General features: G+C 70.2%; 54 protein-coding genes and 1 pseudogene (1 of these 55 running past the window's edge). 15 read left to right on the top strand and 40 right to left on the bottom strand.

Annotation, left to right across the window (positions count from 1 at the left end; genetic code table 11):
- The 5 genes from KV106_RS31645 to KV106_RS31625 form a co-directional block, all read right to left on the bottom strand.
- Positions 1-35: the beginning of a hypothetical protein gene (locus KV106_RS31645; protein ID WP_261215183.1), read on the bottom strand. 298 nt of this gene lie to the left of the window's left edge; the window shows 35 of its 333 coding nt (coding positions 1-35); the start codon lies at positions 33-35; the stop codon falls past the left edge of the window.
- 124 nt (positions 36-159) lie between these two features.
- A complete protein-coding gene (locus KV106_RS31640; protein ID WP_057593550.1) occupies positions 160-1,545 on the bottom strand; it encodes a sensor histidine kinase in 1,386 nt (461 codons plus the stop codon).
- Positions 1,542-2,198: a response regulator gene (locus KV106_RS31635; protein WP_057593551.1), complete on the bottom strand. Its 657-nt coding sequence runs from the start codon at positions 2,196-2,198 to the stop codon at positions 1,542-1,544. Before KV106_RS31635 ends, KV106_RS31640 begins: the two co-directional genes overlap by 4 nt.
- A 194-nt stretch (positions 2,199-2,392) precedes the next feature.
- Complete coding sequence (locus KV106_RS31630; RefSeq protein ID WP_261215182.1) at positions 2,393-3,523, bottom strand: winged helix DNA-binding domain-containing protein; 1,131 nt, start codon at positions 3,521-3,523, stop codon at positions 2,393-2,395.
- Positions 3,490-4,290 carry a pseudouridine synthase gene (locus KV106_RS31625; RefSeq protein ID WP_057593553.1) on the bottom strand — a complete coding sequence of 267 codons (801 nt, stop codon included), beginning with the start codon at positions 4,288-4,290 and terminating at the stop codon, positions 3,490-3,492. The genes KV106_RS31630 and KV106_RS31625 overlap by 34 nt, the downstream gene beginning before the upstream one ends.
- Before the next feature lie 206 nt (positions 4,291-4,496).
- On the opposite strand from KV106_RS31625, the gene KV106_RS31620 reads away from it, so the two are divergent.
- From KV106_RS31620 to KV106_RS31595, 6 genes are all read left to right on the top strand, one after another.
- Positions 4,497-5,570 (top strand): bifunctional nicotinamide-nucleotide adenylyltransferase/Nudix hydroxylase, encoded by a 1,074-nt coding sequence (locus tag KV106_RS31620; RefSeq protein ID WP_261215180.1) that lies wholly within the window; start codon positions 4,497-4,499, stop codon positions 5,568-5,570.
- Between the two features lie 72 nt (positions 5,571-5,642).
- Complete coding sequence (locus KV106_RS31615; RefSeq protein ID WP_261215179.1) at positions 5,643-7,088, top strand: nicotinate phosphoribosyltransferase; 1,446 nt, start codon at positions 5,643-5,645, stop codon at positions 7,086-7,088.
- A gap of 329 nt (positions 7,089-7,417) precedes the next feature.
- Complete coding sequence (locus KV106_RS31610) at positions 7,418-8,566, top strand: MGDG synthase family glycosyltransferase (RefSeq protein WP_093355200.1); 1,149 nt, start codon at positions 7,418-7,420, stop codon at positions 8,564-8,566.
- Complete coding sequence (locus KV106_RS31605; RefSeq protein WP_057593557.1) at positions 8,563-9,054, top strand: hypothetical protein; 492 nt, start codon at positions 8,563-8,565, stop codon at positions 9,052-9,054. Before KV106_RS31610 ends, KV106_RS31605 begins: the two co-directional genes overlap by 4 nt.
- Positions 9,051-9,653 carry a dual specificity protein phosphatase family protein gene (locus KV106_RS31600; RefSeq protein WP_261215176.1) on the top strand — a complete coding sequence of 201 codons (603 nt, stop codon included), beginning with the start codon at positions 9,051-9,053 and terminating at the stop codon, positions 9,651-9,653. Before KV106_RS31605 ends, KV106_RS31600 begins: the two co-directional genes overlap by 4 nt.
- A 112-nt stretch (positions 9,654-9,765) precedes the next feature.
- The gene (locus tag KV106_RS31595; RefSeq protein WP_057593558.1) at positions 9,766-10,896 is read left to right on the top strand and encodes a zinc-binding dehydrogenase; all 1,131 of its coding nucleotides are present in this window, start codon (positions 9,766-9,768) and stop codon (positions 10,894-10,896) included.
- Positions 10,897-10,943: 47 nt separating this feature from the next.
- On the opposite strand, the gene fusA is transcribed toward KV106_RS31595, so the two are convergent.
- The 3 genes from fusA to KV106_RS31580 form a co-directional block, all read right to left on the bottom strand.
- Positions 10,944-12,962, bottom strand: a complete 2,019-nt coding sequence (gene fusA, locus KV106_RS31590; protein WP_261215175.1) for an elongation factor G — start codon at positions 12,960-12,962, stop codon at positions 10,944-10,946.
- Between the two features lie 659 nt (positions 12,963-13,621).
- The gene (gene kdpE / locus KV106_RS31585) at positions 13,622-14,314 is read right to left on the bottom strand and encodes a two-component system response regulator KdpE (protein ID WP_093355193.1); all 693 of its coding nucleotides are present in this window, start codon (positions 14,312-14,314) and stop codon (positions 13,622-13,624) included.
- 5 nt (positions 14,315-14,319) lie between these two features.
- Positions 14,320-17,058 (bottom strand): DUF4118 domain-containing protein, encoded by a 2,739-nt coding sequence (locus KV106_RS31580; protein WP_261215173.1) that lies wholly within the window; start codon positions 17,056-17,058, stop codon positions 14,320-14,322.
- 113 nt (positions 17,059-17,171) lie between these two features.
- Between KV106_RS31580 and KV106_RS31575 the strand changes: the two genes are divergently transcribed.
- Positions 17,172-18,536 carry an MFS transporter gene (locus KV106_RS31575; RefSeq protein WP_261215171.1) on the top strand — a complete coding sequence of 455 codons (1,365 nt, stop codon included), beginning with the start codon at positions 17,172-17,174 and terminating at the stop codon, positions 18,534-18,536.
- A gap of 35 nt (positions 18,537-18,571) precedes the next feature.
- Here the strand turns inward: KV106_RS31575 and KV106_RS31570 are convergent, their stop codons facing one another.
- The 8 genes from KV106_RS31570 to rrtA all read right to left on the bottom strand — a co-directional run bounded on the left by KV106_RS31570 (position 18,572) and on the right by rrtA (position 24,639).
- Positions 18,572-18,709, bottom strand: a complete 138-nt coding sequence (locus tag KV106_RS31570; RefSeq protein WP_172705584.1) for a hypothetical protein — start codon at positions 18,707-18,709, stop codon at positions 18,572-18,574.
- A complete protein-coding gene (locus tag KV106_RS31565; RefSeq protein ID WP_057593563.1) occupies positions 18,699-19,082 on the bottom strand; it encodes a hypothetical protein in 384 nt (127 codons plus the stop codon). Before KV106_RS31565 ends, KV106_RS31570 begins: the two co-directional genes overlap by 11 nt.
- 28 nt (positions 19,083-19,110) lie before the next feature.
- On the bottom strand, positions 19,111-19,692 hold the full coding sequence (gene kdpC / locus KV106_RS31560) for a potassium-transporting ATPase subunit KdpC (RefSeq protein WP_057593564.1): 582 nt from the start codon (positions 19,690-19,692) through the stop codon (positions 19,111-19,113).
- A gap of 12 nt (positions 19,693-19,704) precedes the next feature.
- Positions 19,705-21,882, bottom strand: a complete 2,178-nt coding sequence (gene kdpB, locus KV106_RS31555; protein WP_261215165.1) for a potassium-transporting ATPase subunit KdpB — start codon at positions 21,880-21,882, stop codon at positions 19,705-19,707.
- 13 nt (positions 21,883-21,895) lie between these two features.
- Positions 21,896-23,701 (bottom strand): potassium-transporting ATPase subunit KdpA, encoded by a 1,806-nt coding sequence (kdpA, locus tag KV106_RS31550; protein ID WP_261215159.1) that lies wholly within the window; start codon positions 23,699-23,701, stop codon positions 21,896-21,898.
- 1 nt (position 23,702) lies between these two features.
- The gene (gene kdpF / locus KV106_RS31545; RefSeq protein WP_057593567.1) at positions 23,703-23,801 is read right to left on the bottom strand and encodes a K(+)-transporting ATPase subunit F; all 99 of its coding nucleotides are present in this window, start codon (positions 23,799-23,801) and stop codon (positions 23,703-23,705) included.
- Positions 23,798-23,920: a hypothetical protein gene (locus tag KV106_RS31540; RefSeq protein WP_261215157.1), complete on the bottom strand. Its 123-nt coding sequence runs from the start codon at positions 23,918-23,920 to the stop codon at positions 23,798-23,800. The genes kdpF and KV106_RS31540 overlap by 4 nt, the downstream gene beginning before the upstream one ends.
- A 122-nt stretch (positions 23,921-24,042) precedes the next feature.
- On the bottom strand, positions 24,043-24,639 hold the full coding sequence (gene rrtA, locus KV106_RS31535; RefSeq protein WP_261215155.1) for a rhombosortase: 597 nt from the start codon (positions 24,637-24,639) through the stop codon (positions 24,043-24,045).
- A 134-nt stretch (positions 24,640-24,773) separates the two neighbouring features.
- On the opposite strand from rrtA, the gene KV106_RS31530 reads away from it, so the two are divergent.
- Complete coding sequence (locus KV106_RS31530; RefSeq protein WP_057598248.1) at positions 24,774-26,915, top strand: M14 family zinc carboxypeptidase; 2,142 nt, start codon at positions 24,774-24,776, stop codon at positions 26,913-26,915.
- Between the two features lie 18 nt (positions 26,916-26,933).
- On the opposite strand, the gene KV106_RS31525 is transcribed toward KV106_RS31530, so the two are convergent.
- The 14 genes from KV106_RS31525 to KV106_RS31460 all read right to left on the bottom strand — a co-directional run bounded on the left by KV106_RS31525 (position 26,934) and on the right by KV106_RS31460 (position 38,840).
- The gene (locus KV106_RS31525) at positions 26,934-27,335 is read right to left on the bottom strand and encodes a PaaI family thioesterase (RefSeq protein ID WP_261215153.1); all 402 of its coding nucleotides are present in this window, start codon (positions 27,333-27,335) and stop codon (positions 26,934-26,936) included.
- A gap of 62 nt (positions 27,336-27,397) precedes the next feature.
- Positions 27,398-28,105, bottom strand: coding sequence for a phytanoyl-CoA dioxygenase family protein (locus KV106_RS31520; RefSeq protein WP_261215151.1), 708 nt, complete (start codon positions 28,103-28,105; stop codon positions 27,398-27,400).
- A gap of 50 nt (positions 28,106-28,155) precedes the next feature.
- The gene (locus tag KV106_RS31515; protein ID WP_261215149.1) at positions 28,156-29,196 is read right to left on the bottom strand and encodes a MerR family transcriptional regulator; all 1,041 of its coding nucleotides are present in this window, start codon (positions 29,194-29,196) and stop codon (positions 28,156-28,158) included.
- Between the two features lie 83 nt (positions 29,197-29,279).
- On the bottom strand, positions 29,280-30,389 hold the full coding sequence (locus KV106_RS31510) for a YeeE/YedE family protein (protein WP_093355170.1): 1,110 nt from the start codon (positions 30,387-30,389) through the stop codon (positions 29,280-29,282).
- A 50-nt stretch (positions 30,390-30,439) separates the two neighbouring features.
- Positions 30,440-32,167, bottom strand: a complete 1,728-nt coding sequence (soxB, locus tag KV106_RS31505; protein ID WP_261215146.1) for a thiosulfohydrolase SoxB — start codon at positions 32,165-32,167, stop codon at positions 30,440-30,442.
- Positions 32,168-32,189: 22 nt separating this feature from the next.
- On the bottom strand, positions 32,190-32,855 hold the full coding sequence (gene soxX / locus KV106_RS31500) for a sulfur oxidation c-type cytochrome SoxX (protein ID WP_057593575.1): 666 nt from the start codon (positions 32,853-32,855) through the stop codon (positions 32,190-32,192).
- Between the two features lie 11 nt (positions 32,856-32,866).
- Positions 32,867-33,670 carry a sulfur oxidation c-type cytochrome SoxA gene (gene soxA / locus KV106_RS31495; protein WP_057593576.1) on the bottom strand — a complete coding sequence of 268 codons (804 nt, stop codon included), beginning with the start codon at positions 33,668-33,670 and terminating at the stop codon, positions 32,867-32,869.
- Positions 33,671-33,679: 9 nt separating this feature from the next.
- Positions 33,680-33,991 carry a thiosulfate oxidation carrier complex protein SoxZ gene (gene soxZ / locus KV106_RS31490; RefSeq protein ID WP_172705585.1) on the bottom strand — a complete coding sequence of 104 codons (312 nt, stop codon included), beginning with the start codon at positions 33,989-33,991 and terminating at the stop codon, positions 33,680-33,682.
- A 48-nt stretch (positions 33,992-34,039) separates the two neighbouring features.
- Complete coding sequence (soxY, locus tag KV106_RS31485) at positions 34,040-34,495, bottom strand: thiosulfate oxidation carrier protein SoxY (RefSeq protein WP_057593578.1); 456 nt, start codon at positions 34,493-34,495, stop codon at positions 34,040-34,042.
- 49 nt (positions 34,496-34,544) lie between these two features.
- Complete coding sequence (locus tag KV106_RS31480; protein WP_261215135.1) at positions 34,545-35,603, bottom strand: c-type cytochrome; 1,059 nt, start codon at positions 35,601-35,603, stop codon at positions 34,545-34,547.
- Entirely contained in the window at positions 35,587-36,930 is a 1,344-nt protein-coding gene (soxC, locus tag KV106_RS31475; RefSeq protein ID WP_261215133.1) for a sulfite dehydrogenase, read from the bottom strand. The genes KV106_RS31480 and soxC overlap by 17 nt, the downstream gene beginning before the upstream one ends.
- A gap of 22 nt (positions 36,931-36,952) precedes the next feature.
- Positions 36,953-37,255 (bottom strand): c-type cytochrome, encoded by a 303-nt coding sequence (locus KV106_RS31470; RefSeq protein ID WP_409976580.1) that lies wholly within the window; start codon positions 37,253-37,255, stop codon positions 36,953-36,955.
- Between the two features lie 164 nt (positions 37,256-37,419).
- Positions 37,420-37,890 carry a thioredoxin domain-containing protein gene (locus KV106_RS31465; RefSeq protein WP_261215123.1) on the bottom strand — a complete coding sequence of 157 codons (471 nt, stop codon included), beginning with the start codon at positions 37,888-37,890 and terminating at the stop codon, positions 37,420-37,422.
- Positions 37,887-38,840 (bottom strand): MBL fold metallo-hydrolase, encoded by a 954-nt coding sequence (locus tag KV106_RS31460; protein WP_261215121.1) that lies wholly within the window; start codon positions 38,838-38,840, stop codon positions 37,887-37,889. Before KV106_RS31460 ends, KV106_RS31465 begins: the two co-directional genes overlap by 4 nt.
- A gap of 123 nt (positions 38,841-38,963) precedes the next feature.
- On the opposite strand from KV106_RS31460, the gene KV106_RS31455 reads away from it, so the two are divergent.
- On the top strand, positions 38,964-39,380 hold the full coding sequence (locus tag KV106_RS31455) for a DsrE family protein (protein WP_261215120.1): 417 nt from the start codon (positions 38,964-38,966) through the stop codon (positions 39,378-39,380).
- A 22-nt stretch (positions 39,381-39,402) separates the two neighbouring features.
- Here KV106_RS31455 and KV106_RS31450 read toward each other — a convergent pair whose 3' ends face one another.
- Positions 39,403-39,729 carry an ArsR/SmtB family transcription factor gene (locus KV106_RS31450; protein ID WP_093355146.1) on the bottom strand — a complete coding sequence of 109 codons (327 nt, stop codon included), beginning with the start codon at positions 39,727-39,729 and terminating at the stop codon, positions 39,403-39,405.
- 275 nt (positions 39,730-40,004) lie between these two features.
- On the opposite strand from KV106_RS31450, the gene KV106_RS31445 reads away from it, so the two are divergent.
- Genes KV106_RS31445 through KV106_RS31425 form a run of 5 tightly spaced genes read left to right on the top strand, consistent with a single transcriptional unit; the run spans position 40,005 to position 47,085 of the window.
- A complete protein-coding gene (locus KV106_RS31445; RefSeq protein WP_261215116.1) occupies positions 40,005-41,114 on the top strand; it encodes an efflux RND transporter periplasmic adaptor subunit in 1,110 nt (369 codons plus the stop codon).
- Positions 41,111-44,221 (top strand): MexW/MexI family multidrug efflux RND transporter permease subunit, encoded by a 3,111-nt coding sequence (locus KV106_RS31440; protein ID WP_057593586.1) that lies wholly within the window; start codon positions 41,111-41,113, stop codon positions 44,219-44,221. Before KV106_RS31445 ends, KV106_RS31440 begins: the two co-directional genes overlap by 4 nt.
- Complete coding sequence (locus tag KV106_RS31435) at positions 44,218-45,717, top strand: efflux transporter outer membrane subunit (protein WP_409976578.1); 1,500 nt, start codon at positions 44,218-44,220, stop codon at positions 45,715-45,717. The genes KV106_RS31440 and KV106_RS31435 overlap by 4 nt, the downstream gene beginning before the upstream one ends.
- A gap of 50 nt (positions 45,718-45,767) precedes the next feature.
- The gene (locus KV106_RS31430; RefSeq protein ID WP_057593587.1) at positions 45,768-46,454 is read left to right on the top strand and encodes a helix-turn-helix transcriptional regulator; all 687 of its coding nucleotides are present in this window, start codon (positions 45,768-45,770) and stop codon (positions 46,452-46,454) included.
- Between the two features lie 49 nt (positions 46,455-46,503).
- On the top strand, positions 46,504-47,085 hold the full coding sequence (locus KV106_RS31425; RefSeq protein WP_261215104.1) for a superoxide dismutase: 582 nt from the start codon (positions 46,504-46,506) through the stop codon (positions 47,083-47,085).
- A gap of 4 nt (positions 47,086-47,089) precedes the next feature.
- Here the strand turns inward: KV106_RS31425 and KV106_RS31420 are convergent, their stop codons facing one another.
- Positions 47,090-47,467, bottom strand: a complete 378-nt coding sequence (locus KV106_RS31420) for a VOC family protein (RefSeq protein WP_261215102.1) — start codon at positions 47,465-47,467, stop codon at positions 47,090-47,092.
- Positions 47,468-47,758: 291 nt separating this feature from the next.
- Here KV106_RS31420 and KV106_RS31415 point away from each other — a divergent pair, with 291 nt between their 5' ends.
- Positions 47,759-48,742, top strand: a complete 984-nt coding sequence (locus KV106_RS31415; RefSeq protein WP_261215100.1) for a Bug family tripartite tricarboxylate transporter substrate binding protein — start codon at positions 47,759-47,761, stop codon at positions 48,740-48,742.
- Between the two features lie 15 nt (positions 48,743-48,757).
- Here KV106_RS31415 and KV106_RS31410 read toward each other — a convergent pair whose 3' ends face one another.
- The 8 genes and pseudogenes from KV106_RS31410 to KV106_RS31375 form a co-directional block, all read right to left on the bottom strand.
- On the bottom strand, positions 48,758-49,156 hold the full coding sequence (locus KV106_RS31410; RefSeq protein ID WP_261215099.1) for a hypothetical protein: 399 nt from the start codon (positions 49,154-49,156) through the stop codon (positions 48,758-48,760).
- Positions 49,157-49,329: 173 nt separating this feature from the next.
- Complete coding sequence (locus KV106_RS31405; RefSeq protein WP_057597808.1) at positions 49,330-49,587, bottom strand: hypothetical protein; 258 nt, start codon at positions 49,585-49,587, stop codon at positions 49,330-49,332.
- Between the two features lie 11 nt (positions 49,588-49,598).
- On the bottom strand, positions 49,599-50,363 hold the full coding sequence (locus tag KV106_RS31400; protein ID WP_057597807.1) for an SDR family NAD(P)-dependent oxidoreductase: 765 nt from the start codon (positions 50,361-50,363) through the stop codon (positions 49,599-49,601).
- Positions 50,364-50,423: 60 nt separating this feature from the next.
- A complete protein-coding gene (locus KV106_RS31395; RefSeq protein WP_261215097.1) occupies positions 50,424-51,896 on the bottom strand; it encodes a GDSL-type esterase/lipase family protein in 1,473 nt (490 codons plus the stop codon).
- 90 nt (positions 51,897-51,986) lie between these two features.
- Positions 51,987-52,988, bottom strand: coding sequence for a branched-chain amino acid ABC transporter permease (locus KV106_RS31390; protein WP_261215096.1), 1,002 nt, complete (start codon positions 52,986-52,988; stop codon positions 51,987-51,989).
- A 10-nt stretch (positions 52,989-52,998) separates the two neighbouring features.
- The gene (locus KV106_RS31385) at positions 52,999-53,874 is read right to left on the bottom strand and encodes a branched-chain amino acid ABC transporter permease (protein WP_057597932.1); all 876 of its coding nucleotides are present in this window, start codon (positions 53,872-53,874) and stop codon (positions 52,999-53,001) included.
- A 45-nt stretch (positions 53,875-53,919) separates the two neighbouring features.
- On the bottom strand, positions 53,920-55,119 hold the full coding sequence (locus tag KV106_RS31380) for an ABC transporter substrate-binding protein (protein ID WP_261215095.1): 1,200 nt from the start codon (positions 55,117-55,119) through the stop codon (positions 53,920-53,922).
- A gap of 33 nt (positions 55,120-55,152) precedes the next feature.
- A pseudogene (locus tag KV106_RS31375) lies at positions 55,153-55,271 on the bottom strand (ABC transporter ATP-binding protein); the annotation flags it as partial.

Here is a 55,271-nt window from a genome sequence, read left to right as displayed (position 1 = left end):
GCGAACCGGCGCGAAGAGAGGAATGCGATCTGCATGGCGAACTCCTTGAATGCGGGCTCGCGACGGCCGCGACATGCGGCCCCTCGGCCCTGGAGATCACTCTAGGCCTGGAGTCTCAGCGGGCACTGAGCAAAAACTTCGCGCCGCGTGAGGGCCTCGCTACGCCTTCGCCGCCGCCTCGGGCTCGGCCGGCAGGTGCACGCGCGCGCGCAGGCCGCGCCCGTGCTCGCGGTTGCTGAGCTCGATGCGCAGCCCGTTGCGCTCGGCCGCGGTGCGCGCGATCGCGAGCCCCAGCCCGCTGCCGCCGGCGGCCGCGCCCGGCACGCGGAAGAAGCGGTCGAACACGCGCGCCATCGCATCGGCCGGAATGCCGGGCCCGTTGTCGAGCACGTCCACCACGCCATGGCCATCGACCGCGTGCAGCTTCACGTCGACCACGCCGCCTTCGGGCGCATAGCGCAGCGCGTTGTCGATCAGGTTGTCGAACACGCTGCGCAGCTCGGCCGCGGGCGCGAACACCACGGGCGCGATGCTGCCCTCGAAGCCCACGTCGACCTGGCGCGCATCGGCCAGCACCATGAGCTGGCTCACGCTCTCGCGCAGCAGCACCTCGATGTCGACCGCCTCGCGCGCCATCGCACGGCGCGGCGCGTCCTGGCGCGAGAGGCTCAGCAGCTGCTCGATCAGGTGCTGCGCGCGCGTCACGCCGGCCTCGAGCTGCACGAAGCGCTCGGTGGCCTCGCCGGCCGGGATGTGGGCGCGCAGGTTCTCGATCTGCAGGCCGATCGCGGCCATCGGCGTGCGCAGCTCGTGCGCTGCGTCCTGCACGAAGCGGCGTTGCGTGGCGAAGGCGCTGCGCACGCGGCCCAGCAGATGGTTGAAGGAGGCCACCAGCGGCGCGATCTCGTCGGGCACGCGCGCCAGCGGCAGGTCGGTGGGACTGCGCTCGTCCTGCGAGGCCACGTCGCGCGCCACCGCGCGCAGCGAGCGCGAGGCGGCCGAGACGATCAGCCACAGCGCGAGCAGCGCCACCGGCAGCAGCAGCGTGATCGGCAGGCCCTCGAGCAGCGCGCGGCGCAGGGCACGCCGGCGCCGGTAGTCCTCGTTCTGCAGCACCTGCACGCGCCGCTGGTCGGCATGCGTGCCGGGCTCGGCGGTGAAGGCGCGCCAGTGGGCCCAGGCCTGCGGCCCGGTGCGCAGGTCGCCGAAGCCAGGGCGCGGCTGCAGCGGCATCGGCAGGTCGGGCCAGGAGCTGCTGAGCAGCCGGCTGCCGTCGGGGCTCCAGATCTGCACCACGAAGGCGCCGCGCTCGAGCACGGCGTCGCTGTTCACGAGGCGCGGCGTGCGCGACTGGTCGCCGCCCGCGTACGACTCGGCCACCAGCCGCATCTGGTCGTCGAGCGCGTTGTGCACTAGGTTGCCGTAGGCCAGGAACGAGAACCAGGCCGTGAGCACCGCCGCCGCGAGGTGCAGCGTGATGAGCCACAGCAGCAGCTGGGTGCGCAGCGAGCGCGGCCGGCGCCAGCCACCCTTGCCGGCGCTCACGCGGCGACGCGCCAGCCGAGCCCGCGCACGTTGCGGATCGACTCGGCGCCGAGCTTGCGGCGCATGCCGTGGATCAGCACGTCGATCGCGTTGCTCGTGACCTCCTCGCCCCAGCCGTAGATGCGGTTCTCGAGCTGCTCGCGCGAGAGGATCGCGCCCGGGCGTTCGAGCAGCGCATGCAGCAGCGCGAACTCGCGCGCGGTCAGCGCCTCGCGGTTGCCGTTGACCACCACCTCGCGCGTCGTGAGGTCGAGCTGCAGCGCGCCGCTGCCCACCAGCGAATGCGCGGCGCCGTCGCGGCGGCGCACGATGGCGCGCATGCGCGCGAGCAATTCGCGAAATTCGAAGGGCTTGAGCAGGTAGTCGTCGGCGCCAAGATCGAGGCTGTGGATGCGGTCGTCGAGGCCGTCGCGCGCCGTGAGCACCAGCACCGGCGTGGCATCGCCGCGCTCGCGCGCGCGGCGCAGGACCTCGGTGCCATCCTGGCGCGGCAAGCCCAGGTCGAGCAGCACGCAGGTGTAGCCGCCGTCGCCGAGCGCGCTCTGCGCGAGCTCGCCGTCGCGCACCCAGTCGGCCGACCAGCCCGCGCCCTCGAGCGCCTGTTTCAGGCTGCGCCCGATCATTTCATCGTCTTCCACCAGCAGAACGCGCATCGCAGCGACTCCTCAATTCACGCAGAAAGCGCCGCACCGCCTTGCGGCGCGGCCGTGCGCCAGGGGGCGTCGGGTCCGGGCCGCAAGGTAGCACGCGAACGGGATGATCGGTAGTGCCTGCGCCGTGGCGCAGACTAGGGGCGAATACTTAGACGGTGCTTAGGCGCCAGGCGCGCCGTGGGGTCAGGCGCCGCTCAGGCAGCGGGCCGCGCGACGCGCACCGCATGGCGTTCGCCGGGCGCGTCGGCGGCGAAGGCCAGAAGGCGCAGCGCCTCCTGCCCGGCGCCCTCGCGCCCGGCCTCGGGCCAGCGCGCGAAGGGTTCGAGCACGGCGGTGGCGGCGCCCTTCGCGCGCTCGATCTTCCAGGTGCCGGCGACGAAGCCGTCGATCAGCACCGTGCCGCGCACGATGCCGTTGATGGTGAACACGCGCGGGCGATGCGCCTCGTCGAGCACGCGGCCGCGGTCCTCGTGCGCGAGCAGCAGGCTGTCCCACTCGGCGAGCAGGCGCGGCGGCGCGGGCGTGGCTTCGTCGGGACGCGGCGCGCGCGGCAGGTCGAACAGCGTTTCGCCCTGCGGGCCCTCGAAGCGGCGCAACCGCGTACCAAGCCGCTCGGCCACGGCCTTCCAGCCCGTGAGGCCCGACCACGCGCCCGCATCGGCCAGGGTCGCGGGGCCGAAGGCGGCGAGGTAGCGCAGCAGCAGGTCGTCCCGCGTGGCAGCGCCCTCTTCTTCCTCCTTGCCGAGCCAGGCGCCGAGCCGCTGCAGCAGCGCGTTCTGGTGCGAATTCCAGCTGCCCGCGGGCGGCAGGTGCACCAGCGGCAGGTTGTTGCGGATCAGCCCGGCGAGCGAGGCCGGCTCGCTGCGGGGCCAGCGTTCGAGCAAGGCCTGGCCGAGCTCGGTGCTGGTGCGTGCGCGCTCGTCGAGCAGTGCGCGGCCCAGGGCCAGCGCCTCGGCGCGGTCGACGCCTTCGAGCGCGCGCTTGTGGTTGCCCAGCAGGCCGCGCTGGTGCGCCGCATCGAGCAACGGCCGCCAGGCCAGCGCATCGCGCGCGCTCACCAGGTGCAGGGTCGCGCGCATCATCGACAGCCGCACCACGCGGCGCCGGCGCAGCGCCTCGGTCAGGGCTTCGCGCGGAAAATCCTCCAGCCGGCTCCAGAGGCCGACGTAGGGCGGATTGGGTGCCTGCGCCTGCAGTCCCGCAAGGCGCTCGATGGCCCGCGCGACCGGCAGGCGCTGGCGCGCCAGCAGCATCTGCCGCGCCAGCGTGGCGCGGTTCAGCGCGCGCAGGCTCAGAACTTCTCGTGCGGTGCCAGGTAGCGCCATTGACCCAGCGGCAGGTTGCCGAGCATGACCTTGCCGATGCGCACGCGCTTGAGCCCCACCACCTTGAGGCCGACCAGCTCGCACATGCGGCGGATCTGGCGCTTCTTGCCTTCGGTCAGCACGAAGCGCAGCTGCTCGGGGTTCTGCCATTCGACGCGCGCGGGCTTGAGCGCCTGGCCGTCGAGGCTCAGGCCGTGGCGCAGCTTGGCGAGCATGGCGGGCGGGAACACGGCCTGCACGTTGGTCGTGACCGGGTCGTCGTCGTCCATGCGCACCAGCTGGCCCGTGGGCGCGGGCTGGCCCAGGCCGTGGTAGGCCACGCGCACCAGGTACTCCTTCTCCATCGTCGAGTCCTCGCCGATCAGCTGGCGCGCGACGCGGCCGTCCTGCGTCATCACCAGCAGGCCGATGGAATCGATGTCGAGTCGGCCGCAGGGCGCGAGGCCGCGCAGCTGCTGCGGGTTGAAGAAGAAGCGCGCGTTGTCCTCGGCCCAGCGGTTGGCGGGCGTGAACAGCGTGACCGCGGGCTCGTGGCCGTCCTCGGCCTGGCTGCTGACGTAGCCGATGGGCTTGTTGATCAGGATGGTGACCTGGTTGGCCTGCTGGCCCTTGGCCGCCTTGTCGATCTCGATGCGGTCGGCGGGCGTGACCTTGACGCCCATCTCGGCCGGCTTGCCGTTGACCTTGACCCAGCCGTTGGCGATCCATTCGTCGGCCTCGCGGCGCGAGCAGATCTTGAGTTCGGCCATGCGCTTGTTGAGCCGCATGGGGCCGTCGGCCGGGGCCTGCGCGGACTGCGGCGCGGGTGCGCGGCGAAAGGAGGACGGACCGTTGGAAGGAGGAGGCGCGGGCATGGCCGATTATCGCCAGCGCGCAGGGCGTAAGCCTTTTGTCCGGCTTGCGCCGCATGCGAGGCCGGTGCTATCGTGGCGGCAAGCGCGAGTTGATCGCGCCCTTTTTGGGGGATTCCCAAATGAGCACCGCACGCAAGTACCACTACGCCATCGTCATCGGGCGCTTCCAGCCCGTCCACTTCGGTCACCAGAGACTCATCGAGGAAGCCGCCCGCGCGGCCGATCGCGTGATCGTGGTGGTCGGCTCCGACCGCACGCCGCGCAGCGTCAAGAACCCCTTCACCTTCGACGAACGCGAACGCATGGTGCGCGCCTGTCTGCGCGGCGGCGACCAGATGCGCGTGAGCGTGGTCGGCGTCGGCGATTCGCCCTACAACGACCAGCTGTGGATCGCGTCGATCCAGTCGGCGGTCGAGCGGCTGATCCTGCAGGACGGCCTCGCGCCCGCGCAGGCCAGGGTCGCGCTGGTGGGGCACCTCAAGGACGCCTCCAGCTACTACCTCAAGCTGTTCCCGCACTGGGAGTTCGTGGGCCAGCACAACGTCGAGAGCCTCAACGCCACCGACGTGCGAAACCTCTACTTCGATCCCGAGAACCGCGGCCAGCTCGCGCGCGCCGATCTGCCCGAGGGCAGCGCGGCCTTTCTCGAACGCTTTACCTCGACGGCCGACTATGCCGAGCTCTGCGAGGAGCGCGCCTTCCTCGCCGACTACCGCGACAAGTACCGCTACGCGGGCAGCGACTTCCCGCCGATCTACACCACGGTCGACGCGGTGGTGGTCGAGGCCGGCCACATCCTGATGGTGCAGCGCAAGTTCCATCCGGGGCGCGGCACCTGGGCGCTGCCCGGCGGCTTCGTGGGCCAGCAGGAGCGGCTGCTCGATGCCGCGGTGCGCGAACTCAAGGAGGAAACCCGCCTCAAGGTGCCGGTGCCCGTGCTCCACGGCAGCATGAAGGGCAGCCACGTGTTCGACGCGCCCGAGCGCTCGCAGCGCGGCCGCACCATCACGCACGGCTTCTTCTTCGAGCTCGCGCACAACCAGTGGGCGGGCCTGTCGGACGTGCGCGCCGACGACGACGCGGCCGCGGTGCGCTGGGTGCCGATCGCCGAATTCCTCGGCATGCAGGAGCGGGTCTACGAAGACCACTTCTTCATCGCCAATCATTTCCTGGGTGGCCTGGGCAAGTCCTGAGAGAACCTGGCCCAAGCCTTGTCGGCAAGAACGGCCCCGGTTGACGGGTGCCACCGTGAAAGGAGCTTTCACATGAACCGCACGCTCTCTCCCTCCCTCGGCAGCAACCTGCTGCTGCGCACCGACTCCTACAAGGTGTCGCACTGGATGCAATACCCGCCGGGCACGCAGACGGTGTTCAGCTACATCGAGTCGCGCGGCGGGCTCTTCAGCCATTCGCTGTTCTTCGGACTGCAGGCCTATCTGCGCGAATATCTGCAGACACCGGTGACGCGCGACGACGTGGACGAGGCCGCCGCGCTGATGGCGGTGCACGGCGAGCCCTTCAACCGCGAAGGCTGGCTGCGGCTGATCGAGAAGCACGGCGGGCTGATGCCGGTGCGCATCCGCGCGGTGCCCGAGGGCAGCGTGCTGCCGGTGCACAACGTGCTCGCGACGATCGAGAACACGGACCCCGAGTTCTTCTGGGTCACGAGCTTCCTCGAGACCGAGTTGCTGCGCGCGATCTGGTATCCGACCACCGTGGCCACGGTCTCGGCCGCGGCCAAGACCACCCTGCTGCGCTACCTCGAGGCCACCTGCGACGATCCGCAGGGCCAGATCGCGTTCAAGCTGCACGACTTCGGCGCGCGCGGGGTCTCGAGCCTCGAGTCGGCCGCGCTCGGCGGCATGGCGCACCTCGTCAACTTCATGGGCACCGACACGCTGAGCGCGCTGATGGCCGCGCGCCGCTACTACGACTGCGACGTGGCGGGCTTCTCGATCCCCGCGGCCGAGCACAGCACCATCACGGGCTGGGGCCGCGAGCACGAGGCCGATGCCTACCGCAACATGGTGGCGCAGTTCGGCAAGCCGGGCTCGATCTTCGCGGTGGTGAGCGACAGCTACGACATCTTCAATGCCTGTGCTCGCCTGTGGGGCGATGCGCTGCGGGAGCAGGTGATCCGCTCGGGCGCGACGCTGGTGGTGCGCCCCGACTCGGGCGACCCGGCCGAGACGACGTTGAAGGTGGCGCAGATCCTGGCCGAGCGCTTCGGCACGACCACCAACGCCAAGGGCTTCCGGGTGCTGAACAACGTGCGCATCATCCAGGGCGACGGGGTGACGCTCGATTCATTGCGGCTGTGCCTGTCCAATTTCTTCCACAACGGCTTCTCGGCCGAGAACATCGCCTTCGGCATGGGCGGCGGGCTGCTGCAGCAGGTGAACCGCGACACCATGCAATGGGCGATGAAGTGCTCGGCGATGCAGGTCGACGGCGAATGGCGCGACGTCTACAAGGCACCCGTGGGCGACACGAGTAAGACCTCGAAGAAGGGGCGGCTGGTGCTGGCGGCTTCCGCCGATGGCGAAGTGCGTACGCAACGTGCCGAGCAAGTTCTGGAGCCTGGGCAGGTGGATCTGCTCGAGACCGTGTATGAAAACGGGCGGATCGTTCGGGAGTCTGGCTTCGAGGCTATACGGGGGCTGGCTGCTTCTGGGGTGGGGAGGTTGGTTACTTCTCGGGCGCCGCTCTGACTCTTTGTTGCGGCCGGGGGCGCGTGCACAGGGCATCGGGTACTTCCCTCCGCGAATGTCCCCCGCCTTCGGCTCCTCCTTTATTTCGCTGCGGGAAGCACCCACTGCCCTGTGCACGAGACGCGTTCTGGTTGTGCGGCCGGTTCTACCGCCGTGTCCAGGCTCACGTCGATGGTGTGCTCCCCGCAGCGAAATCAAGGAGGAGCCCGAAGGGCGGGGGACATTCGCGGAGGGGAGCACACCGTCGGCGTGAGCCCAGCCCGGCGCCCCGGCCCCCGATTCCGCACTGCCACAAGCCCTCGCCATAATCCGCGCAGACCGCCGAACACATGACCAAACTCCTGATCCTCAGCGTGAGCGCGGGCAACGGCCACGTGCGGGCCGCCCAGGCCCTCGCCGCCACCGCCCAATCCCTCAGCCCGCCCTGCCCGGCGGTCCACATCGACGCCATGGCCCACGTGCCCGCGGGCTTTCGCAAGGTCTACACCGACTGGTACATCCAGCTCGTGAACCGCGCGCCCGAGCTCTGGTCGTACCTGCACCAGCGCACCGACGTCACGCCGCACCACGCGCCCTCGCAGCGCATGCGCCGCGGCATCGAGCGGCTGAGCACCGTCGCGCTGGTGCGCGAGATTCGGCGCGAGAAGCCCGATGCGGTGATCTGCACCCACTTCCTGCCGGCCGAGCTGCTGATGCGCGAGCGCAACCGCGGGCGCATCGAGTATCCGGTGTGGCTGCAGGTTACCGACTACGACCTGCACAACATGTGGCTGGTGCCGGGCATGACCGGCTACCTCGCGGCCACCGAGGAGGTCGCGTTCCGGCTGCGCGCGCGCGGCATCCCTCCCGAGCGCATCCACGTCACCGGCATTCCCGTCATGCCCGCCTTCTCCGAACCCGATGCGCTGGAACGCGACGCCTGCGCCGCCGCGCTCGGCCTCGATCCCGCGCGGCCCGTGCTGCTGATGGTCTCGGGCGGCGCCGGCGTGGGCGATCTCTCGAGCATGGTCGAGCGCGTGCTCGCGCTCGGCGCCGGCGACGAACCCGGCGGCCGCTTCCAGGTGATCGCCGTGGCCGGCCGCAATGCCGAGATGCACGGCCGGCTGCAGGCCCTCGCGGCGCGCCATCCGGGCCGCGTGGTGGCCGTCGGTTTCACCAACGAGATGCACAAGCTCATGGCCGCGTCCGACCTCGTCGTCACCAAGCCCGGCGGCCTCACGGTCTCCGAATGCCTCGCGCTCGGCAAGCCCATGCTGCTGATCTCGCCGATCCCCGGCCAGGAGGAGCACAACGCCGGCTTCCTGATGGAGGAAGGCGCGGGCTGGCTCGCCTACGACGCCATCGGCCTCGAGTACAAGGTCGCGCGGCTGATGGCCGATCCGGCCAAGCTCGCCCATATGGCCCAGCGCAGCAAGGCGCTGGGCAAGCCACGGGCCGCGCGCGCGGTGCTCGATCGCGTGCTGGGGCCCTCGGCATGAGCTGGAGAAACGAAGACAAGCCCACCGTGGGCCGCACGCTGGTGTACCTGCTCTGGGTCGTCACCATGGCCTTCTTCTTCGCCAATGCCGAGATCCAGATCGAGGGCGGCGCCGGCTGGGCCACCTCGCTGCCGACCTGGCGCATCGAGAACAGCATCTGGCTCGACATCTTCTGGGGCGGCCGCGCGATGACCGGCTACCACGCCTGGGTCTTCACCTTCATGGCGCTGGTGTTCTTCTCGCCGCTGGCCTTCTCGGGCCGCTGGAAGCTGCGCGACTGGGGCCTCGCGCTCGCGGGCCTGATCGTGTTCTGGGTCTGCGAGGACTTCCTCTGGTTCCTCATCAACCCGGCCTTCGGCTGGGACAACTTCAACCCCACCAAGGCCTTCTGGCACAAGCACTGGATGTGGGGCGCGCCGGTCGATTACTGGGGTGGCCTCGCGGTCGCCGCGCTGATCCTGGTGCGCCGGCACTGGCCGCGCCGATGAGCCGCGCGAACATCGTGCGCCGCATGCGCGAGGCCCGCCGGGCGCAGCGCGAGGCGCAGGCCGCGCCCGTGGAGCGGCCCGGCCACTGGGCCGATCCGCTCGACGCGCTGGGCGTGGAGAACCTGCACCGCCTCACGCCCACGCTCTACCGCAGCGCCCAGCCGCGCGCGAAGGACGTGGCGGCGCTGCGCTCGCTCGGCATCCGCACCGTGGTCAGCCTGCGTTCCTTCAACGACGACCGGGAGGTGTTCGCGGGCAGCGGCATCCGGCTGGTGCGCGTGCCGATCAACACCTGGGACATCGACGACGCGAAGGTGCAGCGCGCGCTGCGCGCGATCCTCGCGGCCGAGCACGACGGGCCGGTGCTGATCCACTGCATGCACGGCGCCGACCGCACCGGCGTCGTCTCCGCCGTCTACCGCATGGCGCTGCAGGGCTGGAACAAGGAGGCCGCGCGCCAGGAGATGCTGCGCGGCGGCTACGGCTACCACACGCTGTGGCGCAACATCCCGCGCTACATCGAGCGCGTGAACCCCGAGAAGATGCGCCACGCGCTGGCCCAGGCACCGGCCGTGCCAGTGGTTCCAGGGCTGTCCTGAACGCGCCAGCAGGCTTCGCGGCCCGCTCCTATACTGGCCCGCGCCGGCCCCCGGCGGCCGGTCGCACCCACCTTCCGCACACGCTTCATCCGCTTCACAAGGGGCATCCGCCATGGCACTCCAACTGCGCTCGCTCGTCCGTTCGAACGGCGAGCTCGAACTCTCGCTGCACGACGAACCCATCCCCGAACCGCAGGCCCACGAGGTCGTGATCCGCGTCGAGGCTTCGCCGATGAACCCCTCGGACCTCGGCCTGCTGTTCGGTGCCGCCGACATGGCGACCGCCAAGGCCTCGGGCAGCGCCGAGCGCCCGGTCGTCACCGCCACCGTGCCCGAGCGCGCGCGCCCCGCGATGGCGGGCCGGCTCGACCAGTCGATGCCCGTGGGCAACGAGGGCGCGGGCACGGTCGTGAAGGCCGGTTCGTCGCCCGAGGCCCAGGCCCTGCTCGGCAAGACCGTGGCCGCGATCGGCGGCGCCATGTACTCGCAGTACCGCGCGGTGGCCGTCGCGCAATGCCTCGAGCTGCCCGAAGGCACCGCGCCGGCCGATGGCGCGTCGTGCTTCGTCAATCCGCTGACCTCGCTCGGCATGGTCGAGACCATGAAGCGCGAAGGCCACACCGCGCTGGTCCACACGGCAGCCGCCTCCAACCTCGGCCAGATGCTCAACAAGATCTGCCAGAAGGACGGCATCGCGCTCGTCAACATCGTGCGCAAGCCCGAGCAGGAAGCGCTGCTGCGCGGCCTCGGCGCCAAGTACGTCTGCAACGCCGCCTCGCCCACTTTCCTCGACGATCTCACGCAGGCCCTGGTCGAGACCGGCGCCACCCTGGCCTTCGACGCCACCGGCGGCGGCAAGCTCGCGGGCCAGATCCTCGGCTGCATGGAAGCGGCGCTCAACCGCACCGCCAAGGAATACAGCCGCTACGGCTCGACCACGCACAAGCAGGTCTACATCTACGGCGGCCTCGACCGCGGCCCGACCGAGTTCGTGCGCAACTTCGGCATGGCCTGGGGCATGGGCGGCTGGCTGCTGTTCCCGTTCCTGCAGAAGCTCGGCGCCGAAGGCACGCAGCGGCTGCGCGCACGCGTGGTGGCCGAGCTCAAGACCACCTTCGCGAGCCGCTACACGCGCGAGGTCTCGCTGACCGAGGCGCTGCAGCTCGATGCGATCGGCGTCTACGGCAAGCAGGCGACGGGCGAGAAGTTCCTGCTCAATCCCAACAAGGGCATCGCGGCCTGAGATAGACGAAAAAAAGGGCGACCCTCGCGGGTCGCCCTCTGGGGCCGTCAACGCTTCATGAGGCCGGCCATCTCGCCCGCGGGCACCACGGCGTAGTGGTCGAACTGCATCGCGTACTGCGCGCGGCCCGAGGACAGCGCGCGCAGGTTGCCGATGTAGCCGAACATCCGCGCCAGCGGCACATGGGCCTCGACCACGATCGCGTTGCCGCGCATCGCCTGGCCGCGCACCATGCCGCGCCGCCTGTGCAGGTCGCCGATGCAGTCGCCCACGTGCTCGGCGGGCGTGGTCACTTCCACGGCCATCACCGGCTCGAGCAACTGCCCCCCGGCCTGCGCCGCCGCTTCGCGGAAGGCCGCGGCGGCCGCGAACTCGAAGGCCATCGCCGACGAGTCGCGTTCATGGTGGCTGCCATCGAGCAGCGTGACCACGAAGTCCACGCAGGGATAGCCGGCCAGCACGCCCGACTGCGCGGCACGGCGGATGCCGGCCTCGATCGCGGGGATGAACTCGCGAGGGATCGCGCCGCCCACCACCCGGTTCTCGAACGCGATGCCTTCGCCGCGCCCGCGCGGGGCGATGCGCAGCTTCAGCTCCGCGAACTGGCCCTGGCCGCCGTTCTGTTTCCTGTGCACATGGTGCACCTCCGTTTCCTTCGATACCGTTTCACGGCAGGCGACCTGGGGCCGTCCCACCGACACTTCGACGCCGAAGCGCTCGCGCAGCTTCTCGATCGAGACCTCGAGCTGCAGCTCGCCCATGCCCGACACGATGGTCTGGCCCGACTCGGCGTCCTGCCGCAGCCGCAGGCTCGGGTCCTCGCGCAGCAGCACCTGCAACGCCTTCGCCAGCGCCTGCTGGTCGGCCTGCGCCTTCGGCTCGATCGCGACGTGGAGCACGGGCTCGGGCACGCCGATCTGTTCGAGCTGCACCGGATGCTGCCGGTCGCACAGCGTGTGGCCGGTCAACGTGTCCTTCAGCCCGACGATGCCGGCGATGTCGCCGGCCACCAGTTCGTCGCGTTCGATGCGGTCGCCCGCCTGCACCTCGTACAGCCGTGCCGCGCGCTCGATGCGGCCGGTGGTGGCGTCGAGCAGGCTGTCGCCGCGCCGCAAGCGGCCGCTGTAGACACGCACGAACACCATCGCGCCGTGGTCGTCGCTGGCCACCTTGAACGCCAGCGCCGCGAACGGCGCCCGCGGATCGCAGGGCAGCGCCACCTCGCCGGGCTTCGGCAGCCAGTCGACGATGGCGTCGAGCAGCGGTTCCACGCCGCGGTTGCGGAAGGCCGAGCCCGCGAGCACGGGCACGAAGGCACCGGCCAGCACGCCCTTGCGGATGCAGCCGCGCAGCACCTCGGCCGGCAGCTCCTCGCCGTTCAGGTAGGCCCCCATCGCGGCCTCGTCCTGCTCGACGGCGAGCTCCACCAGCCGCGCGCGTTGTTGCAACACGGTGGCCATCAGCTCGGCGGGCACCTCGGTCACGCGGTACGGCCGGCTCGCATCGTCGAGGTCCCAGACCAGCGCGCGCAGGCCCAGCAGGTCGACCACGCCGCGGAAGTCGCCTTCCGCGCCGATCGGCCACTGCACCGGCGCGGCCTTCACGCCCAGGCGTTCTTCCATCATCGCGACCACGCGCGGGAAGTCCGCGCCCAGGCGGTCGAGCTTGTTGACGAAGGCGATGCGCGGCACGCGATAGCGGTCCGCGAGGCGCCAGTTGGTCTCGGTCTGCGGCTCCACGCCGGCCACGCCGTCGAACACGACCACGGCCCCGTCGAGCACGCGCAGCGAGCGGTTCACCTCGATGTTGAAATCGATGTGGCCGGGCGTGTCGATCAGGTTGATCTGGGTCGCGTTCCACTGCAACGTGATGGCGGCGCTGCTGATGGTGATGCCACGCTTGCGCTCCTGCGCATCGAAGTCCATGCGCGCGGTGCCGCGGCTCACGTCGCCGATGCGATGGCTCTCGCCCGCGTAGAACAGGATGCGTTCGGTGGTGGTGGTCTTGCCGGCGTCGACGTGGGCAATGATGCCGATGTTGCGCAGGTTCCTGGGTGTGTGGGTCATGGCGAATCTTTCTTTCTCTGGCTCGAAGCACGGCTTCGAGAGCCTGGTGGGCATGTGCCAACCCCAGGCGGAAAGGATTCGCCTGAGGGCTAGCGACGAACGGTGTCGTGCAATCTGCTGATGCGGCGGCCGGAGCCCGGGCGCACGGAAGCCACGCTCCGGCGGAGGCGAATCGTGGCGATCAGCTTGTCGTAGGTACGCATGGCGATGAAGAAGTGAGAGGCGGAAAAGACAAAACCCCGGAGGACGGGCCTGCCGGGGTTTTCAGTACCGGAAGGCGCAACGCCTTCCGAACGCGATCGAAGGCGATGTCAGGTGGCGGTGAGGCCGGCTTCGATGGCTTGGGTGAATTTCATGGTGGGGCGGATTGTGGGCTTGCCTGCGGTCGATGGCAAGCCGCGCTTCGTTGGCGTTGGGTGGATGCCACGCGCATGAATGCGGGCAGCCGGACGCAGAGGACGCGAAGGTTTCGCGAAGGGCGCGAAAGAACAGCCATGAAAAATGGAAGCGCCGGTGCGGGCGTTGCTCCCCTTCTTAGCGATCGGCAAGACCCAAGGCCTTCGAAAGACGGCTCGCCACATCTTTCTGTCTTCCTTTCGCGCCCTTCGCGAAACCTTCGCGTCCTCTGCGTCCGGTTCCCGATCCCGATTTCAGAAATCTCAGACGACCAGCCGATACCCCACCGCGGTCTCCGTCAGCAGATGCCGCGGCTGCGCCGGATCGTCCTCGAGCTTCTGCCGCAGATGCCCCATGTAGATCCGCAGGTAGTGGCTCTGGTCCGTGTGCGACGGCCCCCAGACCTCGCGCAGCAGCTGGCGCTGCGTCAGCACGCGCCCCGCGTTCGCGGCCAGCACCGACAGCAGCCGGTACTCGGTCGGCGTGAGGTGCACCTCGGCACCCGCGCGGCGCACGATGCGCGCGGCGCGGTCGAGCTCGATCTCGCCGAAGCGGAACAGCGCCTCGGGCACCTCCTCGCTGCTGGCCGCGCGCGGGCGCCGCAGGTTGGCGCGCACGCGCGCGAGCAGCTCGCCGGTGCCGAAGGGCTTGGTCAGGTAGTCGTCGGCGCCGGCGTCGAGCGCGGCGATCTTGTCGGCCTCGTCGCTGCGCGCCGACAGCACGATGATCGGCACCGCCGACCAGCCGCGCACGTCGCGGATCAGCGAGACGCCGTCGCCGTCGGGCAGGCCCAGGTCGAGCACCAGCAGGTCGGGCTGGCGCGTGCCGGCCGCGGCGAGGCCGTCGCGCAGCGTGCCGGCCTCGTGCACCAGCCAGCCTTCGGCCTCGAGCGCGCCGCGCACGAAGCGGCGGATCTGCGGCTCGTCCTCGATCACGATGGCGGTGGGGGCAGGCATGGGGGTCAGAGCGGCGCTTCGGCCGGTTCGGGCGGCTCCCGGCGCGGGAGCGTGACCGTGAATTCTGCACCGCCGCCGCGCGCATTGGCGGCCACGATCTCGCCGCCATGGGCGCTCACCACCGCCTTGCAGATCGCCAGGCCCAGCCCCACGCCCGGCGTGGCCGACTCGACCTCGCCGCGCGTGAACTTGTCGAACAGCTTCTGCTCGTGGCCCAGCAGCGCCGCGGGCAGGCCCGGGCCGTGGTCGCGCACGCTCAGCACCAGCGTGCCGGGCTCGGCGCGCGCGCCCACCACGATCGGCGGCGCGCCGTACTTGGTGGCGTTCTCGAGCAGGTTCACCAGCACGCGCTCGATCAGCACCGCGTCGAACTCGACCAGCGGCAGCCCGGCATCGAGCGCGGTCTGGACCACGGTGGCGCCGAGCGCGGTGCGCGCCGCGCGGATGGCCGAGCCCACCACCTCCTCGACCGACTGCCAGTCGCGCCGCAGGTTGACCGCGCCGCCCGCGATGCCGCTCTCGAGCCGCGCCATGTCGAGCAGGTTGTTGACCAGCGCATGCAGCTCGTGCGCCTGCGCGACGATCGCGCGCGCCGCCTCTGCGTGTTCTTCCGCCGGCAGGGTCTGCAGCGATTCGGCCAGCGCGATCAGCGCGGTCAGCGGCGTGCGCACGTCGTGCGAGATCGCGCCCAGCAGCGCGTTGCGCAGCCGCTCCGATTCGATCTCGACCACCGCCTGCTGCGCCACCTCCACGTAGTGCACGCGCTCGAGCGCGATCGCGATCTGCCGCGCCAGCGTGTCGAGCTGCTGCGCCTGCTCGGGGATCAGCAGCCAGCGCGGCTGCGCCGGCTCGAGCGCGAGCACGCCGCGCACGCGCATCGGCGCCTGCAGCGGCACGTAGTGCCAGGGTTGCGCGGCCAGGGTGGCGGTGGCGAGGCCCGCGCTCTGGCCATGGCGGAAGGCCCAGTCGGCCACCTGCGCGTCGAAGCCCGGCGGCGGATCGGCCGGCGCCACCAGCTGGTCGGCGGCATCGGTCACCAGCACCAGCGCATGGCCGCCGAAGTGGCCCTGCACCGCGGCCGCGCCGAGCGCGACCACCTGCGTGCTCTCGAGCGCGGCCGAGAGCTCGCGCGTGAGCTCGAACAGCGAGCGCGCGCGGCGCTCGCGGCTGGTCGACACGCCGGCCGCGAAGCGCAGCCCGGCCGTGAGCTGGCCCACCAGCAGGCCCACGCCCAGCATGATCGCGAAGGTCAGCACGTACTGCACGTCGCTGACCGCGAACGACAGCCGCGGCGGCACGAAGAAATAGTCGAAGGCCGCGACGTTGAGCAGCGCCGCCAGCGCCGAGGGCCCGCGCCCGAAGCGCATCGCCACGCCCACCACGCCGAGCAGGAACAGCATCACGATGTTCGACAGCTCGAGCACGCCGGTCAGCGGCGTGCACAGCAGCGTGAGCGCCACGCTGGTGGCCGCGGCCCAGGCATAGCCGGGCCAGTGGATCGGCGCCTGCTCGTGGTCGTCGCTGTCGATGCGCGCCCCCGCCACGCCCAGCGGCGAGCGCGACAGCCGGCGCGCGCTGTCGGCGCGGCCCACCTCGAGGATGTCGAGCGCGGGTGCCAGTTGCGCGAGCGCGCGCGCCAGCGGCACCCGCGCCGCCATCCACGGGCGACGCCAGCCGGTCGCGGGCTCGGCGCGCCCGAGCACCAGCGTCGCGCAGTTGAGCCGTCGCGCCTGCTCGGCGAGCTGCGCGGCCACGTCGTCGCCGGTCAGCACCGCGGTGGCCGCACCCAGTTCCTCGGCCAGCTTCAGCACCGCGAGGATGCGGTCGCGCTCGGCCGCGGCCAGCCGCTGCAGCCGCGGCGTCTCGACATACACGGCATGCCAGCGCACGTTGAGCTGGCCCGCGAGCCGCGCCGCGGTGCGCACCGTCTGCGCCGCGCCCTCGTGCGGGCCGACGCACGCGAGGATCGCGCCCGAGGTGTGCCAGGCCTGCAGGCCGGTGCCCGGGCCCGACTGCTCGACGCGCCAGCCGCGCACGTCGTCCTCCACGTGCTCGGCGGTGCGGCGCAACGCGATCTCGCGCAGCGCGATCAGGTTGCCCTTGCGGAAGAAGTTCTGCGCCGCGCGCTCGGCCTGCTGCGGCAGGTAGACCTTGCCGGCCGCGAGCCGCGCCGTGAGCTCGTCGGGCGTGACGTCGACCAGCACCACCTCGTCGGCCTCGTCGAGCACCGAGTCGGGCACCGTCTCGTGCACCCGCACGCCGGTGATGGCGCCGACCGTGCCGTTGAGGCTCTCGAGGTGCTGCACGTTGAGCGCCGACCAGACCTCGATGCCCGCGGCCAGCAGCTCCTGCACGTCCTGCCAGCGCTTGGCATGGCGCGAGCCGGGCGCGTTGGTGTGGGCCAGCTCGTCGACCAGCAGCACCGCGGGCCGGCGCGCCAGCGCGGCATCGAGGTCGAACTCGGCCAGCGTGCGGCCGCGGTAGGCGATCTCGCGCAGCGGCAGGGCATCGAGCCCCGCCAGCAGGGCCGCGGTCTCGCCGCGGCCATGGGTCTCGACCACGCCGATCAGCACGTCGCGCCCGGCCTTGCGCTCGCGCTGCGCGGCGCTCAGCATGGCCCAGGTCTTGCCCACGCCGGCGCTGGCGCCGAAGTAGATGCGCAGCTTGCCGCGCCGCGCGCGCGCCTCGTCGCTGCGCAGCTGGGCGATCAGCGCGTCGGGGTCGGGGCGGGACAGCTCGCTCATCGGGAGCGCAGGTTAGCGCATCGCCCCGCGCACCGACGCTTCGGTGCGCGCCGAAGCATGGCGACGCCGGCTTCGCACAATGGGCCGTCTGGTTCCAAGAAGGCTGTTCCCCCATGAACGACAGACATCCCGACCGCCCGGCCGCGCCGCGCCGCGGCCTCGCCCTGCTCACGCTGTGCCTCGCGGTCCTGGTGGCGCAGGTCGACATGGCCGTGGTCAACCTCGGCACCCGGCCGATCGGCGAGCACTTCCGCGCCGGCGTGACCGCCCTGCAATGGGTGGTCGACGGCTACAACCTCGCCTACGCGGTGCTGCTGCTCACCGGCGGCCTGCTGGCCGACCTGTACGGACGGCGCCGGATCTTCATGCTCGGCGCGGCCGTCTTCACGGGTGCCACCGTGCTGTGCGCCGCGGCCACTTCGGTCTGGATGCTGGTCGCGGGCCGCGCGCTGGCCGGCCTGGGCGCCGCGCTGCTGATGCCGGCCTCGCTCGCGATCGTGCGCGTGGTGTGGCAGGACGCGCGCGAGCGCGGCCGCGTGCTCGGCATCTGGGCCGCCTGCAACGGCCTGGCGATGGCCATCGGCGCGCCGCTGGGCGGCGTGCTGATCCACCGCTTCGGCTGGCGCGGCATCTTCCTCGCGGTGCTGCCGTTCAGCCTCGCCGCGCTGCTGCTGGCACGGCCCTCGATCCCCGAGTCGTCCGATCCGCGCGGGCGCAGCCTCGACGCGGGGGCGCAGGTCGGCGGTGGCCTCGCGCTCGGCGCGCTCGCCTTCGCGGCGATCGAGTCGCACGAGGCGCCGCGGGTCGCGATCGCGGCGCTGGCGGTCGCGCTGGCGGCGTTCGTGCTGTTCGTGCGCATCGAAGGCCGGCGCGGCGCGACCGCGCTGGTGCCGCTCGACCTGTTCGGCCTGCCCGCCTTCCGCGCCGCGATGATCGCCACCGCCGGCATGACCTTCGGCATGTACGGCCTGCTGTTCCTGCTGCCGCTGCACTGGCAGCAGGCGGGCCTGCTCGACGCCACGCGGGCCGGCCTCGCGCTGATCCCGATGGCGTTGCTGTTCGTCGCGCTGTCGCCGTTCAGCGGCCGCATCGTGGCGCGGCTCGGTGCGCGCGCGGTCAGCTGCGCGGGCGTGGCGGTCATCGCCGGCGGGCTGCTGCTGGTGGGGCTGGGCGCGGGCCACGCGTCCATCGCCTGGGCCGAGGCCGGACTGGCGCTCGCGGGCCTCGGCATGGGACTGGCCACCGGGCCGCTGATGGCCGAGGCCGTGGGCGCGGTCGATGCCGCGCGCTCGGGCACCGCGGGCTCGCTGATCAATGTCGCGCGCATCGCGGGCGCGACGATCGGCGTCGCCGCGCTGGGTGCGTTCTATGCCATGGCGGGCGGCGGCGCCGCGGGCCTGCGCTGCGCGATGCTCGCGGGCGCGGCGGTGCAGGCCGGCTGCGCCGCCAGCGCGTGGCGCACCGCGCGGCCGCGCTGAACCGGCAGCGGACATCGGTCGCGCAAGCGGCCGCATCAACGGGAAGCTCCGTTCTTGCGCCGGGCACGATGCTCGTGGCGCCGCGCCGTGCGCGACAGCACCAGCCAGGCGAAGCCCAGCGGCACGAACAGCGCCGCCAGCGCGAGCAGCGCATGGAGCCAGTCAGTGGCCATGGCGCAGTCCGCAGCGCGCGAGATGTTCGCGCCAGCTCACCAGCCGGCCGATCTCGCCCGAGGGCACGCATTCGATCAACCGGTGCAGCACCTCGGCGTAGCTGCGCATCGGCAGGCGGATCATCAGCCGCACGCAGGGCGCGTCGCTCTCCTGCGAGCTGCAGCCGTGCAGCAGCGGCTCGCAGCGCACCACGCCGGCATCGGCGCAGCCCGCGAGGCTGCGGCGCACGCGCAGCGCGTCGGCGCAACTCACGGTGACGTCGAGCACATGGAAGCTGTCGGCGGCCGTCCTGCGGGCGGCCGCGATCGCGGCACCGGCCGCGGCGGGACTTCGGAAATACACGGGATGTTCGCGATAAGCGGCGTAGGCCATACAGGTCTCCTTTGCCTGGGTCCGGGGTTCAGCGCTTGTCGAGCGCGAGGTTCAGCGCCAGCACGTTCACGCGCGGCTCGCCGAGCAGCCCCCACAGCGGCTGCTGGGTCTGGCGATCGATCAGCGCGTTGACTTCCCCCAGCGGCAGGCCGCGCTCGCGCGCGACGCGCGGTGCCTGGTAGCGCGCCGCAGCCGGGCTGATGTCGGGGTCGAGGCCGCTGCCCGAGGCCGTCACCAGGTCGACCGGCACCGGCGCGGTGTTGCCCGGGTCGGCCGCGCGCAGCGCTTCCACGCGCGCCTTCACGGCGTCGGTCAGGGCCGGGTTCAGCGGGCCCTGGTTCGCGCCCCCCGAGGCGCTGGCGTTGTAGGGCTGCGGCGCGGTGGCCGAGGGGCGGCCCCAGAAGTGCCTGGGGTCGCTGAAGTTCTGGCCGATCAGCTTCGAGCCGACGGTGGTGCCGTCGAGCACGATCAGGCTGCCGGCCGCCTGCGCGGGGAAGGCTGCCTTGGCGGCGCCGGTGACGGCCATCGGATAGATCAGGCCGGTGAGCGCGCTCAGCAGCGCGAAGACGACGATGGCGGGGCGGACGATGCCGCCGGTGGTGTTGCTCATGATGGGGACTCCTCAGACCAGGTGGACTGCCACCAGCAGCCAGTCGATCAGCTTGATGCCGATGAAGGGAACGAGCAGGCCGCCCAGGCCGTAGATGGCGAGGTTGCGGCGCAGCAGCGCGGCGGCGCCCACCGGCCGGTAACGCACGCCCTTGAGCGCCAACGGGATCAGGAACACGATCACCAGCGCGTTGAAGATCACCGCCGACAGGATGGCCGACGACGGGCTCGCGAGGCGCATCACGTTGAGCGCCGCGAGCTGCGGATAGGTCGAGACGAAGATCGCGGGAATGATCGCGAAGTACTTCGCCACGTCGTTGGCGATCGAGAAGGTGGTCAGCGAGCCGCGCGTCATCAGGAGCGCCTTGCCGGTCTCCACCACCTCGAGCAGCTTGGTCGGGTTCGAGTCCAGGTCGACCATGTTGCCGGCCTCCTTCGCGGCCTGGGTGCCGCTGCCCATGGCCACCGCCACGTCGGCCTGCGCGAGCGCGGGCGCGTCGTTGGTGCCGTCGCCGGTCATCGCGACCAGCCGGCCCTCGGCCTGGTACTTGCGGATCAGCGCCAGCTTGTCCTCGGGCGTGGCCTCGGCCAGGAAGTCGTCCACGCCGGCCTCGGCCGCGATCGCGGCGGCGGTGAGCTTGTTGTCCCCGGTGATCATCACCGTCTTGATGCCCATGCGGCGCAGCTCGGCGAAGCGCTCCTTGATGCCGGTCTTCACGATGTCCTTGAGCTCGACGATGCCGAGCACGCGGTCGCGCTCGGCCACCGCCAGCGGCGTGCTGCCGCGGCGCGAGGCCTCCTCGGCGGCGCGCAGCAGCTCGGGCGCCATCGTGCCGCCGAGCGCCTCGACGTGCCGGCGCACCGCCTCGACCGCGCCCTTGCGCAGCACGATGGGATCGGTGTCCAGGCTGTTCGGCGCGGCCGGCAGGTCGACGCCGCTCATGCGGGTCTGCGCGGTGAAGGCCACGAAACGAGCCCCCACGCTCGCCACTGCGTGTGCTTCGCTGCCCCCCGAGGGGGCGGCTTCGCCTCGGGACGGCCCGTCGGCGAAGCGCGCACCCTCGACCGGCACGGGTTCCAGCCCGTCGCGGCGCGCGAGCTCCACGATGCTGCGGCCCTCGGGCGTCTCGTCGGCCAGCGAGGCCAGCATGGCGGCGCGCGCGAGGCGTGCCTTGGTGACGCCGGGCGCCGGCAGGAAGGCGCTGGCCTGGCGGTTGCCGTGCGTGATGGTGCCGGTCTTGTCGAGCAGCAGCACGTCGACGTCGCCGGCGGCTTCCACCGCGCGGCCCGAGGTCGCGATCACGTTGGCCTGCATCATGCGGCTCATGCCCGCCACGCCCACGGCCGAGAGCAGGCCGCCGATGGTGGTGGGGATCAGGCACACCAGCAGCGCGACCAGCGCGGTCAGCGAGACCACCGTGCCGGCGCCCGCGGCTTCCACGCTGAACACCGAGAACGGCAGCAGCGTGACCGTGACCATCAGGAACACCAGCGTGAGCGCCACCAGCAGGATGGTCAGCGCGATCTCGTTGGGCGTCTTCTGGCGGCGCGCGGCCTCGACCATGCCGATCATGCGGTCGAGGAAGGACTCGCCCGGGTTCACCGCGATGCGCACCACCAGCCAGTCGGACAGCACGCGCGTGCCGCCGGTCACGGCCGAGAAGTCGCCGCCCGATTCGCGCACCACCGGTGCCGATTCGCCGGTGATGGCGCTCTCGTCGACCGAGGCCACGCCCTCGATCACCTCGCCGTCGAGCGGGACCACGTCGCCGGCCTCGACCAGCACCACGTCGCCCTTGCGCAGGTTGGGCGCCTGCTCCGGGAGCCACTTCGCATCGCGCTGCGGCTCGGCCAGCTTCTTGGCCCAGGTGTCCTTGCGCAGGCCGCGCAGCGAGGCGGCCTGGGCCTTGCTGCGGCCCTCGGCCAGCGCCTCGGCGAAGTTGGCGAACAGCACCGTGAACCAGAGCCACACGGTGACCGCGAGCACGAAGGTCGGCGACATGCCGGTGTCGCCCGGGAAGCTCAGCGTGTGGATCCACAGCAGCGTGGTGAGGATGCTCCCGATGTAGACGATGAACATCACCGGGTTGCGCCACTGGGTGCGCGGGTTCAGCTTGGCGAAGGCGCCGCGCAGCGCGGGGCGCACCAGTGCCGCGTCGAACAGCGACAGGGAAGTCTTGGTTGGGGTCATGGCGTGCTCCTCCTTACTTCCAGAGCACCAGGTGCTCGACGATCGGCCCGAGGGCCAGCGCCGGCACGTAATTGAGCAGGCCGACCAGCAGCACGGTGCCGATCAGCAGGGAAACGAACAGCGGCCCGTGCGTGGGCAGCGTGCCGGCCGTGACCGGCAGGCGCTTCTTGGCGGCCAGCGAACCCGCGATGGCGAGCACCGGCACGATCATCGCGAAGCGGCCGAACCACATCGCCAGGCCCAGCAGCGCGTTGTAGAAGGGCGTGTTGGCCGACAGGCCCGCGAAGGCGCTGCCGTTGTTGTTGGCGGCCGAGGTCAGCGCATAGAGGATCTCGGAGAAGCCGTGCGCGCCGGGGTTGGCGATGCCGGCCTTGCCCGCGCCCGAGGCCACCGCGATGGCGGTGCCCACGAGCACCAGGATCGGCGTCACCAGGATCGCGATCGACAGCAGCTTCATCTCGCGCACCTCGATCTTCTTGCCGAGGTACTCGGGCGTGCGGCCGATCATCAGCCCGGCGATGAACACCGCGAGCATCGCGAAGATCAGCATGCCGTACAGGCCCGAGCCGACGCCGCCGAACACCACCTCGCCGAGCTGCATCAGCACCAGCGGCACCAGGCCGCCGATCGGCGTCAGCGAGTCGTGCATGAGGTTGACCGCGCCGCACGAGGCGGCCGTGGTCACGGCGGCGAACAGCGCCGAGGCATCGATGCCGAAGCGCACCTCCTTGCCTTCCATGTAGCCGCCCGACTGCAGCGCGCCCGCGGCCTGGTCGACGCCCAGCGGCGCGAGCAGCGGGTTGCCGCCCTGCTCGGCCGACGTGAGCACCGCCACCGCGACCACGAACATGACCGCCATCGCCGCGAACACCGCCCAGCCCTGGCGCATGTCGCCCACCACGCGGCCGAAGGTGAAGCACAGCGCGGCCGGGATCAGGAAGATCGCCAGCATCTGCAGCAGGTTCGACAGCGCGGTCGGGTTCTCGTAGGGATGCGCCGAGTTGGCGTTGAAGAAGCCGCCGCCATTGGTGCCGATCATCTTGATCGCCTCCTGCGAGGCGACCGGGCCCATGGCCAGCGTCTGCGTCGCGGTGGTGGCGTCCTCCATCACCGGCGCGCCCTTGTCGTCCTTCAGCGGCTGGCCGTCGGGGCCGGCCTTGGGCTGCTGGAACGCGGTCGTCTCGAGCGTGTCGACGGCCTTGTACGCGTCGAAGTTCTGGATCACGCCCTGGCCCACCAGCGCCACCGCCAGCACGAAGGAGATCGGCACCAGCACCCACAGCGTGACGCGCACGATGTCGGCCCAGAAGTTGCCGACCAGGCCGCGGCCCTGTCCTTCGCCGCGGCGCGCGAAGCCGCGCACCAGCGCGAACGCCACCGCGATGCCGGTCGCGGCCGACACGAAGTTCTGCACCGTGAGGCCGAGCATCTGCGTGAGGTAGCTCATCGTCGACTCGCCCGCGTAGCCCTGCCAGTTGGTGTTGGCGACGAAGCTCACGGCGGTGTTGAAGGCCGAGTCGGGCGACACCGCGCCCATGCCGGCCGGATTGAGCGGCAGCAGGCCCTGCAGCCGCTGCAGGCCGTAGACCACGATCGCGCCGACCGTGTTGAAGGCCAGCAGCGCCAGCGCATAGACGCGCCAGCTCATCGACTGCGCCGGCGCCACGCCGGCCAGCTTGTAGAAGGGGGACTCCACGCGCGCCATCCAGCGCGGCACGCGTTCGTTGCACAGCGCCGCGAGGAAGCGGCCGACCGGCCAGGCCAGCAGCAGCAGCAGCGCGAAGAAGAGGGCCAGCAGGCCCCAGGCGGAACCCGTCATTTCAGAATTCCTCGGCGCAGATCAGCGCGAAGACCAGGTAGGCGAACAGCACCACGGCGATCAGCGCGCCGAAGCCGTAGAGGACGTCGAGGCCGATCACGATGCCTCTCCCTCTTTCGCCGCCGGCGGGTTCAGTCCCTCGAGCCGGTTCAGCCCGACGACCATGGCCGCCACCACGACCCACAGCGCCAGCAAGGCGCCCATCCAGACGATGTCCATGCATCACTCCTGCTATCAAAAAGATGAATGGCAGTCTCGGCAGATGCGCGTCAAAACGGGGGAAAGAGTCGGTGGGGGGCCGTAAAGAAAGCGTAAAAACGCCCGCGCGGGGCGGCTTCGGATCAGGCGCTGGAGCGGCCGCGCAGCGCCTGCGCGAGAACCAGCAGCACGGCGCAGGCCGCGCCATAGAGATGCGCCTGCACCAGCACCTCGCCGCCGATCAATGCACGCTGGGCCTCGGTGGGCTCGCTCCACAGCTGCCAGCCGATGCGGACCACGACCACCGCCAGCGCGACGCGGGCCACCAGGTCGCCGCGCCAGGCCTGCGGCGCGAGCACCCAGACGAACAGGCCATAGAGCACGCCCGACAGCCCCGCGTAGTCCGCGACCCGGGGCGATGCCACCAGTAGCAGGGCGCTCACGCCGAGCGCCAGCGCGACGAAGGCGCCGGCCCAGGCGCGCGCGCCGGCGCGGTCCTTCGCGAACGCCGCGCACACGGCCAGCCCGCCGAGGTTCAGCAGGCAATGCATCCAGCCGAGGTGCACCAGGTGCGCCGTGAGCAAACGCCAGAGCTGCCCGCCGAGCACGGCCGGACGCTCGTAGCGCAGCGCCTCGTACACCGGTTCGCCGCCCGCCTGCAGCGCGAGCATCAGGCACGCAAGCACCAGGGGGCCGCGCCAATGCGCGGGCACCGGCGAGGAGGACGGCGGGTCTTGCATGCGCGGCAGTGTATCGGCGCGACTTGCACAGCCTGCCCGCGCGCGAAATCCGGGTAATCACTATCGAACCCCGGCGGAGGGGCCTTCAAGCTGTGGTCGGCCAATTTTTGTTCAACAAAACAAGGGGAATTGTCATGAGGATCAGTCATCGCATCTCACGTCCCGCGCAATGGTCCATCGCGCTCGCGGCCGCCCTCGTGGCCGGCCATCCGGTGTCGGCGCAGTCGCCCGACACCGCCGACTGGGTCCAGGTCTATTCGATCGTCGTGCCCTACTCCAACGACAACGATCTCAACGCCCTGACCCGGCTGCTGGACCATGCCTACGTGGACCAGAAGGCCCGTACGGTGTCGGCGGAGGTCGGCCCGGGCGAACTGGCGCAGCTGCGGATGCTGGGCCTTCCCGTGCAGATCAACGAGGCCGAGACGGCCCGGATCCGCGACTACATCACCAAGGGCGTGGGCAAGCAGGCCTCGCCCGCACCGGACACCACGCCGGGCACGAAGAAGATCTCCGACGGCGGTTCGCACGCGGCCTGCTACCGCACGGTCGGACAGGTCTACACCAGCTTCGACGAGCTGGCCGCCAAGTACCCGAAGCTGGTGAAGGTGCAGACCCTCGGCAAGACCTGGATGGGCGGGCAGTACCAGAAGCCCGGCACGGACTCCGACAACAACGCCAATTCGTCCTGGGTCAACCTGCTGGTCAAGTACCTGCCCGCGAGCGTTCTCAACACCTTCAACCTGAGCCTGTTTCCCACCGAGCCCTACCCGATCCGCGTGATCGTGGCCGGCAACTTCGAGAAGCAGGACGCGCAGGCGGCCAAGCCGCCGAACATGGTCTGGACCGGCGGCATCCACGCGCGCGAATACGCCCCGCAGGAAGTCGGCATGAAGTACATCGAGTGGCTGCTCGACAACTACGAGACCGACGCGAACGCCCGCATGATGCTGGACAGCAACCGCTACCACTTCATCGTCCACAACCCCGACGGCCGCTCGATCGCCGAGCAGCAGATCACGGCCCGGCAGCGCAAGAACACCAACTACGCCACGGCGGCCTGCAGCACGGTGCGCAGCGGCGGGGTCGACCTGAACCGCAACTACCCGTTCGGCTGGCGCACGGGCGGGCCCGGTGCTTCCGACAACCAGTGCGCCGAGGACTACCGCGGCACCGCGGCCGTCTCCGAGCCCGAGACGCAGGTGGTGCTCGACTACGTGCGCGGCAGCTGGAACCAGGCGGCCTGCAAGTGGGAGGGCGGCGCGCTTCCCGACGGCCGGCCCAAGAGCGCGACCTATTGCAACGCGCAGAACCGCGACAACGGCGGTGCCGGCGAATTCGACTGGAAGACCGGCGCCGACGAGAACTACGGCGGCGGGGTGTTCATCGACCTGCACAGCGCGGCACGCGCCATCCTCTGGTCCTGGGGCGTGCGGCGCTCCGAGAACGAGAACAACATCCAGACGCCCAACAACCTCGGGCTGGCCACCATCGCGCAGCGCATGGCCTATCACAACAAGTACTCGGCGCAACAGGTGCTGGGCTACGACACCGAGGGCACGACCAAGGACGCCATTTACGGCTACCTGGGCGCGCCTTCGTACACGGTGGAGATGGGCCGCTCCTTCTACGAGAGCTGCGACAACTTCAACAAGGAGGTCTATCCCGAGAACTTCAACGGCTTCCACTACCTGAGCCGCGTGCTGTACCGGCCCTACCAGCTGCCGCAGGGACCGGACACGGTCGACGTGAAGATCGACGCCGAGGCCGTGCAGGTGGGCGCGAAGGCGCAAGTCACCGCGACCGTGGACGACAACCGCTACCTCTATTCGAAGCCCGGCCAGTCGGACATCCCGGCGCCGCCGGTCCCGGTCGTCAAGAAGATCAAGACCGCGCTGGCCTATGTCGGCAAGCTGCCGTGGGAGGCCGGCGCGGTCGGCATCCCGCTGGCGCTCTCGGCCTCGGACCAGGCCAGCCCCGGCTTCGAGGAAGCGACCCGGACCGCGAGCGGCATGCTCGACACCACGGGCCTCGCGCCGGGCCGCCACATGGTCTACGTGCAGGGCATCAACGAGGACGACAAGCCCGGCTCGGTGTCGGCCGCGTTCCTGAACGTCAAGGCCGCGCCCGGGGTCACACCGGAGCAACCCGAGCAGCCGGTGATGCCGATCGCGTTCCCCTTCCGCAAGAGCGGGGGCGCGCTGGACCTGGTCGACCTGGCGCTGGCCGCGCTCGGCGTGGCGGGCCTGGTGGCCGCGCGCCGGCGTCGTCGCTGATAGCGCGAGGCAAGCGGGTCAGGCGCCTCGCCGGACCAGCTTGCCCGTGGACGAGGCGCGCGCGATCAGCCGGCCGTCGAGCGCCCAGAGGTCGGCTTCGAGGAACACCACGCTGCGGCCCCAGCGCAGGATGCGCGCCTCGGCCTCGAAGCTGGCGACGTCGGCCCGGTCGAGGAACGAGATCTTGAGCTCGAGGCTCGCGAGGCCGGCCTCGGTGTCCTTCGCGTTCACCGCGAAGGCCATCGCGCAATCGAGCCATGCGGTGACCAGCCCGCCCTGCACCACCGTGCCGTTGCTGTGCGCGAACTCGGGCCGCGCCACGAAACGCACGCGCGCGAGGCCGGCCTCGGCATCGCTGCGCAGCAGCTGCGAAAAGCCGATGGTGTGCATCAGCGCGCTCGGGAATTTTTCGTTATCCATGCAGGAATTTTCGCGTGGCCGGTGCGCCGCGCCATGACGCCTCGGCGTCTTGTCGCGGCGCGTCAGGTGCCGAAGATGCAGCGCGTGGTCGCCATCATCCGCGGCTGCTTCGTCGCGTTGACCGAGGGCGTGTGCAGCACGCGCATGTCCATCAGGAACACGTCGCCGGCGCGGCCGCACATCTCGACGATGGCCAGGCCCTGCTCGCCCAGGCGGCGCTCCAGGTCCATCGGGTCCTTGAGCAGTTCGCGCAGCGCGGGTTGCGAATCCGAGGCCGGCCGACGCGTGTCGATGCGGTGCGAGCCCGCGAGCGCGAGCGTGGCGCCGCCATGCGGTGCCACGTCGTCGATCAGGAAGAAGGCCTGCACGCCGGGCAGCGGATCCTGCGGCCGCGCCGCGAGGTCCACATGCCAGTTCAGGGCCTGCAGGGTCCAGTCGCCTTGCCCTGGCGGCGACAGCAGCAGCTGCGTGCCCTGGGGGCCCGCCGCGGGCGGCGACGCGAGGCCGCCGAGCTCGGCGACGAGATCGAGCAGCGCCGGCGTGACCAGGGCTTCATGCAGGCCGGGCACGTTGACGAGCGCGGAGAGCTTGCCGATCTGCTGGAACAGCGGCAGGCGCCGCACCGCGCCCATCCCGCCCTTGGCGCCAGCCATGCGCTTGAGCTCGTCGCGCAGCTTCTCGCGCAGCGGGGCCACGCGGGACTTCGGGTGGAGGCCTTCGAGGTGGAGACAGCCGTGGGTCTTGAAACGATCGATCTGCGTGGGGCTCATGGAAGCATCGGGAGCAACTGCCGCCAGTGGAACACGCTGGCGGCCCGGCGTCAGCCGGCGGGATCCGACACCGTCGGCCGCCACGCGATCACGCCCTGCGTGCGCGCGCGCACCTCGGGTGTCGCGAGGCAGGTGGCGACGGCCTCGTAACCGGGTGCGCCTTCGAACGGCGCGACATAGGTCGGCGGGCTGTGATTCGCCGGGCACAGCAGGATCGACTCGAGCGCGCCGACCGCCGCGAGATCGAGGAAGGCACTGGAGCGCGTGAGCAGGAACAGCGGCCGCGCCCCGGCGCCGCGGCGGCGCAGGTGGGCGATCAGCGCTTCCTGGGTCGCGTGGTCGAGGCCCTGTTCCACCATGTCGACGACGATGGCGGCGGGGCCTTCGCCTTCGAGGCCGGCCAGCAGCGCGACCAGGGCTTCGGATCCGGTGGCACCGTCCTCCACGAGCCAGGCCAGCGCGGCATCGACGCGCGCGCGCAGGCCGGCGTCCTCGCGCAACCGCGTGGCGGTGGCATCGCCCTCGGCGCGGTCCAGCGGCAGGAAGACCGCGCCCGGAAAACGCTCGGCGATGCGCAGCGCGAGCCGCGTCTTGCCGCTGCCCAGCGGGCCGACGATATGGTTGATGGGCCGGATGTCGTTCAGCGCGAAGCGTTCGCCGCCCCAGGGCCAGGGCAGTTCGAACTCGAGCGCGGGTCGGGTGTCGGGCTGCAGCAGGCGCGCGAGTTCGCCGGGCGCGGGCAGGCGTCCGCGCGCGAGTTCGTCGCGCAGGCCGCGCACTCTGTCCAGCGTGGCGTCGAGCTCTCGCGCCTTGGCTTCGAGCGCCGCCTGATGCGCCGCCAGGGCCGGTGCCAGCCCTTGCGCGTCGCCCTGGAGCACGCGCGCCACCTGCGCGAGGCTCAAGCCCAGCGCGCGCAGCGCGACGATCTCGGTGGCACGCGCCATCTCGGCGGGCCCGTAGGAACGCCAGCCCGCGGCCGTGCGCGCCGGCACCAGCAGGCCGCGCTGCTCGTACAGCCGCAGGGCCTTGGCGGACACGCCGAGCCGGCGCGCGGCCTCGGACGGGTTCAGGAAACGGGACGAAGGGGTCACGGAATCACCTCGGTGTCTGCTGCGATGCCGTCTTTATCGAGGTGGCCGCAGGGGCCGGGTCAAGCATGGCGCACCCCACGCACTCAAAGATCGCGCTGCAGCTGCCAGGCCTGGTACTTGAGGCTCGCCACCGCGCCCGCGACGATGCCGACGATCGCGGGCAGGCTCGCGAGGCTCAGCGTGGAGAGCGCGCTCAGGCCCTGGCCGATGGTGCAGCCCATGGCGGTGACGCCGCCGATGCCCATCAGCACGGCGCCGCCCAGGTGGTGCGCGAGGTCGCCGCTGCCGGCGAAGCCCTCCCAACGGAACTCGCGCGTCCATAGCGCCTGCGCGGCGGCACCCACGATCACGCCGGCCACCGAGGCGATGCCCAGGGTCAGCAGTTTGTTGGCGTCGCTGTAGAACATCAGCCAGTCGAGCGCATAGGCCACGGGCGTGACGAAGCTCAGCGCCTCGGCGCGGCCGGAGTTGGTGGCGAGGAACACGTGCTCGAGCGTGAGCGGATGCTCCTCGACCACGGCCCAGTGGCCGCTGAGCCACCAGGCGGCCACCACCAGCGCGCCGATGGCGAGCCCGCCCGCGAGGCTGCGCGCATCGCGCCGGCCCCAGGCGGCCCAGGCGATCAGCGCGCCACCCGCGACCAGACCGATCGCGAGCCGCAGCGGCGCGGCCTGCATGCGCAGCGCGCCGGCCAGCACCTCGGGCAGCGAGGCATTGACGGCGAGCTCCAGGTGCACCGCGTCGACGGTGGCCACGCGCAGCACGGCGGTGATGCCCTTGAGCGTGGCGAAGGCCGCGATGCCCATCACCAGCAGCACGACCAGCGCCTTGAGGCTGCCGCCGCCGACGCGCACCAGCGTCTTGTTGCCGCAGCCCGAGGCCAGCACCATGCCGAAGCCGAACAGCAGGCCGCCGACCAGCGCCGAGAGCCAGAGGATGCGGTTCGATGCATAGAGCGTGCGGTCGGCATCGACCCAGCCCGCGAACACCAGCGCCGAGAAGCCGATCAGCGCGACGCCGCCGGCCGCGGCCCATTGCCGCACGCGCGTCCAGTCGCCGAGGTTGACCACGTCGCTGATCGCGCCCATGGTGCAGAAGCGCGTGGCGCGTGCCACGGCGCCGAACACGGCCGAGAGCGCGAAGGCGGCCGCGAGCGCGAACGAGGTGAGGAGGGAGACCTGTTCGACAGACATGCGGCGATTCTAGGGAGCGCGGCGTGCGGCCACGCTCCCACCCGCGGCCCTCAGGCCAGCCCCGGATTGGGCGCGACGTTCTTCAGCACCGGCGCCTCGGGCGCGCGCGCGGCCACCACCTTGCGCGACTTCAGCCAGGGCTCGATCACCTCCCACACCGGCTTGTTGCCGGCGCTGCGCGCCTCCTCGCTCACCGGCGCCCAGCCCGCGACCTTGTAGGTGCGGCCGGCCTCGATGGGCTTGCCGTCCAGGCGCATGTCCTGGATGCGCTGCCCCATCGCGGCCGTCGGGTCGCAGGCGTACTGCAGACCGCCCACGCGCACCATGTCGCCGCCCTGCTGGTAGTAGGGGTCGGGGTTGAACAGGTTGTCGCAGACGTCCTCGAGCACGGTCTTGAGCATCTCGCCGCTCATCGGCGTGACGGTGGCGTACGAGTAGGTGGTGGCGGTCATGTCCATCAGCCATTCGCGCGTGATGGGCTGGCCCGGCAGCAGCGAGGTGCCCCAGCGGAAGCCCGGCGAGAAGGCGATCGGCGCGTCCTGCACCTCCATCAGCGCGTCGAGCAGCAGCTGGTCGCCGGTGCCGTTGAAGTTGCCGCGCCGGTACAGCGTGCCGTCGGTGTGGGCCAGGGTTTCGGACAGCTTGGCTTCGTAGGGCGCGCGGATGCGCGCGATCAGCGCGTCCATCTCGCGGTCGGCCGGGATCAGGTCTGAGAACACCGGCAGCAGGCGATAGCGGAAGTCGCTGACCTTCTTGCCCTTGACCTCGAAATCGAGCACGCCGAGGAACTTGCCGTTGGAGCCGCCGTTGACCACGATGGTCTGGCCGCCGGCATTGCTCACCAGCGTGGGCATGGGCGTGCCGTCGTGCGTGTGGCCGCCGAGGATGGCGTCGACGCCGCGCACGCGGCTGGCCATCTTGAGATCCACGTCCATGCCGTTGTGCGAGAGCACGACCACCACCTGCGCGCCCTTGGCACGCGCCTCGTCCACCACGCGCTGCAGGTTGTCGTCCTGGATGCCGAAGGTCCAGTCGGCCACCATGTAGCGCGGGTTGGCGATCGGCGTGTAGGGAAAGGCCTGGCCCACGATGGCGCAGGGCACGCCGTTGATCTCGCGCATGACGTAGGGCTTGAAGACCGGGTCGCCGAAGTCGGCGGTCTTGACGTTCTGCGCGACGAACTCGACGCGGCCCGCAAAGTCCTTCTCGATGATCTCCTTCACGCGCTCCATGCCGTAGGTGAACTCCCAGTGCCCGGTCATCACGTCGACGCCGAGCAGCTTGCAGGCATCGACCATGTCCTGCGCCTGGGTCCACAGCGAGGTGGCCGAGCCCTGCCAGGTGTCGCCGCCGTCGAGCAGCAGCGCGCCGGGCCGGCTGGCCTTGAGCTGCTTCACCAGGGTGGCCAGGTGCGCAAAGCCGCCGACCTTGCCATAGCGCTGCGCCGCGCGGTCGAAGTCGAGGTGCGTGAGCGCATGCGCCACGCGCGTGCCCGGTGCCACGCCCGCGGCCTTGAGCAGCTGCTCGCCGACCAGGTGCGGCACCTTGCCGCGCATGCTGCCCAGGCCGATGTTCACGCTGGGCTCGCGGAAGTACAGCGGCTTGAGCTGCGCATGGCAGTCGGTCATGTGCAGCAGCGACACGTTGCCGAAGCGCGGCAGCGCGTACATCGCATCGACGGCACCGGCCGCGCCGGCGCTGTCGTGGCGCCCCAGGCCCAGGCCGGCCACGCTGCCGGCACCCAGCAGTTGCAGGAACTCGCGCTTGGAAAGGTTCATGGAAGCGGCGGGCCCTCTGCGTCTATCGGTTGACCGGCGACTTCGGATCGAGCAGCAGCCCCATCACGTCGCGGATCTGCGCTTCGTCGAGGATGCCCGAGTGGCCGACGCGCGGCATGTTCGAGCAGGCGTTGTAGGCGCGCGCATTCCAGAGCTTGCCCCAGGTGTACTCGACGATCGGCTTCGAGGCCGCGGCCGCCGGGTCGCTCACGCCGCGCAGCTTGCCGTACTGGTAGAGGCTGGGACCGAGGGTGCCGAAGGAGATCTCCTCCTTCGACATCTGGTGGCAGTTGTAGCAGTTGCCGCCGTTGGCCGGCCCCTTGGCGGAGGCGGCCGCGTCGGTCCAGGTCAGGCCGCGTCCGTTCTGCGCGATCTTCTCGCCCTCGCGCCAGTCGCCGACGAACCTGCCGTCGGCGGGCCAGCGGATGGTCTTCATGTTGGCCGCCTCGATCTCCTTGGCGGTCTTCTCGTCGAGCGGCTTGCCGCTGGCGTCGGCCTCGCTGCAGGCGCGGTTGGCCGGGTCCTGCACGAGGCGGTCGACCTTGGCGATGCCCTGGTCGCGGAACGAGCTCTTCAGGGCCTCGGCGGTGTAGCGGTCGATGTCGGCGGCGCTGTCGGCGCTCGCGCAGCCGAACAGGGCCAGCGCGCAGGCGGCCGCGACGGCACCCAGGATGTGGTCGGCATTCATGTCGCGTTCCTTCAGCGCTTGATGGCCGGGGCCGTGGTCTTCACGCCCTTGCCGTTGACGCCCATGTACACGGCCAGCGCGATGGTCGCGTCGCTGGCATAGCCCGGGTAGGGAAAGCGCTGCTGGCGAAAGCAGTCGTTGAGCCGCCGCTGCATGCCCCAGAGCTCGCCCGAGGACACGCGGTAGGCCGGCCAGGCACCGAAGCCGTCGCCGGCGCCGGGGCTCTTCGTGAGGTTCGGCAGGTCCTGCAGCCGGATGCGCTTGTCGTCGGCGCCATGGCAGGTGGCGCAGGCGAAGTCGTGCGGTCCGGCGCGCAGGAAGAACAGGCGCTTGCCCACCTCGTAGGCGCGGCGCTCGCTCGCATGCGACTGCGGCAGGTTGAGCGCCATGCCTTTCGACTCGGCCGAGATCCAGGCCACCAGCGCCTCGAGGTTCTTCTGCTCGCCGCTGCCGAACGGCGTCTTCGCGATCTCGGCGGCATCGAAGCCCTGCAGGGTCTGCATGCAGGTCAGCAGGCGCGACTCCATGTCCTGCACGCGACCGGTGTCGGCGAAGTGGCGCGGCAGCTCGGCGAACGCGCCCTTGACCACGCCCGGGCCCTTGCCGAGGTCGCACTTCTCGAGCGAGGCGCCCTTGGGCCCGCGCTTCTGCTTCCAGAGGTCTTCGCCCTTGGCCTCGAACAGCTCGGCCGGATTGCCGTCCTGCAGCAGCGCGCGGTACTCGGCGATGCCTTCGGCGGTGGTCTTCTGCGCGGCGGCGTGCAGCGACAGGCTGCCCGCCAGCAGCAGCAGGCACGGGAGTGGGATCTTGCGCATGGCGGCCGCCTAGCTGACGGTGGCTTCGTCGGTGCGGGTGTCGCCGCGGTTGTCCTTCCAGGTCACCGAGATCTTGTCGCCCGCCTTCGCGCCCTTGAGCGTGAACTGCATGAACGGGTTCTTCGAGACCGCGGGGCCCCAGTCGGCCGTGAGCACGGTCTTGCCGTTGAGCGAGGCCGTGACCTCCTGGATGAACCAGGCCGGGATGGTCTTGCCGGCGGCGTCCTTGCGCTGGCCGGTTTCCATCTCGTGCGCCATCAGGATGCGGACGGTCGTCTTGTCGCCCGCGGCCTGGGCGCGGATGCGCATGGGATCTGCCATGGTGGGTCTCCTTCTCTCGTTGTTTCTTCGTGGGGGACGGCGCGCGCGTCAGCCGCCGCAGCCGCCCAGCGTGACCTTGACTTCCTTCTTCGCGAACAGCGCCTTGCCGTCGTTCATGACGGCGATCGCGTACACGTCGGAGGACTGGCCCAGCTTGGCGCGCGTGGTGAAGTTCGGCTCGACGAACTCCGAGGTGTTGAAGATCGCGACCACCGCGTTCGGGTTCTTCTCGACCAGCAGCATCAGCTGCTTCACGCCGGCCAGCGAGGTCGCGACACTGAGCGGCACCACGGCGCCGTTCTCGGCGATGTCGGGGCCGGTGATCGTGACCTCCTTGCTCTCGGTGGGCGTGCCCGCGCCCACGGCCTTGAGCGCATCGGCCACGCTCTTGGCCTCGAAGGCTTCCTTGGTGTAGGCCAGCGCGCTGGCCGGCAGCCAGGCGCCGGTGGCGGCGAGGCCCGCGAGCGCGGCGGACTGCTGGAGGATCTGTCTGCGGTTCTTCATGGCTTGTCTCCTGTCGAATCGATGGTGGGCCGGGTGCGTGGCTGCCGCGTCATGGCCCGGCGCTTTCGGCGAGCCAGCGCGCGACGGCCCTGGCATCGTCGTCGCCGATGGTCTGCGGCGGCATCGGGATCGCACCCCATACGCCGCTGCCGCCGCTCTTGATCTTCTCGAGCAGGTGGTCGACCTGGCCCGGGTATTTCTTCGCGATGTCGGAGAAGGCGGGGCCGACGAGCTTCTGCGTCATGCCGTGGCAGGCGACGCAGCTGTTCTTCTCGAGCACGGCGAGCGGGGCCTTGGAGGCCGGTGCCGCCGCGGCGGGGGCACCGGCCTTCGCGGCCGGCGCGGTGTCGATGCCGCGCTGCGGGCCCACCAGCCGGTTCTGCTCGGCGAGGTTGCCGTGGCTGCCGCGCGCATGCGGCGGCAGCTGCGACACGGTCTGCGTGGCCGGCACGCAGTCGCGCATGCAGGCGACCGCCGTCACGTCGGGTTTCGCCGCGCGGCCGAACTCGTTGCCGGGCCACATCGCGTGCGCGGTGGTGGTGCCGTCGCGGTTCGGCATGCGCGCCTGCACCTCGCGGATGTTGCGGTCCGACAGCGTGAAGTCGTCGGGCACGATGCCGCCGAGGTTCAGCATGTAGGCGGTGACGGCGAACACGTCGTCGGGCGTCAGCGACTTGGGCTGGTTCCAGGGCATGGCGCGGTAGACGTAGTCCCAGACGGTCGAGAGGCTCGCCACCTTCATCAGCGTGGTGCGGCCCGGGAAGGCCGGGTCCTTGAGCCGCGCGACGTGGCCGGTCTTGATGTCCTCGGCCGTGGTGCCGCCGACGATGGGGCTGAACACCTGGTTCGATTCGCCGAACACGCCGTGGCAGGAGGCGCACTTGCTTTCCCACAGGTCCTGGCCGCGCGCGACCGAGCCCGAGCCCTTGGGCAGGCCCTTGAAGTCGGGGCGCACGTCGATGTCCCAGGCGGCCACTTCCTTTGGCGTGGCGTCGCGCCCGATGCCCGGGTAGGCGGCCTTCGGCTGCGCCCAGGTGGCGATGCAGACGCCGCAGCCCGCGAGCGCCAGCAGCGCGCGCAGCACGATGCGGCTAGCCGAGCTGGACATTCGCCACCTCCCCGCTCGCCTGCACCTGCCAGGACTGGATCGCGTTGTTGTGATAGATCGATCGCGTGCCGCGCACCGCGCGCAGCTGGCGGTAGCCGGGCTGCACGTAGCCGGTGTCGTCCATCGCGCGGCTCTGGATGATGGCCGGCGAACCGTCCCACACCCAGTCGATGTTGAAGCGCGTGAGGCACTTCGAGAGCACCGGCGACTCGAGCCGCGCGCTGCGCCAGTTGCGCCCGCCGTCCACGCTGACGTCGACGCGCTTCACCTTGCCGCGCCCCGACCAGGCGAGGCCGGTGATGTTGTAGAAGCCCTTGTCCAGCAGCATCTGCCCGCCCGAGGGCGTGGTCACCACGCTCTTGCATTCCTGCACGCTCGTGTACTGGCGGTGCTGGCCGTCGGGCATCAGGTCGACGTAGTGCACGGTCTCGTCCTTGGTGCCGTAGGGCATGTCGCCGAGCTCGATGCGACGCAGGTACTTGACCCAGCTCACGCCCTGCACGCCCGGCACCACCAGGCGCAGCGGGTAGCCCTGCTCGGGCCGCAGCATCTCGCCGTTCTGGCCGTAGGCCACCAGCACCTCGCCCGAGCGCACCAGGCTCATCGGGATGGTGCGCGTCATCGAGGAGCCGTCGGCGCCCTCGGCCAATACGAAGCGCTCGCCCTTGAGGTCGGCGCCGGCCATCTCGAGCAGCGTGATCAACGGCACGCCCGTGAACTCGCTGCACGAGAGCATGCCGTGCGTGTACTGCGCGGTGGGCACGGCGACGTTGCCCCATTCCATGCCGGTGTTGGCGCCGCATTCGATGAAGTGGAAGCGCGACACCGAGGGCAGCCGCATCAGCTCGTCGAGCGTGAAGACCTTGGCGGCCTTCACGAGGCCGTTGACCATCAGGCGGTGCTTCGACGGATCGATGTCCCACCAGCCCTGGTGATGGCGCTCGAAGTGCAGGCCGCTGGGCGTGACGATGCCGAACAGCGACTGCAGCGGCGCGAACGAGACCGAGGCTTGCGCGGTCGGCGTGAGGCCGGGGCTCTGACGGCGCTGCACGTTGGCCTCGTACTTCGAGGGCTTGCCGTAGCCGTCGGTGACCACGGGCTGGCCGAGGCCGGTGCTGTGCGCGGGCAGCTGGAGGATCGCCGGATCGCCATCGGCCTGCGCGAGCGCCGCCGTTGCCGCGCCGCCCGCGACGGCGGCCGCGAAGGCGCCGCGGATGAAATCGCGGCGGCCCTTGCGCGCTTCCGAGAACACGGTGCGCACGCCCTGCGCGTCGACGAAGTTCTCGGGTGCCTTGCGCACCTGGCCGGGCTGCTGGATGGTCGTCATCGCAGGCCTTCGCAACGCCGGCCTACTTGGCGCCGCCCAGCACCCACGCGGCCAGCGACTTGGCGTCGGCCTCGCTCAGCGCGGGCTGGCCCGGCATCGGCACCGGGCCCCACTTGCCGCTGCTGCCCTTCTGGATGCTCGCTGTGAGCACGGCCAGCGCATCGGACTGGCCCGCGTACTTCTTCGCGACGTCCTGGTAGGCCGGACCCACGAGCTTCTTGTCGGTCGCGTGGCAGGCGAGGCAGGCGTTCTTCTGGGCCAGCTCCTTGCTCGCATGCGCCTGGGCGCAGATCAGCAATGCGGCGGCGACCGCGAGCGACGGCAACAACTTCAATTTCGTCTCCTCGAAACTCGCATCGAAGCTGCCAGTTTCATCGTTAAATAAGTAAATCGTTATGTATTGATTTTAGGAGTCCGCGCGTCGATGGGAAGGGCTTCGTGCCTGGGGGAAACCCGCTCGGCACGCTCATGCATAACGCTAGCTCGCGATCACGCGCGCACGGCTGTACGGGCCTGGTTCAGCCGCTGCTCGAGGTAGGCACCGTAGAAATCCGAGGCCCCGCCCGCGAGCCGCTCGGCGACCTCGCGCGCGCCGCGGCCGAAGAACAGCAGCGTGGGCGCGACCGCGATGCCCCAGGCCGCGAGCAGGGCCTCGTGCGTGCGCGACGCGCCGTCGAAGTCGCGCACGATGCGGCGGTCGCGCAGGTCGATCTGCACCACGGGCAGGCCCGTCGCCAGCTCGGGCATCAGGTAGTGCTCGCGCACGATGCGGCAGAAGGGGCAGCCGCGCAGGCTGGCCATCACGACCAGCGGCTGCGAACGCGCGAGCGCATTGGCGAGCGCATCGGCCAGAGAGTCGGGCGCGGGCAGCGCCGACTCGGCGGCATTCGCCACGGGCCAGGCGCACGACAGCGCGATGCCAGCGAGGGCGCCGCGCCGCGTGGGGCCGCGCGCGTTCATCGCGTCTCCTGCTCCATCAACAGGTAGGTGTTGTAGGCGTTCATGCGGTTCGCGGCCTTGAACAGCGGCATGGCTTCATAGCGCGACCAGTCGGTGGCCGCATAGGCTTCCTCGAAAGGCGTCATGTCGGCCGCGGCCTTGCGCATCGCCTCGCGCAGGAACACGAGGTAGTCGCGCGTGAGCTGCAGGTCCTGCTTCGGATCGGAGGAGGCCGGCCCGTGGCCCGGCACGATGATGCGCGCATCGAGCGCGAGCAGCGCATCGAGCGCCGCGATCCAGTGGCGGCTGTCGGCCGTGCCCACGTAGGGAATGCGGTTGCGGAACACCACGTCGCCCGAGAACAGCACCTGCTGTTGCGGCAGGTAGATCGCGAGGTCCTCGGGCGTGTGGGCCGGGCCCGCGGGCTGGATCACGAAGCGCGTGCCGCCGATGGTCATCTCGGTGCGGCCCTCGAGCCAGACATCGGCCGGCACCAGCCGCGTGCTGTCGTCGATCCACGGCGCGAGGTCCTTGCGCGAGGCCTCGAGGCGCAGCCGCGCCGCGTCGGAGTACAGGTAGGTCCTGGCCAGCGCATGGGCGATCACCTGCGCGCCCAGCGCCTTGAACACCTGCAGGCCGTAGATGTGGTCGGCGTGGTAGTGCGTGAGGATCACGTGGCTGATCGGCTTGGGCGTGATGCGTCGGATCTCCCGCACCAGCCGCTCGGCCGCGGCCGGCGAACCGAGCGCATCGATCAGCACCACGCTGTCGCGCGTGACGACGAAGCCCGCGTTCGAGATGAAGTTCTGGTTCTCGGCCGAGCCCAGTGCCGGCACGCCCTGCACGTAGTAGACATCGGGCGCGACGGCGCGCGGCGCGATGTCGGGCGCGGCGAGCGCGCTCGCCACGAAGAGGCCGAAGGCCAGCGGCCACAGCGTGCGAAGAAGCGCGCGAAGAAGGAGCGGGAACATCGTGGCGTCTCTCTTTTTTCATCGTCGCGCGATGCATCGCCGCGCGACCCCGGACTTGCCCGGCTGTAAATATAAGTAGAAGATGATATTTTGAGGTCCACAACAACAACCGAGGGTTTCCCCATGAGACAGGCATTCATCGCGTTCCTTCTGGCCATCGCGGCGTCGTTCGCCGGCGCGCAGCAGGTGGTCAAGGCGGTCTATCACGTCAACACCGGCGTCGAGACCAGCGCGGCCATCCTCGCCAACATCACGAACCACCTCAACGCCGACCCGAAGGCGAAGATCGTGGTGGTGACGCACGGCCCCGGCATCGACTTCCTGCTGAGCGACGCGAAGGACAGCAAGGGCCGCGAGTTCAGCGGCCCGGTGAGCGCCCTGGCCGCGCGCGGCGTGGTGTTCGACGTCTGCAACAACACGCTGACCACGCGCAACATCGACGCGGGCCGGCTGCTGATGGAAGCGAAGGTGGTGCCCTCGGGCGTGGCCGAGGTGGCACGGCTGCAAGCGCAGGAAGGCTACGTCTACCTGAAGCCCTGAGGGCGGCGGCCCGCCACGGGCCTCAGGCCTGCTCGATGGCGATCTGCACGCAGATGCTGCGGCACAGCGCCACCACGGTCTCGTTCGCGATGCTGTAGTAGATGCTCACGCCCTCGCGGCGCCGCGCGAGCACGCCCGCCTGGTAGAGGGTGTTGAGGTGCTGCGACATGTTGGGCTGCGTGGTGTCGATCTCGGCCAGCAGCTCGCTCACGTTCTTCTCGCCGTTGCACAGCAGGCTGACGATCTTCAGCCGCATGGGCGCGGCCATGGCCCGGAACAGCTCGGCAGCGATGTCGAAGACCTCGTCCTCGGTGACGGCCGCGGGCTTTTTTCGGGACTTGGTGGCCATGCTGAAAGATTTTTGAGCAGGCCGCAATGTACATCGGCCCCCGGCCCCGCGCGCAATGCACGGCCGCCGGACCGGTGAATCGCGCGCGTCACAAACCCTCCCCATCGCCCGTCTTCGCTGCAGCGGCATGTGCCGCTCGACCTTCGGAGATTCCAGATGCGCGACACGACCCGGATAGCCCGCCTTCATCGGGGGCATTGCTTTCCTTTATTCGACAGGCCGCCACGAGCCCGCCAATAATCCAAGTACTTTCTTTGATTAATAACGGTATGATCATGAACGCACGATCAAGGGCCTGGCTCGGTGCCGGCTTCGCGGCAGTGGTGGTGGGAGGGGCCGGCTATGGCCTCGTGGCGAAATCCAGAGCGGCCGACGGCGCCGGTGGCGGCGGCATGCCGCCGGCGCAGGTGGCGGTGGCCGCGGCGCGGCAGACCGAACTGCCGCGCTTCCTCAGCGGCATCGGCACGCTGGAGGCGAACCGGCAGGTCGAGGTGCCGGCCGAGGTGGAGGGGCGGATCGCGAAGATCCTCTTCACCGCGGGTGCCGAGGTGCGCGCGGGCCAGTTGCTGGTGCAGCTCAACGACGCGCCCGAGCAGGGCGACCTCGAACGGCTGCAGGCGCAGCGCGCCAATGCGAAGGCATTGCTCGAGCGCACGCGCCGGCTGCTGCCGCAGCAGGCCGCCACGCAGGAGCAGCTCGACCAGGCGCAGGCCGGCTACGACCAGGCCAGCGGCGAGCTGCGGCGGGTGCAGGCGCAGATCGCCCAGAAGCGCATCGTGGCGCCCTTCGACGGCCGGCTGGGCCTGCGCAAGGTCAACCTCGGGCAGTTCGTGCGTGCCGGCGATGCACTGGTCTCGCTGACCGACGCCCGCACGCTGCTCGCGACCATCACCCTGCCCGAGGCCGCCCTGCCCGCGCTCCAGCGCAACCAGCAGGTGCTGCTCAACGTCGACGCCTGGCCCGGCCGCGCCTTCCAGGCCCGGCTCAGCGCGATCGAGCCGCAGATCGGCAGCGACACGCGCACCGTGCGGCTGCAGGCCGCGATCGACAACGCCGACGGCGCGCTCGCGCCCGGCATGTACGTGAGCGCGCGCGTGGCGCTGCCGCCGCGCGCCGACGCCATCACCGTGCCCGAGACCGCCATCACCTACAGCACGCACGGCGACTCGGTCTACGTGGTGCGCCCGGCCGACAAGGGCGAGGGCTTCGTGGTGCAGCAGTTGTTCGTGACGGCCGGCGACCGGCAGGACGGCCAGGTGGTGATCGAGAAGGGCCTGCAGGCCGGCGAGCGCGTCGTGACCTCGGGCCAGCTGCGCCTGTACGGCGGCGCCGCGGTGCAGCCGATGGACAAGGACACGCTGGCCGTGCGGGAGCGCAAGTCATGAGATTCACCGACCTGTTCGTGCGCCGGCCGGTGCTGGCGCTGGTGGTGAGCACGCTGATCCTGCTGCTGGGTGCGCGTGCCCTCGGCTCGCTGCCGGTGCGCCAGTACCCGCTGACCGAGAGCACCACGCTGACCATCACCACCCAGTACCCGGGCGCCTCGCCCGAGCTGATGCAGGGCTTCGTCACGCAGCCGATCGCGCAGGCGGTGGCCACGATCGAGAACGTCGACTACCTGTCGTCCTCCTCCACGCTGGGCCGCAGCGTGATCACCGTGCGCATGAAGCTCAACGCCGACGCCAACCAGGCGCTCACGCAGGCGATGGCGCAGGTGAGCCAGGTCAAGTACCGGCTGCCGCAGGAGGCCTTCGACCCGGTGATCCTCAAGTCCTCGGGCGAGGCCACGGCCGTGGCCTACGTGGGCTTCTCGAGCAAGACCATGGGCATGCCCGCGCTCACCGACTACCTCTCGCGCGTGGTGCAGCCGCAGTTCGCGTCGATCGAGGGCGTGTCGGGCGTGGAGGTCTCGGGCGGCCAGACGCTGGCGATGCGCGTGTGGCTCGACGCCAACCGCATGGCCGCGCGCGGCATCTCGGCCGGCGAGCTGGCCGACGCGCTGCGCCAGAACAACGTGCAGGCGGCACCCGGTCAGGTCAAGGGCCTGTACGTGGTGTCGAACATCCGCGTCAACACCGACCTGGTGAACGTGGCCGAGTTCCGCGACATGGTGATCAAGCGCGACGGCGATGCGCTGGTGCGCCTGGGCGACGTGGCGACGGTCGAGCTCGGCGCGGCGAGCGCCGACGTCAGCGCGATGATGGACGGCGACAAGGCCATCTACCTCGGCCTGCAGGCCGCGCCCAACGGCAATCCGCTGGTGATCGTGAAGCGCATCCGCGAACTGCTGCCCGGCATCAAGCAAAACCTGCCCGCGGGCGTGGAGGTGCAGCTGCCGTTCGAGCTCGCGCGCTTCATCGAGGCCTCGATCGACGAGGTGCGCCACACGCTGCTCGAGGCGGTGGTGATCGTGGTGCTGGTGATCTTCCTGTGCCTGGGCTCGGTGCGCGCGGTGCTGATCCCGGTGGTGACGATTCCGCTGTCGATGCTGGGCGCCGCGGCGCTGATGCTGCTGTTCGGCTTCTCGATCAACCTGCTCACGCTGCTGGCGATGGTGCTGGCGATCGGGCTGGTGGTGGACGACGCGATCGTGGTGGTGGAGAACGTGCACCGCCACATCGAGGAAGGCAAGTCGCGCGTGCAGGCGGCGCTGATCGGCGCGCGCGAGGTGGCCGGCCCGGTGATCGCGATGACGCTCACGCTGGCCGCGGTGTACGCGCCGATCGGCCTGATGGGCGGACTCACCGGCTCGCTGTTCAAGGAGTTCGCCTTCACGCTCGCGGGCGCGGTGGTGGTGTCGGGCGTGATCGCGCTCACGCTGTCGCCGGTGATGAGCTCCTTCCTGCTGCCGCAGGACGCCACCGGCACGCGCATGGCGCGGCTGGCCGAGGGCTTCTTCCACCGCCTGGCCACCGGCTACGGCCGCGTGCTCGACGTGTCGCTGCGCCACCGCTGGGTGACGGGCGCGCTGGCCGCGGTGGTGCTCGCGAGCCTGCCCTTCCTCTACAACGCCGCGCAGCGCGAGCTCGCGCCCGGCGAGGACCAGGCCATGGTGCTGACCGCGATCAAGTCGCCGCAGCACGCCAACATCGACTACGTCGAGAAGTTCGGCAAGAAGTGGGACGACGTGTTCGCCGCGCTGCCCGAGAACACCGGCCGCTGGCTGATCAACGGCTCCGACGGCGTGTCGAACTCGATCGGCGGCGTGCAGCTGTCCGACTGGAAGGACCGCCAGCGCAACGCCGACCAGATCCAGCACGAGGTGCAGGGCAGCATGGGCGCGGTGGAAGGCAGCAACATCTTCGCCTTCCAGCTGCCCTCGCTGCCGGGCTCCACCGGCGGGCTGCCGGTGCAGATGGTGATCCGCAGCCCGGGCGACCACCGCAGCGTGTTCGAGGCCATGGAGGCGCTCAAGAAGGCGGCACGCGAGAGCGGCAAGTTCGCCGTGGTCGACAGCGACCTCGAGTTCAACAACCCGGTGGTCGAGGTGCGCGTGGACCGCGCCAAGGCCAACAGCCTGGGCGTGACCATGAAGTCCATCGGCGACACGCTGGCCGTGCTGGTGGGCGAGAACTACGTCAACCGCTTCGGCATGGACGGCCGCTCCTACGACGTGATCCCGCAGACGCCGCGCGAGCAGCGGCTGACGGCCGAGGCGCTGTCGCGCTACTTCGTGAAGAGCGCGAGCGGCCAGCCGGTGCCGCTGGCCAACCTGGTGCAGCTGTCGACCAGCGTGGGCCCGAACAAGCTCACGCAGTTCAACCAGCTCAACGCCGCCACCTTCCAGGCCATTCCGATGCCCGGCGTGACCATGGGCGACGCGGTGGCCTTCCTGAGCGCCGAGGCGAAGAAGCTGCCGGCCGGCTTCAGCTACGACTGGCAATCCGACGCGCGCCAGTTCACGCAGGAGGGCTCGGCGCTGGTGCTGGCCTTCGTGTTCGCGATCGTCGTGATCTACCTGGTGCTGGCCGCGCAGTACGAGAGCCTGCGCGACCCGCTGATCATCCTGGTCAGCGTGCCGATGTCGATCTGCGGCGCGCTGGTGCCGCTGGCGCTGGGCTTCGCGACCATCAACATCTACACCCAGATCGGGCTGGTGACGCTGATCGGGCTGATCAGCAAGCACGGCATCCTGATGGTGGAGTTCGCCAACGAGATCCAGACGCGCAAGGGCTTCGACCGCCGCGCCTCGATCGAGGAGGCCGCGCGCATCCGCCTGCGGCCGATCCTGATGACCACGGCCGCGATGGTGGTGGGCCTGGTGCCGCTGCTGTTCGCGAGCGGCGCGGGTGCCAACAGCCGCTTCAGCATCGGGCTGGTGATCGTGGTCGGCATGCTGGTGGGCACGCTGTTCACGCTGTTCGTGCTGCCCACGATGTACACGCTGCTCGCGCGCGACCACCGCGCCGCGGGGCAATCGAAGCGCGCGGCGGAGCTCGCGGCGCTCGAGGACGGCCCGGCGACACCGGCCACCGCGGGCAGTCACGCATGAAGCACGGGAGAACGACCATGAAGGCCTTGACCCTTTCCCTGTCGACGCTGGCCACGGCACTGCTGCTGGCCGGCTGCGCGGTCGGCCCGCGCTACGCGGCGCCCGAGACCTCGCCGGTGACGATCGCCGCGCCCGAGCGCCACCTGTTCGCGCCCGACGCGGTGCAGCGCGACTGGTGGCGCCAGCTCGAGGATGCGCAGCTCGACGCGCTGATCGAGCGCGCGCTGGCCGCCAACCACGACATCCGCATCGCGCAGGCGCGGCTGCTCGAAGCCCGCGCCGTGCAGGACGAGGCCGAGCTCGACCGCTGGCCCACCGTGACGATGGGTGCGAGCAAGACCCGCGGCATCGCGCAGGGCAACGGCGTGCCGGCCGAGGCGCGCACGCTGGCCGAGAGCAGCCGCCTGGGCTTCGACGCCGGCTGGGAGATCGACCTGTTCGGCCGCCTGCGCCGGCTCGACGAGGCCGCCAGCGCGCGCGCCGAGGCCCAGGCCGCCGACCTCGAGCAGGCGCGCATCGTGGTGGTGGCCGAGCTCGCGCGCAACTACTATGAGATGCGCGGTGCCGAGCAGCGGCTCGCGGTGACGCAGCGCACGCTGCAGAGCCTGCGCGACAGCCTGCGCGTGACCGAGGCCCAGGTCGGCATCGGCCGCGGCCTCGCGGGCGACCTCGCGAGCGCGCGCGCCAACCTCGAGAGCACCGAGGCCCAGCTGCCGCTGTTCGAGACCGCGCGCCGCCAGGCCGCGCATCGCGTGGCGGTGCTCGCGGCACTGCAGCCGGCCGAGCTCGAGCCGATGCTGGCGCCGCGCCCGCTGCGGCTGCTCGCCAAGCGGCTGCCGGTGGGCGACCTCGGCGACCTGCTGCGCCGCCGGCCCGACGTGCTGCGCGCCGAGCGCGGCCTGGCAGCGAGCACGGCCGACGTGGGCGCGGCCACGGCCGCGCTGTACCCGCGGCTCGACATCGGTGGCTTCCTCGGCTTCATCGCGCTGCGCGGCTCGGACCTGGGCAGCGGGTCGAGCCGCGCCTTCAGCCTCACGCCGGGCCTGAGCTGGCCCGCGCTGCGGCTGGGCTCGGTGCGCGCGCAACTGCGCGGCGCGCAGGCGCGCGCGCAGGGCGAGCGCGCGGCCTACGAGCAGACCGTGCTGCGCGCCATCGAGGACGTGGAGAACGCGCTCACCGGCTACGGCCAGAACCAGCAGCGGCTGCAAAGCCTGGTGCTGGCCTCGGAACAGAGCGCGCGCGCGGCCGAGCTGGCCGAGGTGCGCTACCGCGAAGGCGCCGCGCCCTACCTGTCGGTGCTCGATGCGCAGCGCACGCTGCTGCGCGCGCAGGATGCGGTGGCCGAGGCCGAGACCGCCTCGTACACCAGCCTGGTCGCGCTCTACAAGGCCGTGGGCGGCGGATGGCAGGCGCCGGACGCCCCGACCGCGGGCCACGACGCGGGCGCGGCCAAGGGGCTTTCGGGCGTTTCCGCGAAGGACGCCCCGAGCACCTGACAATGCAAGGGTTGCCGCCTTTCCGTTCCGCTCCCCACGAAGACCGCGCCATGTCCGCCAACGACACCGCCGACGCCAAGACCGCCTGGACCCCGCACCAGCCGGCCGACCGCATCCTCTCGACGCTCAAGACCCGCGGCGCGCTCGGCATCCCCGACATCGCCAAGGTGCTGCAGGTCACGGTGGAGGCGGTGCGCCAGCAGATGGCCAAGCTGCAGGCCGAGGGCCTGGTCGACGCCGAGAGCCGCAGCGCCGGGCGCGGCCGGCCGACGCAGATCTGGCGGCTCACGGCCTCGGGCCACGCGCGCTTTCCCGACACGCATGCCGAGATGACGGTGCAGATGATCAGCGCCGTGATCCAGGTGTTCGGCGAGAAGGGCATGGACCAGCTGATCGGCGCGCGCGAGGAAGCCATGCGCGCCAGCTACCGCGAGGCGCTGCGCGGCGCGCGCGGCATCGGCGCGCGGCTGGAGCGGCTGGCCGAGGTGCGCAGCCGCGAGGGCTACATGGCCGAGTACCGCCCCGACGACGAGGGCGAAGGCTTCCTCTTCATCGAGAACCACTGCCCGATCTGCACCGCGGCGCGCGCCTGCACGGGCTTCTGCCGCAGCGAGCTGCAGCTCTTCGACGAGGTGCTCGGGCCCGACGTGGCCGTGAGCCGCGTCGAGCACGTGCTCGCGGGCGCGCGGCGCTGCGCGTACCGCGTCGTACCCAAGGCGGGCAAGGGCGCCGGCTGAGCGCCCGACCCGCATCTTTTTCTTTTTTACCAACCAGAAGGACCCCACGATGGAACACACCCTGCCTCCCCTGCCCTACGCCCTCGACGCACTGGCACCCGAGTACTCGAAGGAGACCCTCGAGTACCACTACGGCAAGCACCACAACGCCTACGTGGTGAACCTCAACAACCTGCAGAAGGGCACCGAGTTCGAGTCGATGACGCTCGAGGAGATCGTCAAGAAGTCCAGCGGCGGCATCTACAACAACTCGGCCCAGATCTGGAACCACACCTTCTTCTGGAACTGCATGAAGCCGCAAGGCGGCGGCGCTCCCAGTGGCGCGCTGGCCAAGGCCATCGATGCCAAGTGGGGCAGCTACGACGCCTTCAAGGAAGCCTTCGTGAAGTCGGCCGTGGGCAACTTCGGCTCGGGCTGGACCTGGCTGGTGAAGAAGGCCGACGGCAGCGTGGACATCGTGAACACCGGCGCCGCCGGCACGCCGCTGACGACCGCCGACACGGCGCTGCTGACGGTCGACGTCTGGGAACACGCCTACTACATCGACTACCGCAACCTGCGTCCGAAGTTCGTCGAGACCTTCCTGGCCAAGCTGGTCAACTGGGAGTTCGCCGAAAAGAACTTCGGCTGATCGATCAGCCGTTGATCAGGTTCAGGATGTTCCCGTCGGGGTCCTTGAACCACGCGACCTTCATGTCGCCCATGACATGGAGGTCGCCCTCGTGCCGCGTGCCGGGCATGTCGTAGCGCTCGAAGCGCACGCCCTTGGCCCGGAGGGCGGCGACGAGGCGCTCGATGTCCGCCCCCACCTGCCAGGTGACGGCCGTCGCCTGGTTGGTGCCGGCGAACGACGAGCGGTACACGTTGAGGCGCGTGTTGCCGCTGCGGTAGACGATGACCTCGTCGCCCTCGGCGTCGACCTGGGCCAGGCCCAGCGTGTCCTCGTAGAAGCGGCGCGCCGCCGCCAGGTCCTTCACCGCGAGATTGGCCACGGCATCGATGTTTCCGAGCATGGAGCCTCCTGTTGTGGGCAGCAATGAATACTCAACCGTTCGGTGAAGTATTCGATCGCCCCGGGCGCCCTGTCAAGCCGCGTCAAGGCTCGTCACAAAGCCGTTGCCGCGGCGCCGCGCGGGCTCATCGGAGAGAATCGCCGTCCCCGGGCCAGCGCGCACCGAGACGAGGGCCATCGCGAAGCGCGAAAACCCGCGCCGAGCGCTTCCGGCACACTGCATCCCCGGCGCGGCGAGACCCGCCCCGGTGGCCGGCGCCAGGCCCCAACCCCTAGAGCAGAGACAACACCCATGATCCGCAGACTCCTTCGTCCGCTGGCCCTCGCGCTGGCGCTTCCGCTGGCCTTCGGCGCCGCCTCCACCGCCCAGGCCCAGGCCTGGCCCGCCAAGCCCGTGCGCATGATCGTGCCCTTCCCGCCCGGCGGCGGCACCGACATCCTGGCGCGCCTGGTGGCCCAGAAGCTCACCGAGACCAACCACTGGACCGTGGTGCCCGACAACCGCGCGGGCGCCGGCGGCACGATCGGCATCGCCGAGGCCGCGCGCGCCGCGCCCACGGGCTACGACATCGTGATGGGCCAGAAGGACAACATGGTCGTCGCGCCCTGGCTCTACAAGAACCTCAGCTACGAGCCGACCAAGGACCTGACCGCGGTGGCCCACGTGGCCTTCACGCCCGTGGTGATCGTCACGCAGGCCAACTCCAAGTACAAGACGCTCGACGACGTGGTGAAGGCCGCGCGCGCCGCGCCCGACACCGTCACCTACGGCTCGCCCGGCAACGGCACCACCATCCACCTGGCCGGCGAGATCTTCAACGGCGCGGCCAAGATCAAGATGCGCCACGTGCCCTACAAGGGTTCGAACGCGGCCATGATGGACGTGCTCGCGGGCAACGTCGACCTGATGGTGTCGTCGGTGCCTTCGGCCATGGCCCAGATCAAGGCCGGCAAGCTGCGCCCGCTGGCCGTGACCTCGGCCAAGCGCAGCAGCTCGCTGCCCGACACCCCCACCGTGGCCGAGCTCGGCTACAAGGGCTTCGACGTGAGCACCTGGTACGGCCTGTTCGTGCCGGCCAAGACGCCCAAGGACGTGATCGCCACCCTGAACGCCGAGGTCAACAAGCTGCTGGCCACGCCCGAGATGCAGGCCGCGATCATCGCGCAGGGCGCCGAACCGCAGAGCATGACGCCCGAGCAGTTCGGCACGCTGCTCAAGACCGACTACGAGAAGTGGAAGGGCATCGTGCAGGCCTCGGGCGCGACCATCGAGTAAGCGCGACGCCGGACCTCAGCGCGCCGACACGGGCACCGGCGCGGCGGGCAGCACCAGCGGCGCGCCCGAGCGCGAAGCCCGGTCCCATCCGGGGTGCCGCTGCGCACGCTCGAGTTCGGCCGTCACTTCGGCGCGCGTCTTCGGCTGGGCATTGGTCGCCGGAACCGGCGTGCCGTAGGCCAGGAAGTTCTTCCATTTCGGATCGCTTCGCGCCGTCGCCAGCTCCTGGCCGACCTGGTCCGTCGACTTGCCCGAGCCGGCCAGTTCCGCATGGGTCTTGATGCCCGCTTCGTTGGCCGCGAAGTGCGAAGGCGCATCGACGTGCTGCACGCTCTGCTGGGCGAGGGCCATGGCCGGCACGAGGCCAGCCAGGGCAGAAGCGGCCGCGAGCGCGATGATTTTTCTGTTCGACATGCATATCTCCTGTGGTTGTTCCCCGCGGCTGGATGTCAGGCGCGGGGGTGGAGATACGGCGAGGTGCGTGGGCGTGCCATCCGGGGCGTCGATCTCTCCACGCCCACACACTAGGAAAGCAAACCGACGCGGACTTATCCGCCCGGTTACGTTCTCGTCATCCGGAGCCCGTCTCAGTCCGGCACGAACTTGCGGTTGAACACCGCCACGTCCGACTCGAGCTCGAAGGCCGCGAGCTGGCCCATCTTGCCGTCGCTCGCGCGGCAGGCCGCGAACAGGCTGTAGCGGCCCTGGAAACCGAATTCGTCCATCACGATCAGCGCGTACGGGTACGGCACGAAGACCTGGTGCGTGAAGACGACGCGGTGCCGGTTGCGCGGCGAGGGAAAGAGCTTGTACTCGCCGGTGTCGATGCCCTGGGCGGTGGCCATGGCGCGGGTGCTCAGTCCGGATCGCGCACGTCGGCCACCGGCTTGGCGCCGAAGTCCGCGCGCGCGAGGTACTTGAGCACCTTCGCGGCCGCGCTCGCGGGGCTGTCGAGCAGGCCCTCGCTCTTGAGCTTCTCGAAGCGCGTGCGGTCGGGGAAGTTCTCGGCCGAGGCGCCACGCAGTTGCACCTGCATGTCGGTGTCGATCACGCCGGGCGCCAGCGACACGATGCGCGCGCCGTTCGGCAGGTTCGCCTCCTCGAGCGCGACCGCGCGCGAGTAGTGGTCCATGCCGGCCTTGGCCGCGCAGTACGGTGCCTGGCTGCCCATCGCGTTGCGGCCCAGGCCCGAGGAGATGTTGAGCACCTTGCGCGCGCCGCGCCAGCCGCGCGTACCGCCGAGGAAGGCCGCCGTCAGCAGCAGTGGCGCTTCGAGCCCGATGCGCAGCGCCTGCGAGAGCTCGGCATCGACCGCGGCCGCGAGCGGCGCCGGATTGCCGACCGTGCCCGCGTTGTTGATCAGCGTGACGGCGTCGAAGCGCTGGGCGTCCTGCGCCGCCAGCCATTCGCGCAGGCGCGCGGCCGAGGCGACGGGATCGGACAGGTCCTGTTCCCATTGCACGAGTTCGACGCCGGCCGCCTTCGCCTGTTCGGCGAGCTCGGGGCTCTGGCGGCGCGAGATGCACAGCAGGACGTGGCCGGGCTGCAGCAGCTGTTCGGCCATGGCGCGGCCGAGGCCGCGCGATGCGCCGGTGATGAGGTAGAGGTGGGAGGTGGGCATGGGGCGATGATAGTCATCGCGCCGAGGAGACGCCGCTGCCCTCCTCCATGCCCGGTCCGCTCAGTTGGATGGCGGGAATTCGAGCCCGTTGCAAGGCGCGGCCGGCTTCTCCTTCTTTCCGTACAGGACGTCGTAGGCCAGGGTCCCCATCACGTCGAGACCGCGCGTGTTCAGGTGGATGGGACTGCCCGGCATGTAGCAATCGCTCGAGAGCGCGAGCGGCATGCTCGCGGGATTGCTCACCACCGCGGGGAAATCGATGACGCCATCGAAGTTTCCGGGCGTCTTGATCCATTCGTTGATCTTGAGCCACTTGCCGTAGTTGGCGGGGTCGTTGACAAAACCGGTCTTCCCCGCGTCCCCGGCGCCGGGAATGTTCCCGATCGGCGTGTTGACGCCCCCATAGACCTTGATCTTCCTGCCGCGGGCCGTTTCGACGAAGTACTTGTAGTGCTCGATGATCTGGTCCGGCGTATAGCCCTGATTGAGGTCGTTGTCGCCGGCCAGGATGACGATGTCCGTCGGATCGCGGGACAGCACGTCGCGCTCGAACCGGCTGCGCAAGGAGGGTCCGCTGCCCGAGCCGATCATGGAGTTGCCGCTGATGCCCGCATTGCCCACGCCGAGCGGCTCGCCATTGGAATTCGCCAGCTTCGACAAGACGGCGGGCCATGGCTCCTGAATGCCCTTCGCGCCGAATCCGGCCGTGATCGATTCGCTCATCGCAATGACGACACGGGTCTCTTCGGGCGCGAGCACCTTGACCTCGCTGAGGCTGAAGGCTCCGTCGTAGGCCTGATAGTTCGGTGCCGCCGCCTTGATCGATGCTTCGCCCGAGACATCGCGGTTCCTCACCACGAAGTACCCGGGCAAGGGGACGGCACCGTTCATGTGCATGTCCGCATATTGGATCAGCCCTTGGAAATGCAGGGTGATCAACAGGTCCGAGAGCTTCGGCACATTCATCGACACGGGATCGCTCAGCAGCTCCGTCCCCGCGGGAACCTCGGCCAGGGTCTTGCCGCCATTGAAGGTCAGGACCTTGCGCGTGCCGAGGTCGATGGCCGTCGGGTCCGAGGCCTTGCCGGCATCGGGCAGCGCCACGCTGGCATGGTCGACGCGCATGGTGGCGGTGCCGAAGACATTGGACAGCCGGATCCGGACCCCCTCGCCACCCACGCTCGTCCGGATGCGCATCCGGACGGTGTCGGAGTTTTCGTTCTGCGGGATGTTGGGGTACAGCGCGGCCTGCCAGGTCGTGGCCCATTTGGTCTTCTTTTCGGGAGGAGCCACTTCCGTCGGCACCGACGGCTCGACCGGCGGCACGGGCACGACCGCGGGTGGAGGCGGGCCCGAGGACCCGGCCGCATTGGCGGCGACGACCGCCGCGATCGCCGCGGCATTCGCATTGTCGTTGCCGCCTCCACCACCACAGGCCGCCACGGCCCCGACGACCACCGTCGCCCAGGCCGTGCGCCATACCGTCTTGAACAGGGCCTGGCCCACGAACAACGTTTCGAACTTTCTTTTCATGTTGCCTCCTTGAGTTGCTGACTTTCCGGGTTGGGTTTGCGCTCTACATCGACACCTCGCTGGTCGTGAAAAAAGGGAGAGGGACCGCGGCTACCTGCCGCGCTTGCGGCCCTCGGCGAGGCGCTCGATCAGGCTGTTCAGTTCGCCCATGATTCCCTTGCGAAAGGCGAGCACGCAGATCACGAAGATCAGGCCCGTGACCATGGTCACCGACTCGCCCAGCGTGTTGAACCAGTCGATGGTGGTGATGCGCGCGAGCAGGTTGCCCAGTTCGCCGATCTTGTTCTCCAGCAGCACGACCACGGCCGAGCCCACCAGCGGGCCCGACAAGGTGCCCAGCCCGCCCACCAGCGTCATCAGGATCACCTGGCCCGACGCGGTCCAGTGCACGTCCGACAGGGTCGCGAAGCCCAGCACCAGCGTCTTGAGCGAACCCGCCAGGCCCGACAGCGCCGCCGAGATCACGAAGGCCAGCAGCTTGAAGCGCGCCACGTCGTAGCCCAGCGACAGCGCGCGCGGCTCGTTCTCCTTGATGCCCTTCAACACCTGCCCGAACGGCGAGTGGATGGTGCGCACGATCAGCAGGAAGGCGGCCGCCACGATCGCCAACGCGACGTAGTACATCGTGAGGTCGTTGCTCAGGTCGATGAGGCCGAACAGCTTGCCGCGCGGCACGCCCTGCAGGCCGTCCTCGCCGCCCGTGAACCTGGCCTGCAGCGCGACGAAGAACATCATCTGCGCCAAGGCCAGCGTGATCATCGCGAAGTAGATGCCCTGGCGGCGGATGGCCAGCACGCCGAACAGCCAGCCCAGCAGCGCACCCACCAGGGTGCCCGCGATCAGGCCCAGCTCGGGCGTGAGGCCCCAGACCTTGATCGCATGGCCGGCCACGTAGGCCGAGCCGCCGAGGAAGGCCGCATGGCCGAAGGACAAGAGCCCGGTGAAGCCCAGCAGCAGATTGAAGGCCGAGGCGAACAGCGCGAAGCACAGCAGCTTCATCACGAACACCGGATAGGCGCCGAAGAACGGCGCCAGCACCAGCGCGACGAGCAGCAGGCCGTAGACGACGGTGGAGATCTTTTTCATGTTCATGCGCCCGCTCTCACTTCTCTTTGCCGAACAGGCCGGCAGGACGCACCAGCAGCACGATGACCATGATCACGAACACGACGGTGGACGAGGCCTCGGGATAGAAGACCTTGGTGAAGCCCTCGATCACGCCCAGCCCCAGCCCGGTGAGGATGGCGCCCATGATCGAGCCCATGCCGCCGATCACGACGACGGCGAACACCACGATGATCAGGTTCTGGCCCATCAGCGGCGAGACCTGGATCACCGGCGCGGCCAGCACGCCCGCGAAGGCGGCGAGGCCGGCGCCGAAGGCATAGGTCAGCGTGATCATCAGCGGCACGTTGACGCCGAAGGCCTCGACCAGCCGCGGGTTCTCGGTGCCCGCGCGCAGGTAGGCGCCGATGCGGGTCTTCTCGATCACGAACCAGGTGGCGATGCACACGACCAGCGAGGCCACGACCACCCAGGCACGGTAGTTGGGCAGCACCATGAAGCCCAGGTCGGTGGCGCTCGACAGCGCCTCGGGCGCGTCGTAAGCCAGGCCCGAGACGCCGTAGATGGAGCGGAACACGCCCTCGATGAGCAGCGTGAGGCCCAGCGTGAGCAGCAGGCCGTAGAGATGGTCGAGCTTGTAGATCCAGCGCAGCAGCAGCCGCTCGATCACCACCCCGAACAGGCCGATGACGATGGGCGCGGCGATCAGCATCACCCAGTAGTTGATGCCGAAATATTCCATCGCCATCCAGGTGAGCACCGCGCCGAGCATGAACAGCGCGCCGTGCGCGAAGTTGATGACGTTGAGCAGGCCGAAGATGACGGCCAGCCCGAGGCTCAGGATGGCATAGAAGGAGCCGTTGACCAGCCCCAGGAGGAGCTGGCTCAACAGGGCGGGAAGGGAAATGGTCATAGGGGATTCAGCAAGCGCGGGCCCGCTCGGGCCCGCAGGGGTCGATCACTTCCAGAGCGCGCACTTGCTCTCGGCCTTGGTCGTGAAGACCTGGTCGCCCGGCAGCGTCTTGAGCACCTTCAGGTAGTCCCAGGGCTTCTTCGACTCGGCCGGCGACTTCGCCTCCACCAGGTACATGTCGTGGATGAAGCTGCCGTCGGCGCGGATCTGGCCCTTGCCGTAGAAGTCGTCGATCTTCATGCTCCTGAGCTGCGCCATCACCTTGTCGGCGTCGGTGGTCTTCGCAGCGGCCACCGCCTTCAGATAGGTGGTGGTGGCCGAGTAGTCGGCGGCCTGCACGTCGGTCGGCATGCGCCTGGTCTTCTCGAAGAAGCGGTTGGCGAACTTGCGCGTGTCGTCGTTCAGGTCCCAGTACCAGCTCGTGGTGTGCAGCAGGCCCTCGGTGTTCTTCAGGCCCAGGCTGTGGATGTCGGTGAGGAACACCAGCAGGCCCGCGGTCTTCATCGTCTTGTTGATGCCGAACTCCCTGGCGGCCTTGATCGAATTGATCGTGTCGCCGCCGGCATTGGCCAGGCCCAGGATCTGTGCCTTCGAGTTCTGCGCCTGCAGCAGGAAGGACGAGAAGTCGGAGGCGTTGAGCGGATGCTTGACGCTGCCCACCACGGTGCCGCCCTTCTCCTTCACCACCTTCGCGGTGTCGGCCTCGAGCGCGGCGCCGAAGGCGTAGTCGGCGGTCAGGAAGAACCAGCTCTTGCCGCCACGGTCGACCACCGCCGCGCCCGTGCCCTTGGCCAGCGCGACCGTGTCGTAGGCGTAGTGCACGGTGTAGGGGCTGCACTGTTCGTTGGTGAGCGCGGAGGACGCGGCGCCGTTGTTGAAATGCACGCGCTTCTTCTCGGTCGCCACCTTCGCGGTCGCGAGCGCCGTGCCGGAGTTGGTGCCGCTGAACACCATGCTCAGGCCCTGCGTGTCGATCCATTCGCGCGCCTTCGACGCGGCGATGTCGGCCTTGTTCTGGTGGTCGGCGGTCAGCAGCTCGATCGGCTGGCCGTTGACCTTGCCGCCGAAGTCATCGATCGCCATCTGGATCGCCGTCGCGCCGTTCTTGCCTTCGAGGTCGGCGTAGAGGCCGGACATGTCGGTGATGAAGTCGATCTTGACCTTCTCCTGCGCCTGTACCGCGCTGGCCGCGCCGAGCGCCAGGATGCCGAAGCCGATGGCGATGAATGGGTTGCGTTGTTTCATGGGATTGCCTCCTTGGTGGATGAATGGGGATCGCTAAACACCGAGCAGCTCGGTGAGCACGGGCATCCGGGCTTCGAGCTCGGCCGCGCCGAACTTCAGGGCGATGCGGCCATGCTCCATCACATAGAAGCGATCGGCCAGCGGCGCCGCGA

Origin of the sequence: Variovorax endophyticus (assembly GCF_025376855.1) — a bacterium.
GTDB lineage: Bacteria > Pseudomonadota > Gammaproteobacteria > Burkholderiales > Burkholderiaceae_C > Variovorax.
The sequence above is the reverse complement of the archived record's forward strand: the minus strand, read 5'-3'. Positions and strand labels throughout refer to the sequence as shown.

Bases quoted from the DNA above. Each gene is read 5' to 3' on its own strand.
- soxY (WP_057593578.1), bottom strand. From the start codon at position 34,495: ATGAAGAACCGCAGACAGATCCTCCAGCAGTCCGCCGCGCTCGCGGGC.
- soxX (WP_057593575.1), bottom strand. From the start codon at position 32,855: ATGAATGCCGACCACATCCTGGGTGCCGTCGCGGCCGCCTGCGCGCTG.
- KV106_RS31450 (WP_093355146.1), bottom strand. From the start codon at position 39,729: ATGGCCACCAAGTCCCGAAAAAAGCCCGCGGCCGTCACCGAGGACGAG.
- fusA (WP_261215175.1), bottom strand. From the start codon at position 12,962: ATGACCCACACACCCAGGAACCTGCGCAACATCGGCATCATTGCCCAC.
- KV106_RS31410 (WP_261215099.1), bottom strand. From the start codon at position 49,156: ATGTCGAACAGAAAAATCATCGCGCTCGCGGCCGCTTCTGCCCTGGCT.
- KV106_RS31415 (WP_261215100.1), top strand. From the start codon at position 47,759: ATGATCCGCAGACTCCTTCGTCCGCTGGCCCTCGCGCTGGCGCTTCCG.
- kdpC (WP_057593564.1), bottom strand. From the start codon at position 19,692: ATGAGCAACACCACCGGCGGCATCGTCCGCCCCGCCATCGTCGTCTTC.
- KV106_RS31600 (WP_261215176.1), top strand. From the start codon at position 9,051: ATGAGCCGCGCGAACATCGTGCGCCGCATGCGCGAGGCCCGCCGGGCG.
- KV106_RS31435 (WP_409976578.1), top strand. From the start codon at position 44,218: ATGAAGCACGGGAGAACGACCATGAAGGCCTTGACCCTTTCCCTGTCG.
- KV106_RS31595 (WP_057593558.1), top strand. From the start codon at position 9,766: ATGGCACTCCAACTGCGCTCGCTCGTCCGTTCGAACGGCGAGCTCGAA.
- KV106_RS31400 (WP_057597807.1), bottom strand. From the start codon at position 50,363: ATGCCCACCTCCCACCTCTACCTCATCACCGGCGCATCGCGCGGCCTC.
- KV106_RS31630 (WP_261215182.1), bottom strand. From the start codon at position 3,523: ATGGCGCTACCTGGCACCGCACGAGAAGTTCTGAGCCTGCGCGCGCTG.
- KV106_RS31385 (WP_057597932.1), bottom strand. From the start codon at position 53,874: ATGACCATTTCCCTTCCCGCCCTGTTGAGCCAGCTCCTCCTGGGGCTG.
- KV106_RS31405 (WP_057597808.1), bottom strand. From the start codon at position 49,587: ATGGCCACCGCCCAGGGCATCGACACCGGCGAGTACAAGCTCTTTCCC.
- KV106_RS31480 (WP_261215135.1), bottom strand. From the start codon at position 35,603: ATGTCCAGCTCGGCTAGCCGCATCGTGCTGCGCGCGCTGCTGGCGCTC.
- kdpB (WP_261215165.1), bottom strand. From the start codon at position 21,882: ATGACCCCAACCAAGACTTCCCTGTCGCTGTTCGACGCGGCACTGGTG.
- KV106_RS31390 (WP_261215096.1), bottom strand. From the start codon at position 52,988: ATGAACATGAAAAAGATCTCCACCGTCGTCTACGGCCTGCTGCTCGTC.
- KV106_RS31440 (WP_057593586.1), top strand. From the start codon at position 41,111: ATGAGATTCACCGACCTGTTCGTGCGCCGGCCGGTGCTGGCGCTGGTG.
- soxZ (WP_172705585.1), bottom strand. From the start codon at position 33,991: ATGGCAGATCCCATGCGCATCCGCGCCCAGGCCGCGGGCGACAAGACG.
- KV106_RS31380 (WP_261215095.1), bottom strand. From the start codon at position 55,119: ATGAAACAACGCAACCCATTCATCGCCATCGGCTTCGGCATCCTGGCG.
- KV106_RS31425 (WP_261215104.1), top strand. From the start codon at position 46,504: ATGGAACACACCCTGCCTCCCCTGCCCTACGCCCTCGACGCACTGGCA.
- KV106_RS31570 (WP_172705584.1), bottom strand. From the start codon at position 18,709: ATGGCCACTGACTGGCTCCATGCGCTGCTCGCGCTGGCGGCGCTGTTC.
- KV106_RS31460 (WP_261215121.1), bottom strand. From the start codon at position 38,840: ATGTTCCCGCTCCTTCTTCGCGCGCTTCTTCGCACGCTGTGGCCGCTG.
- KV106_RS31610 (WP_093355200.1), top strand. From the start codon at position 7,418: ATGACCAAACTCCTGATCCTCAGCGTGAGCGCGGGCAACGGCCACGTG.
- KV106_RS31510 (WP_093355170.1), bottom strand. From the start codon at position 30,389: ATGTCTGTCGAACAGGTCTCCCTCCTCACCTCGTTCGCGCTCGCGGCC.
- KV106_RS31430 (WP_057593587.1), top strand. From the start codon at position 45,768: ATGTCCGCCAACGACACCGCCGACGCCAAGACCGCCTGGACCCCGCAC.
- soxC (WP_261215133.1), bottom strand. From the start codon at position 36,930: ATGACGACCATCCAGCAGCCCGGCCAGGTGCGCAAGGCACCCGAGAAC.
- KV106_RS31525 (WP_261215153.1), bottom strand. From the start codon at position 27,335: ATGGATAACGAAAAATTCCCGAGCGCGCTGATGCACACCATCGGCTTT.
- KV106_RS31605 (WP_057593557.1), top strand. From the start codon at position 8,563: ATGAGCTGGAGAAACGAAGACAAGCCCACCGTGGGCCGCACGCTGGTG.
- KV106_RS31465 (WP_261215123.1), bottom strand. From the start codon at position 37,890: ATGAACGCGCGCGGCCCCACGCGGCGCGGCGCCCTCGCTGGCATCGCG.
- rrtA (WP_261215155.1), bottom strand. From the start codon at position 24,639: ATGCAAGACCCGCCGTCCTCCTCGCCGGTGCCCGCGCATTGGCGCGGC.
- KV106_RS31620 (WP_261215180.1), top strand. From the start codon at position 4,497: ATGAGCACCGCACGCAAGTACCACTACGCCATCGTCATCGGGCGCTTC.
- KV106_RS31625 (WP_057593553.1), bottom strand. From the start codon at position 4,290: ATGCGGCTCAACAAGCGCATGGCCGAACTCAAGATCTGCTCGCGCCGC.
- kdpE (WP_093355193.1), bottom strand. From the start codon at position 14,314: ATGCCTGCCCCCACCGCCATCGTGATCGAGGACGAGCCGCAGATCCGC.
- KV106_RS31575 (WP_261215171.1), top strand. From the start codon at position 17,172: ATGAACGACAGACATCCCGACCGCCCGGCCGCGCCGCGCCGCGGCCTC.
- KV106_RS31540 (WP_261215157.1), bottom strand. From the start codon at position 23,920: ATGGACATCGTCTGGATGGGCGCCTTGCTGGCGCTGTGGGTCGTGGTG.
- KV106_RS31420 (WP_261215102.1), bottom strand. From the start codon at position 47,467: ATGCTCGGAAACATCGATGCCGTGGCCAATCTCGCGGTGAAGGACCTG.
- KV106_RS31635 (WP_057593551.1), bottom strand. From the start codon at position 2,198: ATGCGCGTTCTGCTGGTGGAAGACGATGAAATGATCGGGCGCAGCCTG.
- soxA (WP_057593576.1), bottom strand. From the start codon at position 33,670: ATGCGCAAGATCCCACTCCCGTGCCTGCTGCTGCTGGCGGGCAGCCTG.
- KV106_RS31580 (WP_261215173.1), bottom strand. From the start codon at position 17,058: ATGAGCGAGCTGTCCCGCCCCGACCCCGACGCGCTGATCGCCCAGCTG.
- KV106_RS31445 (WP_261215116.1), top strand. From the start codon at position 40,005: ATGAACGCACGATCAAGGGCCTGGCTCGGTGCCGGCTTCGCGGCAGTG.
- KV106_RS31530 (WP_057598248.1), top strand. From the start codon at position 24,774: ATGAGGATCAGTCATCGCATCTCACGTCCCGCGCAATGGTCCATCGCG.
- kdpA (WP_261215159.1), bottom strand. From the start codon at position 23,701: ATGACGGGTTCCGCCTGGGGCCTGCTGGCCCTCTTCTTCGCGCTGCTG.
- KV106_RS31520 (WP_261215151.1), bottom strand. From the start codon at position 28,105: ATGAGCCCCACGCAGATCGATCGTTTCAAGACCCACGGCTGTCTCCAC.
- KV106_RS31615 (WP_261215179.1), top strand. From the start codon at position 5,643: ATGAACCGCACGCTCTCTCCCTCCCTCGGCAGCAACCTGCTGCTGCGC.
- KV106_RS31455 (WP_261215120.1), top strand. From the start codon at position 38,964: ATGAGACAGGCATTCATCGCGTTCCTTCTGGCCATCGCGGCGTCGTTC.
- soxB (WP_261215146.1), bottom strand. From the start codon at position 32,167: ATGAACCTTTCCAAGCGCGAGTTCCTGCAACTGCTGGGTGCCGGCAGC.
- KV106_RS31395 (WP_261215097.1), bottom strand. From the start codon at position 51,896: ATGAAAAGAAAGTTCGAAACGTTGTTCGTGGGCCAGGCCCTGTTCAAG.
- KV106_RS31565 (WP_057593563.1), bottom strand. From the start codon at position 19,082: ATGGCCTACGCCGCTTATCGCGAACATCCCGTGTATTTCCGAAGTCCC.